The organism is Nesterenkonia massiliensis, assembly GCF_000455245.1.
In the GTDB taxonomy this organism is placed as follows: Bacteria; Actinomycetota; Actinomycetes; order Actinomycetales; family Micrococcaceae; genus Nesterenkonia; species Nesterenkonia rhizosphaerae.
Genome location: NZ_HG005170.1, coordinates 85,465 through 132,868 on the forward strand (window position 1 = coordinate 85,465; position 47,404 = coordinate 132,868).

General features: G+C 64.0%; 41 protein-coding genes and 2 pseudogenes. 24 read left to right on the forward strand and 19 right to left on the reverse strand.

All coding sequences use genetic code 11. From position 1 onward, the window contains the following. Nucleotides 1-24 precede the first annotated feature (24 nt). The 3 genes from TX78_RS09965 to TX78_RS09975 all read right to left on the reverse strand — a co-directional run bounded on the left by TX78_RS09965 (nucleotide 25) and on the right by TX78_RS09975 (nucleotide 2,669). Nucleotides 25-1,290, reverse strand: a complete 1,266-nt coding sequence (locus TX78_RS09965; protein ID WP_044495969.1) for an ABC transporter substrate-binding protein — start codon at nucleotides 1,288-1,290, stop codon at nucleotides 25-27. A gap of 96 nt (nucleotides 1,291-1,386) precedes the next feature. Beyond that, complete coding sequence (locus tag TX78_RS09970) at nucleotides 1,387-2,043, reverse strand: energy-coupling factor transporter transmembrane component T (protein WP_044495970.1); 657 nt, start codon at nucleotides 2,041-2,043, stop codon at nucleotides 1,387-1,389. After that, nucleotides 2,040-2,669 (reverse strand): biotin transporter BioY, encoded by a 630-nt coding sequence (locus tag TX78_RS09975; RefSeq protein WP_081652726.1) that lies wholly within the window; start codon nucleotides 2,667-2,669, stop codon nucleotides 2,040-2,042. The genes TX78_RS09970 and TX78_RS09975 overlap by 4 nt, the downstream gene beginning before the upstream one ends. A 170-nt stretch (nucleotides 2,670-2,839) precedes the next feature. Between TX78_RS09975 and TX78_RS09980 the strand changes: the two genes are divergently transcribed. The 3 genes from TX78_RS09980 (at nucleotide 2,840) to ilvA (ending at nucleotide 6,633) form a co-directional block, all read left to right on the forward strand. Next, nucleotides 2,840-3,733: a Bax inhibitor-1/YccA family protein gene (locus TX78_RS09980; protein ID WP_044495971.1), complete on the forward strand. Its 894-nt coding sequence runs from the start codon at nucleotides 2,840-2,842 to the stop codon at nucleotides 3,731-3,733. Nucleotides 3,734-3,829: 96 nt separating this feature from the next. Further along, complete coding sequence (locus tag TX78_RS09985) at nucleotides 3,830-5,362, forward strand: AI-2E family transporter (protein ID WP_049897792.1); 1,533 nt, start codon at nucleotides 3,830-3,832, stop codon at nucleotides 5,360-5,362. Further along, nucleotides 5,359-6,633 carry a threonine ammonia-lyase gene (gene ilvA / locus TX78_RS09990; RefSeq protein ID WP_044495972.1) on the forward strand — a complete coding sequence of 425 codons (1,275 nt, stop codon included), beginning with the start codon at nucleotides 5,359-5,361 and terminating at the stop codon, nucleotides 6,631-6,633. Before TX78_RS09985 ends, ilvA begins: the two co-directional genes overlap by 4 nt. A 108-nt stretch (nucleotides 6,634-6,741) precedes the next feature. Here the strand turns inward: ilvA and greA are convergent, their stop codons facing one another. Together greA and TX78_RS10000 are read right to left on the reverse strand one after the other, a co-directional pair. Next, on the reverse strand, nucleotides 6,742-7,224 hold the full coding sequence (greA, locus tag TX78_RS09995; protein ID WP_044495973.1) for a transcription elongation factor GreA: 483 nt from the start codon (nucleotides 7,222-7,224) through the stop codon (nucleotides 6,742-6,744). Nucleotides 7,225-7,315: 91 nt separating this feature from the next. Continuing rightward, nucleotides 7,316-7,735 (reverse strand): DUF4307 domain-containing protein, encoded by a 420-nt coding sequence (locus TX78_RS10000; RefSeq protein ID WP_081652727.1) that lies wholly within the window; start codon nucleotides 7,733-7,735, stop codon nucleotides 7,316-7,318. A gap of 20 nt (nucleotides 7,736-7,755) precedes the next feature. Between TX78_RS10000 and mca the strand changes: the two genes are divergently transcribed. Continuing rightward, nucleotides 7,756-8,805, forward strand: coding sequence for a mycothiol conjugate amidase Mca (gene mca, locus TX78_RS10005; protein ID WP_081652728.1), 1,050 nt, complete (start codon nucleotides 7,756-7,758; stop codon nucleotides 8,803-8,805). 55 nt (nucleotides 8,806-8,860) lie between these two features. After that, nucleotides 8,861-9,217: a hypothetical protein gene (locus TX78_RS12770; RefSeq protein WP_049897793.1), complete on the forward strand. Its 357-nt coding sequence runs from the start codon at nucleotides 8,861-8,863 to the stop codon at nucleotides 9,215-9,217. A gap of 21 nt (nucleotides 9,218-9,238) precedes the next feature. Here TX78_RS12770 and uppS read toward each other — a convergent pair whose 3' ends face one another. After that, complete coding sequence (gene uppS, locus TX78_RS10015; RefSeq protein WP_044495974.1) at nucleotides 9,239-10,129, reverse strand: polyprenyl diphosphate synthase; 891 nt, start codon at nucleotides 10,127-10,129, stop codon at nucleotides 9,239-9,241. 109 nt (nucleotides 10,130-10,238) lie between these two features. On the opposite strand from uppS, the gene trhA reads away from it, so the two are divergent. Next, entirely contained in the window at nucleotides 10,239-10,985 is a 747-nt protein-coding gene (gene trhA, locus TX78_RS10020) for a PAQR family membrane homeostasis protein TrhA (RefSeq protein WP_407635389.1), read from the forward strand. Nucleotides 10,986-10,996: 11 nt separating this feature from the next. On the opposite strand, the gene TX78_RS13780 is transcribed toward trhA, so the two are convergent. After that, nucleotides 10,997-13,324, reverse strand: a complete 2,328-nt coding sequence (locus TX78_RS13780; RefSeq protein WP_049897794.1) for a thioredoxin domain-containing protein — start codon at nucleotides 13,322-13,324, stop codon at nucleotides 10,997-10,999. A 54-nt stretch (nucleotides 13,325-13,378) separates the two neighbouring features. Between TX78_RS13780 and TX78_RS10030 the strand changes: the two genes are divergently transcribed. From TX78_RS10030 to TX78_RS10040, 3 genes are all read left to right on the forward strand, one after another. Beyond that, nucleotides 13,379-15,439, forward strand: coding sequence for a dipeptidyl-peptidase 5 (locus TX78_RS10030; protein WP_044495975.1), 2,061 nt, complete (start codon nucleotides 13,379-13,381; stop codon nucleotides 15,437-15,439). Between the two features lie 884 nt (nucleotides 15,440-16,323). Next, nucleotides 16,324-16,533, forward strand: a complete 210-nt coding sequence (locus TX78_RS13785) for a DUF559 domain-containing protein (protein WP_158644332.1) — start codon at nucleotides 16,324-16,326, stop codon at nucleotides 16,531-16,533. 547 nt (nucleotides 16,534-17,080) lie between these two features. Continuing rightward, the gene (locus TX78_RS10040; protein ID WP_233722242.1) at nucleotides 17,081-18,376 is read left to right on the forward strand and encodes a PhoH family protein; all 1,296 of its coding nucleotides are present in this window, start codon (nucleotides 17,081-17,083) and stop codon (nucleotides 18,374-18,376) included. Between the two features lie 9 nt (nucleotides 18,377-18,385). Here the strand turns inward: TX78_RS10040 and TX78_RS10045 are convergent, their stop codons facing one another. Further along, the gene (locus tag TX78_RS10045; RefSeq protein ID WP_049897798.1) at nucleotides 18,386-19,111 is read right to left on the reverse strand and encodes a rhomboid family intramembrane serine protease; all 726 of its coding nucleotides are present in this window, start codon (nucleotides 19,109-19,111) and stop codon (nucleotides 18,386-18,388) included. Nucleotides 19,112-19,249: 138 nt separating this feature from the next. Here TX78_RS10045 and TX78_RS10050 point away from each other — a divergent pair, with 138 nt between their 5' ends. Continuing rightward, on the forward strand, nucleotides 19,250-20,674 hold the full coding sequence (locus tag TX78_RS10050; protein WP_044495976.1) for a class II fumarate hydratase: 1,425 nt from the start codon (nucleotides 19,250-19,252) through the stop codon (nucleotides 20,672-20,674). 114 nt (nucleotides 20,675-20,788) lie between these two features. Here the strand turns inward: TX78_RS10050 and TX78_RS10055 are convergent, their stop codons facing one another. Both TX78_RS10055 and TX78_RS10060 read right to left on the reverse strand, forming a co-directional pair. Continuing rightward, entirely contained in the window at nucleotides 20,789-21,286 is a 498-nt protein-coding gene (locus tag TX78_RS10055) for an NUDIX hydrolase (RefSeq protein ID WP_044495977.1), read from the reverse strand. Nucleotides 21,287-21,328: 42 nt separating this feature from the next. After that, nucleotides 21,329-21,844 (reverse strand): prepilin peptidase, encoded by a 516-nt coding sequence (locus TX78_RS10060; RefSeq protein ID WP_049897799.1) that lies wholly within the window; start codon nucleotides 21,842-21,844, stop codon nucleotides 21,329-21,331. A 263-nt stretch (nucleotides 21,845-22,107) separates the two neighbouring features. Between TX78_RS10060 and TX78_RS10065 the strand changes: the two genes are divergently transcribed. Beyond that, the gene (locus TX78_RS10065) at nucleotides 22,108-22,563 is read left to right on the forward strand and encodes an acyl-CoA thioesterase (RefSeq protein WP_044496038.1); all 456 of its coding nucleotides are present in this window, start codon (nucleotides 22,108-22,110) and stop codon (nucleotides 22,561-22,563) included. 3 nt (nucleotides 22,564-22,566) lie between these two features. Here the strand turns inward: TX78_RS10065 and TX78_RS10070 are convergent, their stop codons facing one another. Both TX78_RS10070 and TX78_RS10075 read right to left on the reverse strand, forming a co-directional pair. Beyond that, nucleotides 22,567-23,223: a carbonic anhydrase gene (locus TX78_RS10070; RefSeq protein ID WP_044495978.1), complete on the reverse strand. Its 657-nt coding sequence runs from the start codon at nucleotides 23,221-23,223 to the stop codon at nucleotides 22,567-22,569. Beyond that, on the reverse strand, nucleotides 23,216-23,911 hold the full coding sequence (locus TX78_RS10075; RefSeq protein ID WP_044495979.1) for a DUF4245 domain-containing protein: 696 nt from the start codon (nucleotides 23,909-23,911) through the stop codon (nucleotides 23,216-23,218). Before TX78_RS10075 ends, TX78_RS10070 begins: the two co-directional genes overlap by 8 nt. A 157-nt stretch (nucleotides 23,912-24,068) precedes the next feature. Between TX78_RS10075 and glpX the strand changes: the two genes are divergently transcribed. After that, nucleotides 24,069-25,130 (forward strand): class II fructose-bisphosphatase, encoded by a 1,062-nt coding sequence (gene glpX / locus TX78_RS10080; RefSeq protein ID WP_044495980.1) that lies wholly within the window; start codon nucleotides 24,069-24,071, stop codon nucleotides 25,128-25,130. A gap of 93 nt (nucleotides 25,131-25,223) precedes the next feature. Here glpX and TX78_RS10085 read toward each other — a convergent pair whose 3' ends face one another. Beyond that, nucleotides 25,224-26,405, reverse strand: a complete 1,182-nt coding sequence (locus TX78_RS10085) for a DUF697 domain-containing protein (protein WP_049897800.1) — start codon at nucleotides 26,403-26,405, stop codon at nucleotides 25,224-25,226. 435 nt (nucleotides 26,406-26,840) lie between these two features. Between TX78_RS10085 and TX78_RS10090 the strand changes: the two genes are divergently transcribed. Further along, entirely contained in the window at nucleotides 26,841-28,478 is a 1,638-nt protein-coding gene (locus TX78_RS10090; protein ID WP_044495981.1) for an ABC-F family ATP-binding cassette domain-containing protein, read from the forward strand. On the opposite strand, the gene TX78_RS10095 is transcribed toward TX78_RS10090, so the two are convergent. After that, nucleotides 28,441-28,902 (reverse strand): GyrI-like domain-containing protein, encoded by a 462-nt coding sequence (locus tag TX78_RS10095; protein ID WP_147640467.1) that lies wholly within the window; start codon nucleotides 28,900-28,902, stop codon nucleotides 28,441-28,443. The two genes, TX78_RS10090 and TX78_RS10095, sit on opposite strands and share 38 nt — an antisense overlap. 148 nt (nucleotides 28,903-29,050) lie before the next feature. Beyond that, a complete protein-coding gene (locus tag TX78_RS10100; RefSeq protein WP_233722238.1) occupies nucleotides 29,051-30,532 on the reverse strand; it encodes a S8 family serine peptidase in 1,482 nt (493 codons plus the stop codon). Between the two features lie 186 nt (nucleotides 30,533-30,718). Between TX78_RS10100 and TX78_RS10105 the strand changes: the two genes are divergently transcribed. The 5 genes from TX78_RS10105 (at nucleotide 30,719) to TX78_RS10125 (ending at nucleotide 36,246) form a co-directional block, all read left to right on the forward strand. Further along, nucleotides 30,719-31,999: a 5-(carboxyamino)imidazole ribonucleotide synthase gene (locus TX78_RS10105; protein ID WP_081652731.1), complete on the forward strand. Its 1,281-nt coding sequence runs from the start codon at nucleotides 30,719-30,721 to the stop codon at nucleotides 31,997-31,999. Next, nucleotides 31,996-32,604, forward strand: a complete 609-nt coding sequence (gene purE, locus TX78_RS10110) for a 5-(carboxyamino)imidazole ribonucleotide mutase (RefSeq protein WP_081652732.1) — start codon at nucleotides 31,996-31,998, stop codon at nucleotides 32,602-32,604. The genes TX78_RS10105 and purE overlap by 4 nt, the downstream gene beginning before the upstream one ends. Before the next feature lie 3 nt (nucleotides 32,605-32,607). After that, the gene (locus TX78_RS10115; RefSeq protein WP_044495984.1) at nucleotides 32,608-34,287 is read left to right on the forward strand and encodes an LCP family protein; all 1,680 of its coding nucleotides are present in this window, start codon (nucleotides 32,608-32,610) and stop codon (nucleotides 34,285-34,287) included. Between the two features lie 208 nt (nucleotides 34,288-34,495). Then, nucleotides 34,496-35,683 carry a mannose-6-phosphate isomerase, class I gene (manA, locus tag TX78_RS10120; protein WP_199765276.1) on the forward strand — a complete coding sequence of 396 codons (1,188 nt, stop codon included), beginning with the start codon at nucleotides 34,496-34,498 and terminating at the stop codon, nucleotides 35,681-35,683. Continuing rightward, nucleotides 35,680-36,246 carry a GtrA family protein gene (locus tag TX78_RS10125; RefSeq protein WP_044495985.1) on the forward strand — a complete coding sequence of 189 codons (567 nt, stop codon included), beginning with the start codon at nucleotides 35,680-35,682 and terminating at the stop codon, nucleotides 36,244-36,246. Before manA ends, TX78_RS10125 begins: the two co-directional genes overlap by 4 nt. Nucleotides 36,247-36,264: 18 nt before the next feature. On the opposite strand, the gene TX78_RS12775 is transcribed toward TX78_RS10125, so the two are convergent. Continuing rightward, nucleotides 36,265-37,011, reverse strand: coding sequence for a TIGR03089 family protein (locus tag TX78_RS12775; RefSeq protein WP_049897804.1), 747 nt, complete (start codon nucleotides 37,009-37,011; stop codon nucleotides 36,265-36,267). 153 nt (nucleotides 37,012-37,164) lie between these two features. Between TX78_RS12775 and TX78_RS14535 the strand changes: the two genes are divergently transcribed. From TX78_RS14535 to ahcY, 6 genes are all read left to right on the forward strand, one after another. Further along, nucleotides 37,165-37,752, forward strand: a complete 588-nt coding sequence (locus TX78_RS14535; protein ID WP_049897806.1) for a WhiB family transcriptional regulator — start codon at nucleotides 37,165-37,167, stop codon at nucleotides 37,750-37,752. A 332-nt stretch (nucleotides 37,753-38,084) separates the two neighbouring features. Next, nucleotides 38,085-41,417: a glycosyltransferase family 2 protein gene (locus TX78_RS10140; RefSeq protein ID WP_044495986.1), complete on the forward strand. Its 3,333-nt coding sequence runs from the start codon at nucleotides 38,085-38,087 to the stop codon at nucleotides 41,415-41,417. Next, nucleotides 41,414-43,477, forward strand: a complete 2,064-nt coding sequence (locus TX78_RS10145) for a DUF5719 family protein (protein ID WP_044495987.1) — start codon at nucleotides 41,414-41,416, stop codon at nucleotides 43,475-43,477. Before TX78_RS10140 ends, TX78_RS10145 begins: the two co-directional genes overlap by 4 nt. A gap of 106 nt (nucleotides 43,478-43,583) precedes the next feature. Further along, on the forward strand, nucleotides 43,584-44,003 hold the full coding sequence (locus TX78_RS10150; protein ID WP_044495989.1) for a DUF3499 domain-containing protein: 420 nt from the start codon (nucleotides 43,584-43,586) through the stop codon (nucleotides 44,001-44,003). Nucleotides 44,004-44,122: 119 nt separating this feature from the next. After that, nucleotides 44,123-44,401: a Trm112 family protein gene (locus tag TX78_RS10155; RefSeq protein ID WP_044495990.1), complete on the forward strand. Its 279-nt coding sequence runs from the start codon at nucleotides 44,123-44,125 to the stop codon at nucleotides 44,399-44,401. Between the two features lie 8 nt (nucleotides 44,402-44,409). Further along, nucleotides 44,410-45,888 (forward strand): adenosylhomocysteinase, encoded by a 1,479-nt coding sequence (gene ahcY / locus TX78_RS10160; protein ID WP_044495991.1) that lies wholly within the window; start codon nucleotides 44,410-44,412, stop codon nucleotides 45,886-45,888. A gap of 188 nt (nucleotides 45,889-46,076) precedes the next feature. On the opposite strand, the gene TX78_RS14405 is transcribed toward ahcY, so the two are convergent. From TX78_RS14405 to TX78_RS13315, 3 genes and pseudogenes are all read right to left on the reverse strand, one after another. Beyond that, nucleotides 46,077-46,280: a hypothetical protein gene (locus TX78_RS14405; protein WP_233722239.1), complete on the reverse strand. Its 204-nt coding sequence runs from the start codon at nucleotides 46,278-46,280 to the stop codon at nucleotides 46,077-46,079. Nucleotides 46,281-46,487: 207 nt separating this feature from the next. Further along, nucleotides 46,488-46,652 (reverse strand): annotated as a pseudogene (locus tag TX78_RS14635) (integrase core domain-containing protein); the annotation flags it as partial. A gap of 517 nt (nucleotides 46,653-47,169) precedes the next feature. Next, nucleotides 47,170-47,404, reverse strand: a pseudogene (locus TX78_RS13315) (integrase core domain-containing protein); the annotation flags it as partial.

Genomic DNA, 47,404 nt, shown 5'->3' on the forward strand with positions numbered 1-47,404 from the left:
TGTGTGGGGGCTGCGGTCATCGGATCACAGGTGTGATTCGAGGACGTCGCGTATCCCCTCAGCTGCGCGCTGCGGATCCATGTCACCGTTGTAGGCCTCAAAGATCAGCCGCTGCATCTCCACGCTGATCTCCGGCCACGCCGGTGACGGCGGGCGTGAGCGTGCCTCCTCCAGAATGTCGCCGAGCAGTGACATCACCGGATCATCAGCCAGATCGTCGTAGACCGAGGCCATGGTGGGCGGAACCGAACCGACCTCCGCCAGGGTCCGCTGGACCTCTTCATCGGTGGAGAGCCACACTACAAAGTCCGTAGCCGCCTCCTTGTTGTTGGAGAAGGCGCTCACCGCATTGTTGTAGCCGCCCAGCGCGGAGATCGTGCCTTCACCGGTGAAGGTCGGCAGTGGTGCGATCTCGAAGTTCTCCGAGGCCTCGCCGCCGTCCTCCTCCAGCAGCGCGTACACGTAGGGCCAGTTCCGCTGGAAGACCGCGTTGCCCTGCTGGAACTCGTTGCGGGCGTCGTCCTCCTGGGCGGTGTTGAATCCTGGCGCGAAGCAGCCGCTCTCGTTGGCCTCCGCCATCCACTCCAGCACCTCAGTGGCCAGCTCGACGTCGAAGGCCACTTCGGTCTGGTCCTCGTTGTAGAGCTCGCCGCCGGCGGACCAGAAATACTCCAGCCAGTTGACCACCAGACCCTCATAGCGGGCACCCTGAGCGGTCAGTCCGCCAATGTCCGTCTCGTCCTGGACCTGAAGCGCCACCTCGCACAGTTCATCCCAGGTGGTCGGCGGGGTGTCCACCAGATCGGTGCGGTAGACGAGCATGGCACCGTTGGAATTGTAAGGAGCGGCCCACAGCTCGCCGCCCCATTGCGCTGATTCCAGGGGACCGGCGAGGCTGACCGCCTCGATCTCATCCCGCACGCCCTCCAGGGATTCGACCCACCCGTTTTCCGCGTACTCACCGGTCCACACGACGTCGACGGCCAAAATGTCAAAATCATCACCCTCCGCTTGCAGGACCAGGGAGTGCTGTTCGCGCTGTCCCGCGCCCTCGGGCAGGGCTTCGATGCGCACAGGGGTATCGGGGTTCTGCTCATTCCAGAGCTCCACGATGCCTTCGTGCAATCCGCCGGTCTGCGCTTCGGGGCCACCGATAGCCCAGACGAGCTCCTCACTCTCTCCGCCGTCTGGTGTGCAGCTGGTCAGCACCAGCGCCGCAGCGATGCCCACGGTTCCGGCGCGCCCAAAATCCTTCAAGGAAACAACACGGTTTCCTGGTGTCCTGTTCATGCGTTCTCCCCGTTCCAGTTCAGCAGATGTTCAGCAAACTACTACTGAGTGGCACGGATCACAAGCTTTTTTGTGGTTTTCGGGCCTGACCCGGTCTCAGCGGACTCCGCGGGCTGCCAGCGCTTCAGCGGTCTCCTCTGCGTGGCGCAGGCTCATGACCAGCAGGGGAGTGGTCATCGATACCGCTGCCGCAGGTGAGGTCGAGGCCCCGCGGGCCCTGCGCGCCTCGGTAGTTTCGCGGTAGAAGCCGAAAACCACCGGAACAGATCGCATGGTCAGCGCCATCGCCAGAGACAGTCGCTCAGCGGTCAGCCCTAACCTGCCCAGCCCAGCTCTCTCCAGCGGCAACAGCCCCCGAGACAGCAGTTCCAGGACATCAGAGACCCGGGTGGTCAGGGTGAAGAGACCCGCCAGAAGAATCACCGCCAGGATTCGCGCGGTGTTCAGCGCCGCCGTCGACGGTTCCAGGAAGATCAGCTGCGGCACGGCCACTAGGACAACCAGCCACTTCAGCCGCCACAGCTGACGCAGCAGCACCCAGAGTCCGTTCCCCGCCGCCTCGAGAACGCCCGCGGCAGCGCGCTGGCGGACCAGCAGATACCCCAGCAGCACCAGCCCCCACGCCAGAGCCGGCGCCCAGAGGCTCTCACGCCAGAGCGAGACAACAATGCCCACCGCAAGCAGAAGCAGGAGCTTCGCACCAGCAGGCATCCTGTGCAGCAGCGATGCCCCCGGGCAGTAGAGCGGAATCATGCCGCGGGAATCCGCCGACGGCGTCGTGCATAGGTAAACGGTGCCGGATAGGCACGCGCCAGGGAATGCGTCACCAGGATCGTAAAGACCGCCTTGGCGGCGTCACCGGGTAGGAAGACCGCGTTCATCGCCAGTGCCTCCGGCAGCGCGAGCCCCAGCTGGTACATCATCACCGGAAGGCCGCAGGCGTACATCACGCCCACACCGCCGACGACGACGCCCAGCACCGTCCGCCACCAGCGCATCGGCCAACTCGCCTGGACCACCAGCCCGATGACGAAGGCGGCCGGCACAAAACCCAGCACAAATCCGGCGCTGGGACCTGCATAGACTCCCAGGCCGCCGGCTCCCTGAGACATCAGCGGCAATCCAGCAGCCGTCAGCAGATTCAGCAGCAGCATGGAACCAGCCCCGCGCCACGGACCCAGTACCGCACCGGCGAGCATGACCCCCAGAGTCTGCAGCGTGATCGGGACCGGGCCTATCGGAAGGGCCGCGACCTGGCCCAGAACTGCTACCAGAGCCGCGAAGACTGCCATCTGCGAGATCGCCGTGACCGCCGGCGTCACACCCCGGTGCTGAGTGGACTGGCCCGGCCGTGCCGTCGTTTGTGTGGTGCCTACCATGAGGCACAGCTTAGAGCGAAGAAATGCCCAGCGCCGTTGGAGGAAGTCCACAAAGGGCGCGATCCTTGTCATCCGGCATAAAAGGGGTCCCCCAACCGTTAGTATTGGTATACGAACCCTACGGAGAGTCGCCTTCATGACGATCCCCGACCAAGGAGTGCGGTAACACCATGGCCAACCCGATCTTCAACACCGGTGCTTTCCCGGATCAGTTCAGCGAGCAGAAGCGCGAACGCCGCCGCTTCCACATGAACTCTGACCAGGGCACCGTCACCGAGCAGCCCCGCCAGCAGCAGACCTACGCCCAGCAGTACGGCATGCCCGGCCGCGGCCAGGCAGACCCGCTGGAGCAGGCTTACAGCATGCCCGATGCCGCAGGCTCCCAGGGCGCTCCGATGACTTATGACGATGTCATCCGCAAGACCGTGACCTCCTTCGCCCTGGTGCTTATCGGCGCAGGTGCGGCGGTGACCCTTGGTTTCATGTTCCCCAACCTGGTCATGGCCCTGATGCTCCCGGCAGTGCTGGCCGGTTTTGTGCTCGGCCTGGTCAACGCTTTCAAGAAGGAGCCCAACCCGGGGCTCATCCTGGCTTACTCTGCTGCCCAGGGCTTCTTCCTCGGCGCCTTCACAATGGTGCTGGAAAGCATGTATCCCGGCATCGCAGTGCAGGCTGTGCTGGCCACACTGGTGGTCTTCGGCACGGTGCTGGCACTGTTCAAGTCCGGCCGGGTGCGTGCCACGCCGAAACTGAACAAGATGTTCTTCACCGCGCTGATTGCCTACCTGGTGTTCAGCCTGGTCAACTTCGGCCTGATGCTGTTCACCGACATCGCCATGTTCGGACTGCGTTCGGGCTGGCTCGGTGTGGCTATCGGCGCCTTCGCCATCCTGCTGGCCACCTACTCCCTGGTCATTGACTTCACCAATGTTCAGGAAGGGGTGGAGGCCGGTGTGGCGCAGAAGTACGGCTGGTCGGCTGCCTTCGGCCTGACCGTCTCACTGGTGTGGCTCTACATCGAGATCCTGCGTGTGATCGCGATCCTCCGCTCCATGGCGGAGTAACCACTCAGATCCAAGAAATGGCCTGCCGGAGTTCCGGCGGGCCATTTCTTTTTTGCGCGGTGCCACGCTCCGGTCTCTCATGGCAGGATAGAGCCCATGAGTACCGGCCAGACTCCGCACAGCGACCCCGCAGGCAAAGCTCCGGCCGCCGCGGGTGCTACAAGGCAGACTCACCAGACCACCTACACCGCTGACCAACCTGATGCCGCAGCTGTGGGCACGCTGCCTTCAGGCGCTGGCCTAGAGTCACCGCGGATCAAGGAAGAACAGCGGATCCAGGAAGAACAGCGGATCCAGGATGACATCCCCTGGGGCGTGCGCATCGCCGCGGCCTGGTCCTGGCGGGTGCTGATCATCCTCATCGGCTTGGGAACGCTTATCTGGCTGCTCTCCCACCTCACGCTGCTGATCATCCCGCTGATGATCGCAGCCCTGCTGGCCACATTGCTGCGCCCACTGCACGATCTCTTCGTCAAGATCAAGATCCCGCGCGTGCTCTCGGCAATGTTGTCCATCCTGGTACTGGTCGGCGGAGTCTCCGCGCTGCTGTACCAGGTGGGTCACCAGATCATCACCGGCTTCGCCGAAATGGCCGAGCAAGTCCAGACCGGCATCATCCAGGTGATCGAATGGGCTGATGAGACCGCCCAGCAGTTCGGCCTGGAGATCACAGCCGATGAGTTCAATTCCTGGATGGCGGAAGCTCAGCACTGGGCCCAGGGTAACTCTGGTGCCATTATGGGCGGTGCCGCTGCTGTGGGCTCCACCGCGACTAGCATCACTGTTGGCCTAGTACTTGCCCTGTTTACCCTGGTCTTCTTTTTGGCCGACGGCCGCAAGATCTGGACCTTCATGGTCATGTTCGCTCCCCGCAAGCACCGGCCAGCCATCCACGGCGCCGGGCGCCGCGGCTGGGGTGCATTGGGCACCTATATGCGCGTGCAGGTGCTGGTGGCCGCCGTCGACGCCATCGGCATCGGTGTCGGTGCGGCGATCCTCGGCGTGCCGCTGGCGCTGCCGATTACCGTGCTAGTCTTCATCGGCTCCTTCGTTCCGATGGTCGGTGCAGTGCTGACCGGCGCTGTCGCGGTGCTGCTGGCGCTGGTGGCAGAAGGCTTCATCACCGCACTGCTGATGCTCGGCGTCGTCATCCTGGTTCAGCAGATTGAGGGCAATGTCTTGCAACCGATCCTCATGGGCAAAGCCGTGCAGTTGCACCCGCTGGCAGTGGTGCTGGCCGTGACCGCTGGCTCCACCCTGGTGGGCATCGTCGGTGCGCTCTTCGCAGTGCCGGTGCTGGCCTTCATCAAACGCGCCACCCATTACCTGGTGAAGGAGGAATGGCGCGGCGACCCGGAGGCTCAAAAGATGGAACGCATGGAGACTGAGGAAGCCTTGAAGCGCGCCGCCCAGAAGGAGCAGCTCGAAGCTGAGGAGCGTGCCAGTCTGGAGACCCTGAAGCGGCGCATCAAAGAAACCTTGCCTGGGCTGCACACGGACCGTCCCTTCGGGCGCCACGCGGAAACCGCCACCGTGAGGGTTCCGGCTCCCAAACCAGCCGCAGAGGCAGCAGTCGACGACGACGAAGCCGGTGCATCCGGATCGCACAGCGGAGAACGCAAAGAATGACACAGGCACCCACGGCCAGGCAGCTGGCCGGCACTCACCTCAGCGTACAACTGGAAGACATCGCAGAAGCTCAGGAGCTGTTGCGCGGAGTCATCGTGGATACGCCCATGGAGCATTCCCGTGCACTGGGCCGACAGGTTGGCGCCACAGTCCACTTAAAGGCAGAGAATCTCCAGCGCGCCGGCTCGTTTAAGGTCCGTGGCGCCTATGTCCGGATGAGCCGGCTCTCCGAGGAGGAGAAGACCCGCGGCGTGGTGGCCGCCTCTGCCGGTAATCACGCCCAGGGCGTGGCGTTGGCGGCTAAGAAGCTGGGCATCAAAGCCACGATCTACATGCCGCGAGGGGTCGCACTGCCCAAGCTGGCGGCCACCCGGGACCACGGTGCTGAAGTGGTGCTGCACGGCTCTAATGTGGACGAGGCGCTGGCTGAAGCCCAACGCAGCGCCACCGAAACCGGGGCGGTGTTCATCCACCCGTTCAACAACACCGATGTGGTGGCCGGACAAGGCACCATCGGCCTGGAGATCCTGCAGCAGCAGCCTGATGTGGACACCGTCATCATGGGGATCGGTGGAGGCGGCCTGCTGGCAGGCTGCGCGGTGGCGCTGAAGCAGGAAGCTGCCCGACTGGGCCGCCAGATCCGCATTATCGGAGTACAGGCCGAGAACGCCGCGGCCTACCCGCCCTCGCTGGCTGCTGACGCTGTGGTGCCCCTGGATGCGGTACGGACTATTGCAGACGGTATCGCGGTGGGCCGTCCCGGCGAGATCCCCTTTGAGATCATCAAAGAGCTCGTCGACGACGTCGTCACTGTCAGTGAGGACGCCATCGCCAGAGCCATCATCTTTCTGCTGGAGCGTTCAAAGCTCGTGGTGGAGCCAGCCGGAGCTGTGAGCGTCGCCGCCCTGATGGAGGGCAAGCTTCACGACCTCGGGGTGGACCCCAAGAGTGTGGTGGCTGTGCTCTCCGGCGGCAATATCGACCCGATGCTCATGCTGAGGGTCATCCAGCACGGCCTCTCAGCCGCTGACCGGTTCCTCACTGTGCGCATGATGCTCAAAGACCGCCCGGGTGAACTGGCGATCATCTCCAAGATCATCGCCGATACCGATGCCAATGTGATCGGCGTGGACCACTCGCGTATTGGCGGGCAGCTGTCCATGGGGGACGTCTCTATCGAGATCAATATGGAGACCAAGGGCAAGGAGCATTCCGCGCTCGTGCTGAACTCCCTGCGCTCCGTCGGCTACGAGCCTGTCATCGTGCACTGAGCGGCTACTGGCCGGGCGACGCTGACGCACCTCCTGGCCACTGCACCAGACGCGAACGGCGGCTCCTCCCATAAGGGGAGGGCCGCCGTTGTCGTAGAACTCTGCTGATCAGCCCGTGTAGGGCTCAGCGGAAATGACCTCGACTTGCATCTCGGTGCCGTTGGGAGCCTTGTAGCTGACCTTGTCTCCGGGCTTTGCGCCATTGATGGCCTCGCCCAGCGGGGACTTCTCAGAGTAGACAGAAAGGTCTGAGCTGCCGGCGATCTCACGGTTGCCGAAGAGGAACTCCATTTCGCGGTCGCCGATCTTGGCCTTGACCAGCTGACCGGGAGCAACGGAGCCGTCACCCTTGGGTGCGTCACCGACATAGGAGTTCTCCAGCAGCTGCTCCAGGTAGCGGATGCGGGCCTCAGCCTTGCCCTGCTCCTCCTTGGCCGCGTGGTAGCCGCCGTTCTCCTTCAGGTCGCCTTCTTCGCGAGCGGACGCGATGCGGTCAACGATCTCCTGGCGGCCAGGGCCCTTGAGATGCTCGAGCTCTGCCGTGAGGCGGTCGAAAGCCTCCTGGCTCAGCCACTGGGCATTCTCATCCATCTCGGGGGTGTGCGTTGACACGTTTTCTCTCCTTCATAGCAAAGACCCCACCGGGAAATCCCCGGCGGGGTGGTGATGCACTGAAAACATGCTAGTCCAGCAGCCAGCAGTCGTCTACTACTCCGGTGACACCACGGTGCTCGGTGCGCACTTCCGAGCGGAAATGCTGACTGCGGTCAGCGGTGCTGGCACCCTCATGCGGGCCGATTGTCACAATGCGGGCACCGACAATGGCGTAGGAAGAATCCATGACATGCAGCATGCACTGTGCAGTGGCGTCAAAGTCCTTGGTGACCTGATAGTCAACGCTTGCACGGGTGTCAGACTCGATGTTGTAGCCGACATCTTTGAAGGTCAGCTCTCCGGGGGAATTGCCGAGGGTGAACCACACGGCGGCCGCCAATGCCAGCGCCAGAGCACTGATCACCGACCATTTTTTTGCCGCAGGGGACATACGCTGCTGCTGTGCGCCATAACGCTGTGACATGGTGGGGGAGTCGGTGGCCGTCATCAGGAAGTATTCTACTGCCCATGCGAGAGAACACCGGCACCGAGGGTACCGCTCTGAAAGACAACGCCCCAGGCGAAGCAGCCCCGGGTGAATCAGTTCTTGACGAACCAGCAGTGGCAGATGCTGCTCGGGGCAGAGCCGTAGAGCATGAGCTTCGGCAACGGTCACCGCAGGGGCCGGATAAGGTTCCGCCCTCGGCTGGTCTGCGGCTGCTGGCGGTTCATGCTCATCCTGATGATGAATCCTCCAAGGGCGCGGCCATGATGGCTGCCTATGTCCAGGCCGGGGCCCGGGTGATGGTGGCCACTGCCACCGGCGGCGAACGCGGTGATCTGCTCAACCCGGCGGCAGCAGAAATCCAGCAGTGCCACCGGGATCTCCCCGGTGTGCGCCGTCTTGAGATGCAGACGGCGGCTGAAGCGCTGGGTATTGAACATGTCTGGCTGGGCTTCATAGACTCCGGTCTGCCTGAGGGTGATCCGCTGCCGCCACTGCCCGCAGGCAGCTTCGCCACCTTGGACCTGGAGCAGGCCGCAGCCCCACTGGTGCGGCTGATCCGGCACTTCCGTCCCCACGTGATCACCTGCTACGACGAATCCGGCGGCTACCCGCATCCGGATCACATCATGAGCCACCGCATCACCATGGAGGCCTATCACGCCGCCGGAGACCCGCAGCGCTACCCCGGCACCGGGGAGCCGTGGCAGCCACAGAAGCTGTACTATGACCGCGCCTTCAACCCTGCGCGCTTCCGCGCTGTGCATGAGGCCCTGCTGGAGGCCGGCTTCGAGTCTCCCTACACGGAACGACTGGCCTGGCTGGACGGGGACGAGCGCCCAGAGTGGATGGTGGATCACGAAGTCACCACCCAAATCCCGGTGGGGGACTACTTAGAGAAGCGCGACGCCGCCCTGCGCGCTCACCGCACACAGGTAGAGCCCGAAGGTTTCTTCTTCGCCACCCCCAACGATTTCCTGCGTCGGGTGTGGCCCTATGATGACTTTGTGCTGGCCCACAGCCGAGTGGAGACGCAGACTCCGGAATACGATCTCTTCGCCGGGCTGCGGTGAGTTAGTCCCGACGGCGCGTTTCTCTGCCGGGGCCGATGGGCCGTAGACTGGTGCTGTGGAAATCATACCCGCACTGACGAACTGGTGGCCCGGAGGCGGCGGCGGTGAGACGCCGGAGCTGCGCCCCGGTCTTGAAGAGTCTGACATCAGCCCCGGAATCGAGGGCTTCCTCTTCACGGCCCTGATCGTAGTGCTGCTGGTGATTGTGGTACGCGATATGGCCAAGCGCATGCGCCGGATGAAGTACCGTTCGCAGGTTGAAGCCGAGTACGCAGGCGAGGAAACTGAATTCCCGCATGAGGTCGCGGAGGCGGAGATCGCTCCCGCCGGGATCTCTGAAGCTCAGCAGCGGGCCCGAGACGCTGCCGCCGAAGCCCGCTTCGGGCCGCGGAAAGACCAGCCAGAGAGCTGAGGGCCTCGAGCGCCGGCGGGTTCAGCTTCCGAAGCGGCGTTGACGCTGGGCGTAATCACGCAGTGCCCGGATAAAGTCAACCCGCCGGAAATCTGGCCACAGCGCCTCACAGAAATAGAACTCTGAATAGGCTGACTGCCACATCAGGAAGCCGGAGAGTCGCTGCTCCCCGGAAGTACGGATGATCAGATCCGGATCCGGCTGTCCGCGGGTATAGAGCCAGCGTGAGATGGAGCCCGGTGAGAGCTCATCGGCCACTTCGCTCAGTGTGCGCCCCTGGGATTCTGCATCCCGCAACAGATCCTTCACCGCATCCACGATCTCCTGCCGCCCGCCGTAGCCCACGGCGACATTGACGTGAACGCAGGGCTGATCCTCCGCTGCACTGCTGCGCCCCACAGCCTTGGCGGCAATGCGGCGAATGGAGCCGGTGGCAGTGCTGACGGTCTCGCCGGCGTCGTCGTCGTGGGTGCTTGGGGCGCCGCTGCCGCTGAGGCTGCGCAGCCGTGCTGCCAGGGATTCCGGGAGCAGCTCGGGCTGGCCCACCGGATGCACTCGCACCGGCCGTCCGCCCGGCCGGGATTCCGCCAGTCGGTCTAGCGTGTCAGCGATGATCTCGGTCAGCTGCTCCAGCTCAGCAGCCGAGCGGTTCATATTGTCAGTGGAGAGCATGTAGAGGGTCACCGTAGGAATGCTCAACTCGGCGCACCACTCAATGAACTCCACAATTTTATTGGCCCCGGCCAGATGCCCATCGGCGGTGGGAGTGCCGGCTAGCTTGGCCCAACGGCGGTTACCGTCCACCACCACGCCGATATGCTGCGGGATCTGGTTCTTGGGCAGGGCGCGCGAGAGCCGTCGCTCATAGACGGTGTAGGCCAGGTCTGAGAGACCGAACGTGGGTGGTTTCATCAGGCGCTCCTCTCCAGTGATCAGCCTCCACCTTAAGCGACGTCGACGGCGGGACAGTACGCCCAACGATGTTACTGAACAGTCACTTCCGGGGCGTAGACTGGTATGTATGGGTGATCCGCGTATGACGTCAACTGAGCACAACAGCCCCGAAGCCCCCGAGCAGGCTCCCGCCCAGACTCCCACCGGTGATGTCGCTCCGGCGGACCGACTCTTTGATACCGATGTCCCGCTGAAACCGCGGATGCGCGGCTGGCTGCACGCCGGGATGGTGCCGCTGGCCCTGGCCGCCGGCATTGTGGCCGTGGCACTGGCCCCCACCGGCACACTGCGCATTGCCGCAGCCGTCTACGCCGTCACCGGCCTACTGCTCTTCGCCGTCTCGGCTACCTACCACCTGGGCCGCTGGTCCCCGCGGACCGCCCTGCTGCTCAAGCGCCTGGACCACACCAACATTATGCTGATCATCGCCGGCACCTACACCCCGCTGACCCTTGCGCTGCTGCCGGACCCCAAAGACATCATCCTGCTGACCGCAGTGTGGATCGGTGCCCTCGGGGGAGTGGCCTTCCGGCTGTTCTGGACCTCGGCCCCGCGCTGGCTATACACCCCGGTCTACATCGTGCTGGGCCTGGCCGCCGTCGTCTTCCTCGGTGACTTCTTCGCCGCAGACCTGGTGGCCGCCATCCTGATCTGCGCCGGCGGCATCGCCTACATCATCGGGGCAGTGTTCTACGCGCTGAAACGACCGAATATCAGCATCCAGTGGTTCGGCTTCCACGAGCTCTTCCACGCCTGCACCCTGGTGGGCTTCACCTGCCACTACATCGCGATCATGTTCGCCTTCCTGGGTTAGGCACACCAGCCTCAGCGCAGTGCGGCGAGCACCTCTGCCACGCTGCTCACTGGAGGAAGACACACCATACGTCCCGGCGCGTTCAGACACAGACTCAGCCGCAGGGGCAGGTCATCGCCGACGGCGGCCTCATCCACCGGCTCCACCGGCAACCCATAGAGCACACCGGCGTGGCGAATCTCGGCCAGCTGATCTGCCGTTGCTGAGATCACCCGCAGTGCCGGGGAGCCCAGGGCGGCCCGGCGGCCTGCCAGCAGTGACGCTCCCACGGCCGTGGGGATCCGGCCGGCGGCTACCGGAAGATGATGCAGAATCTGCTCAGCCCGCAGCGGCGGATCCACCTGGATGCCAGGGGCGGTCTGCAGCGCCTGAGCGGTCTGCAGAGCCTGGGCCAGTGCGCCGATCCCGCCGGGCTCGGGGCCATCCAGCGGTGTGGCCAGCATGGGCCCGTTCTGGGCGGAGCTGAGCAGATCATCGGCTTCCAGGCTTTCAGCAAGTGCCCACCCGCCGTCGGGACTGCGCTGCCGAGCGCGTTCGCCGACGAAGTCCAGCAGCGCCTGAGCCCGCGTGATCCACTGCGGGTCCGCACCGGCGCTGGCCAATGCGAAACAGGCGCTGATGAGTTGAGCGTGATCGCTCAGTGTGCCCAACCGTTTCCCGCGGATTCCTGCATAGGAGGTCCGGTAGACCCGCGCCGAGTTGCCGGTCTGCTCCACATGGACCTGCCACAGCTGTTCAGCGACAGACTCCGCGAAATCCCGCAGCTGCTGGTCATCCCAGGCGGCGGCTGCCTCGGCTAGTGAGCGGATGACCTGCCCATTCCAGGCGGCCACAACTTTGTCATCCCGGGCCGGCTGAGTCCGCGCAGCTCGTCGACGTCGCAGCTCAGGCAGAACTTGCTCCCATCCCAGACGCAGCGCATCGGAGAGCGAATACTCAATATTCGGTGCCAGGAAGCTCAACGTGCGCGGGGTATCTCTGGAGTAGGCCAGCGAATCCCCAGACTGTGCCGCGCGGGCCACCGCATGTTCATCCGCAGGGACACCGCGATTCGCCGCAGCGAGCTGATCGGCCTGCTCCGCGCTTAAGCCTGCAGCAGCGGCAGCTTCACGCAGCTCGGCGTCGCTGAAGAGGTAGGTGCCGCCTTCTACATGGCTGCCATCAGGCAGCACCGTATCCGCGTCCAGGGAGGACGCGAACAGCCCAGCCGACTCGGTTCCCTGAGCAGGGAGCAGCATGCGTTGCCGCAGCCAGTCGATGGTCATGCGGGCCACCCGTTCGGCATCCTCGCGTTGCTGAGAATCTGCCGCCGGATGGATGCTCAGCCGGGCGTAGTGGCCCAGCAACTGCGCGTTGTCGTAGAGCATCTTCTCGAAATGCGGCAGAGCCCAGGCGCCATCGGTGACATAACGGGCGAATCCGCCCTCCACCTGGTCAAAGAGCGCTGAGGCGCCCATGGCGGTCATAGTCCGCAGGGCGAGCCCGGAGGCTGGCGAATCGGCCCGCCACGCGGAGTCCTCCAGCAAGAATCCCAGCAGCGGAGAGGGCGGGAACTTCGGGCCGGGCAGCGCTGCCCTGGCTGATCCTTGCGTGCCGCCTGCCGGGGTGCCCTGCCCGAACCCGCCATACACCGGGTCCTCCTGCTCGGTGAGCGCAGCCAAAGCGGCGTCGGTGAGTTCCTGCATCAGCCCAGGCGAAAGATCAGCCCACGGGGCGTCGTCGTCCTGTTCAGGTGTTCTCACAGGTGAGCCCACGGTGTTGGTACCGTCCTTGCCTGCCGCTGGCGCATCAGCGGTGCTGGCTTCAGCGGCCAGGGTAGCCAGCTGGGACTGCTGCCGACGCTGGTTACCAAGAGCCGCAGCAATCTGTCCGGCCTGCTCCTGGACCTGATCCCGCCGCTGGACCCAGGCCTCATGTACAGCCTGCAGCACGTCGGTGAAGGACGGCATCTGGCCCATTCGGCGAGGCGGGAAATAGGTGCCGGCATGAAAGACCTGACCGTTGGGCAGGGTGAACACACTCATCGGCCAGCCTCCCTGACCGGTCATTGCCTGCACCGCAGCCATATAGGCGTCGTCGACGTCGGGATGCTCATCCCGATCCACTTTCACCGCCACGAACCGCTCATTGAGCAGCGCAGCGACCTGGTCATCGGCAAAAGATTCACCAGCCATCACATGGCACCAATGGCAGGCGGCATAACCGATGGAGACAAAGACCGGCATATCTCGGCGTTCAGCCTCGGCGAAGGCCTCCGGGCCCCAGGGCCACCAGTCCACCGGATTATCGGCATGCTGGCGGAGGTAGGCGGACTGAGCAGTTGCGAGTCGGTGAGCCATAGCGCCACGCTACCGCCGAAGCTTCAGAGAACCCGCAACGTTTAGGCTGTCCCCATGGTGACCACACTGCCCTATGGATCCTGGCCCTCGCCCATTACCGCCGAACAGCTCGCAGTGGGCGGCAACCGCCTCGGTGGTCCCACCTGGGTGGGAGACCAGCTGTGGTGGACAGAGGGGCTTGCCGCTGAAGGGGGGCGGCAGGCGATTGTGCGCACCGCCGGAGCCGTGACCGCCGAAACCGAATCACCCGAGACCGTCACGGTACTGCCAGCGCCCTTTAATGCCCGGTCCCGGGTCAACGAATACGGCGGGGCCTCCTGGACCGCACTGACAGAGAACGACGACGCCGCCCCGCTGGTGCTTTTTGTGAACTTCGCTGACCAGCGGATCTACCGGTTCCGGGAGGGCGAGGAGCCTGCCCCGATCAGCCCTGTAGGGATGGAGGTCCCCGCGGCGCATGGTCCCTCGCTGCGCTGGGCTCAGCCCACACCGGTCACCCTGGCCGACGGGAGTCGGGAGGTCTGGTGGGTCTGCGAGCAGCACCACGATGCCCGTGATTCTTCCGGTGCCCCGCTGATTGAGCGCTATATTGCCGCAGTTCCGCTGGATGGTTCAGCCGCTGAGGACGCTGCGGCGATCCGCCGAGTCACGCCTTCGGCACGTTTTGTGGCCCATCCTCGACTCTCTGCAGATGGGGCCCGGCTGGCGTGGATCAGCTGGGAGCACCCGCAGATGCCCTGGGACGGCACCGAACTGCACGTGGGGCAGCTCCAGGACGGCGTCGTCGTGAACTCCACTGTGGTGGATGGGGATACTGGCACCTCGGTGCTGAACCCAGAGTGGGCTGATGCTGACACCCTGGTGTATGTGAGCGACCGCAGCGGCTGGTGGAACCCGTGGCGTGTGAGCTTCGACGGTGCCGGTGCCAGTGAACCGGCGCAGCTGCTGCAGGATGAGCAGGAATATGCCGGTCCGCTGTGGCAGCTGGGCATGAGCTGGCTGGAGATGATCGGCCCGGACCGGGCATTGAGCATCCACGGCACTGCCACAGATTCCTTGGGTGTGGTGAACCTGGCGGAGGGCTCCGTAGTGGAACTGGGACTTGCCGCTACCGCCATCGGATCAGTGGCATACCGCGCCGATGGACTGGTGGCGGTCTACGGGGTGCAGGCAGATGAGTTCGCCGCGATCTCCGTGGGTCAGCTCAGCACCGACGACGACGGCGCGCGCCTGGGGCAGCTGCGGACCATCCGCTCATCACGCCAGGACGCACCGGACCCGGCGCTGCTGCCAGTGCCGGAACCGATTACCGTCACCACCGATTCCGGGCAGGAAGTCCATGCGGTGCTCTACCGGCCGCGGCAGGAGGGCTTCGCTGCGCCGGAGGCTGAACTGCCGCCGTTCATCGCGCAGGTCCACGGAGGTCCGACCGCTAAGGCAGCCGTGGGGCTGTCCTTGGCGATTGCCTACTACACCAGCCGAGGAATCGGCGTCGTCGATATCAACTACGGCGGCTCCACCGGCTTCGGGCGGGCCTACCGCGACAGGCTCAAAGGGCAGTGGGGTGTGGTAGATGTGGAGGACACGGTGGCGGTGATGCGGCACCTGGTGCGGGAGGGAATCGCCGACGGCGCCCGGCTCGGCATTGAGGGCGGATCCGCCGGCGGCTGGACCACCTTGGCGTGCTTGACCCGCACCGACGTCTTCAGCGCCGGGGTCTCCAGCTTCGGGGTGGCTGACGCGGTGGCGCTGGCGCAGGACACTCACGATTTTGAGTCCCGGTATCTGGATCAGTTGATCGGCCGGTACCCGGAGGATGAGCAGATCTATCGCGAGCGGGCTCCGCTGAACCACGTGGACTCGCTGGAGTGCCCGGTGCTGCTGCTGCAGGGTGATGAGGACCGGATCGTGCCGCCGAACCAGGCCGAGAAGTTCCGCGATGCGATGGCCGCCAAAGGCATCCCGCACGCCTACCTCTTATTCGTCGGTGAGCAGCACGGGTTCCGCAAGGCGGAGAATATTGTGGCCAGTTTTGAGGCATCGCTGAGCTTCTACGGGCAGATCTTCGGCTTCGAGCCTCCGGGCGTCGCCCAACTGCAGCTGACCCGCGGGTAGGCGAGCGGGGGCTTAGCTGGGTACGGGCGTTCTCGGGTGGACAATATGCTGCAGTTTTCCCCGGACTAAGCGCAGCAAATTGTCCACTTGCGTTTTCCCCAGATGCAGTGCCAGCGCAAGCGCTGCGGCGGACAACTCCTCATTCTCGAGGTATGCGAAGCAAAGAACTACCCGCCCCGCTTCTGGGCCAGCCTCTCACCGCCGCTCGCTTGGCGAGATGGGGGATACCCCGGAATAGGTTGCTGCGCGCAGACCTCGTGCCGCTCGGTTCTGGCGTATATATACCGCGCCATCTAGCTGATGCTGCCGATGAAGAAGAGCTCTATCTTCTCCGTGCTCAGGGAGTAGCTAGCGACTACCCGCAGGGATGGATCTCCCACCTCTCCGCTGCGCGAGTGTTTAACTGTCCTCTTCCTAGGCGGTTGTACACACCAGAGGTACATATGAGCCACTCTCGTGAAACGGACTTTCGGGTGCGGCGTCGTGATGTGGTGGGGCATCGCTCGGCCGTAAGTGAGGAAGAGGTAACGATCCATCAAGGAATACGGCTCACCTCTGCTGCACGCACCTGGTGCGATCTGGCAGCGTTCTGTGGCGTAGACGATCTAGTGGTCGCCGGAGATCACCTCGTCCGTATACCGAACCGCCGCTATGAGGGGCGCGCTGCACCCTATTGTTCACTGGTCCAACTACGAGCTGCCGTCGAAGGCCGCAGAGGTTTTAGAGGAAGACCTCGAGCTGTCGCTGCTCTGACGATGATTAGAGTTGGCGCAGACTCGCTCCCCGAAACCAAGCTACGGCTGAAGCTAGTAGGGAGCGGCCTTCCGGAGCCCGTCCTGCAGGTACCCCCGACTCCCGGTGCGCCCAGGGGGTACCGCGCGGATATGGGATACCCGCTGTGGAAGATTGCGATTCAGTACGACGGCGGGGTCCACTTCAATCCGCAGCGGGCTCGGGAGGATCAGCGTCGCGACAACGCATTCCTTGCCCAGGGCTGGCTAGTGTTGCGCTTCAATCGGGAGGACTTCCGGGACGGATTTCGCGAGGCGGTTCAGCAGATAGGGGCCGCGATCAGGTTGCGGGCACAGGACTAATCATGGAGTGGTCAATTTGCTGTGTCTCACGCGACCTCAAGCGCAGCAAATTGACCACTCTAGCGGGGGCAAGTGGATGACAAGGCACAGCTCACGGCAGTTCCCCATCGACGCGTCGCTGGAGCATCCAGCCAGGCGTTAGATTCCGTTTACGCAGATGTCACGTGTCGTTGGGTGTTTCTTGCGCAGCACCGGCCGTGGCGGGGCCTAGATTTGGAAGTGTCAGAACACTGACCGGAAGGCCCACACGCTATGCCTTATGGCACCAGGGGCCGGTCCGGCCCCCAGCCGTTCAGCTGGCGAGGGGCTGACCGACCACCATCCGACTATCGATGCGGGGACACACCAGGTCCTGCAGCCGAGGCGGTAGAGGACGTCGAACTCGATCTTGGGGAAGATTTCGAGCTCGAAGCCGATACCTGCCCAGCTGTGGGGCCTTTTGCGTTCTGCGCGCCCTTTACTGTCTGGAGACATTGTGGCCCACACCAATACCGCACACACCGAAGGTGCTCTCACCCCGGACCTTGATTCTGTTGTTGCCCGCCAGGTGGCGCAGAAGTCCTACGTGCTGGACACCTCCGTGCTGCTCTCAGATCCCAAAGCTGTGCTGCGCTTCGCTGAGCACGAGGTCATCATCCCGATTGTGGTCATCTCCGAACTGGAGAAGAAACGCCACGATTCAGAGCTGGGCTACTACGCGCGCTCAGCGCTGCGGCTGCTGGATGAACTGCGCACCAAATACGGTGCGCTGAACCGGCCCATCCCGCTCAACGACGACGGCGGGCACCTGCTGGTGGAACTCAACCACATCAGCCAGGAGGTCCTGCCCGCCGGTTTCCGCGGACCAGACAATGACGCCCGCATCCTGGCGGTGGCCAAATCCTTCGCCGATGAGGGCCGCGAGGTCACGGTGGTCTCCAAGGACCTGCCCATGCGAGTGAAGGCCTCCGCCATGGGGCTCGACGCCGATGAGTACCGCAACGAATGGGTCACCGACTCCGGATGGACCGGCCTCGCCGAGGTCAGCGCCACCGAAGAACAGGTCTCAGAACTCTACGACGGCGAACGCATCGAGCTGGACGAAGCTGAGGACCTGCCCACCAACACCGGGCTGGTCATCCAGTCCACACATGGCTCAGCGCTGGGCCGAGTCAAAATCGACGCCACCTCCAAACGCTACGTCCAGATCGTCCGTGGTGACCGCGAGATTTTCGGACTCCACGGACGCAGCGCTGAACAGCGGCTGGCCATCGACATGCTGATGGACCGGGAGATCGGAATCGTGTCCATGGGCGGGCGCGCCGGCACCGGCAAATCCGCGCTGGCGCTGTGCGCCGGACTAGAAGCTGTGCTGGAGCGCCGTGAGCATAAGAAGATCATCGTCTTCCGCCCGCTCTATGCCGTAGGTGGTCAGGAACTGGGCTACCTGCCCGGCAGCGAGCAGGAGAAGATGAACCCCTGGGGCCAGGCGGTCTACGACACTCTCGGCGCATTGGTCAGCGAAAACGTGCTGGAGGAAATCATGGCCCGCGGCCTACTGGAGGTGCTGCCGCTGACCCACATTCGCGGCCGCAGCCTCCACGACGCCTGGGTGATCGTGGATGAGGCGCAGTCACTGGAGAAGAACGTGCTGCTGACGGTGATGAGCCGCATGGGGCAGAACTCCAAGATCGTGCTGACTCACGACGTCGCCCAGCGCGACAATCTGCGAGTGGGACGCCATGACGGTGTGGCCGCAGTGGTGGAGATCCTCAAGGACAATCCGCTCTTCGGCCACGTGAGACTCACCCGTTCCGAACGCAGCCGGATCGCCGCGCTGGTCACCGAACTGCTGGAGGAGTAACCGAAGAATCTAGCGGTAGCTCAGCGGAGGCAAGTCCCCGCCGTCGTTCCGCCGTGAGGAGGCGCGTGCTAGACGTTCGGCACGCGCCTCCTTTGTGAAGAAGAACGCGACGACGACGCCGGCAATCGCCCCGGAGAGGTGCCCGGTCCAGGAGACCCCGCCGGAGTTGAACGGCATCATCCCGCCGATCATCGAGAGCCCATAGAAGAAGAGCACAAACAGCGCGAAGAGAATCGCCAGCACCCGCCGGGCCAGGAATCCGTAGGTCACCAGGAACCCGGCAAAGCCGTACACCACCGCTGAGGCGCCGATATGCAGGCCAACACAGCCCAGCCCCTCGGGTGCATGGCAGACCCAGGGGGTGCCGATGATCCACAGGATGGCCCCGGAGAGCAGCCAGATGGCCACCATGATGCGGGTGAATCGCCTGGTCAGCAGCGCGATCATGCCGCCCAGAACCAGCCATGACATGGTGTTGCCCAGAATATGGCCGAAGCCGCCATGCAGCAGCGGCATGAACAGGATGCCGATCAGCCCGTCGAGTTCCCGTGCCTGCAAGGCCAGCGAGCGGTTGAGCCAATTGCCCACAAAAATGCTGATGAAATACAGCACCCACATTGCCGCCAACGGCAGCACCACCGGGCCCATGGTGCGGAAGAACGTGGACTTCAAGTCCTGACCGATGCCAGACCAGGTGTCACGAGGTTCGCCGCCGGGCTGGAAGTGGGTGCTCATACAGCCATCGTATGAGAATCACGACGACGCCGCCGTCGGGCCGCCCCTGAACCTCACCCTGATTCGACCCTGAGTAGCCTTAGACGCCGGACCGTCACAGATATGTCATCGGCGCCGCGGCTCCCTAGAATGAGGGGCATGACAGAGACTTCTGCATCCCAGACTGAATACCGTATTGAGCGCGACACTATGGGTGAGGTGAAGGTGCCCGCCCAGGCGCTCTACCGCGCACAGACTCAGCGTGCTGTGGAGAACTTCCCGATCTCCGGACGCACCCTGGAGCGCGCCCACATTGAGGCGCTGGCCCGTGTGAAGAAGGCTGCTGCCAAGGCCAACGCCGAACTGGGCGTGCTCGACGCCGAGCTGGCTGAGGCGATTGTGGCCGCTGCCGAGCAGGTGGAGACCGGTGAGCTGGATGAGCACTTCCCGGTGGATGTGTTCCAGACCGGCTCCGGCACGTCCTCGAATATGAACACCAACGAGGTGCTGGCCACCCTGGCTAACCGCTACCTGAAGGACAAGGGCTCGGACAAGGAAGTCCACCCCAACGACCACGTCAATGCTTCGCAGTCCTCCAATGACGTGTTCCCCACCTCCGTTCACGTGGCCGCTACCTCCGCGCTGATCAATGACCTCAAGCCCGCCCTGGCCTACCTGGCTGAGGCACTGGAGGAGAAGGCCGGAGAGTTCGCCCATGTGGTGAAGTCCGGCCGCACCCACCTGATGGACGCCACCCCGGTGACCCTGGGCCAGGAGTTCTCCGGCTACGCCGCACAGGTCCGCTACGGCATTGAGCGCATCGAATCCTCACTGCCGCGCGTGGCAGAGGTTCCGCTGGGCGGCACCGCCGTGGGCACCGGCATCAACACCCCGCTGGGCTTTGCTGAGAAGGCGATCGCCAGCCTGGCCGAGGACACCGGCCTGCCGCTGACCGAGGCTCGCGACCACTTCGAAGCCCAGGCCAACCGCGACGGCCTGGTGGAGGCCTCCGGCCAGCTGCGCAACATCGCCTACTCGCTGATGAAGATCAACAACGACCTGCGCTGGATGGGCTCGGGTCCGAACACCGGCCTGGGCGAGATCGCTATCCCGGACCTGCAGCCCGGATCCTCGATCATGCCCGGCAAGGTCAACCCGGTCATCTGCGAGTCCGCCATTCAGGTCTGCGCTCAGGTGATCGGCAATGACACCACTGTGGCGCTGTCCTCCACCAATGGTGCCTTTGAGCTGAACGTGGGCATCCCGGTGATGGCCGCGAACCTGCTGGAGTCCATCCGTCTGCTGAAGAACACCAGCTACGTGATGGCCGACAAGATGATCAAGGGTCTGACCGCCAATGAAGAGCGTGCAGCCTTCCTGGCCGGCGCCTCCCCGTCCGTGGTGACCCCGCTGAACAAGCACATCGGCTACGAAGCCGCAGCCGAGATCGCCAAGCACGCGGTGAAGAACAAGGTCACCGTGCGTGAGGCCGTGGTGGAGCTGGGCTACCTGGAGCGCGGCGAACTCACCGAAGAGCAACTGGACAGCGCGCTTGACGTGATGAAGATGACCCAGCCCGGGTGATCCAACGGCTCACTCACCAGTGACGAAAAAGCGCCCCCGCATCCTGCAGAATCAAGGATGCGGGGGCGCTTTTTTCGTCGCGAGCCGGACTGAGGCTTCAGCGGCACCGGTCCTTTAGCGGAACCGGGTCGGCGCGCCGGCCTCCAGCGCCCACCGGATGCGCTCGCGGTGGGGCTCAACAAACGGCTCAGGCAGCGCATCCACCGGGAACCACGCGACGTCAGTGGATTCATCGTCGCCGATCACCGGTTCACCGGAGAGGTACTCCATCTCGAAGGCAATATCGGTAAACCAGCACTCATCCCCGTTGGGGTAGCGCACCTGCCCGTGATCGGAGACCCCCGCCACCCTGACCGGACGGGATTCGATACCCGTCTCCTCCAGCACCTCGCGCGCAGCACTGGACCCCGGCTCTTCCCCGGGCTCCAGAATCCCGGACGTCACACTCCACCGACCGTTGTCCGACCGGCGCACCAACAGCACCTCAGGGGAGGGCAGTGGGGCGCCGTCGTGGTCAGTGCGGCGCAGCACCACGGCAGTCACCCCGGGCAGGAACAGCGGCTTATGCCCAATATCCTTACGCAGCTCTTTGATGAATTCAGGAGTCGGCATGGTCCCCAGCCTATGCGTCCTGCGCTGAGTGAGTGCGGATCCTCAACTGAAGATCAGCGCCAGCGCGGTGCCGAGGATCAGAAACGGTCCAAATGGGACGCGCGTGTTGCGTTGGACTCGTCCGGTGACCAGCAATGCCACCGAGGTCAGCCCGCCCAACAGAAATGAGAGCACGACGGCGGCAGCAAGGGTCTCCCACCCCAGGAACCCGGCATAGAGCCCCAGCACCACCACGAGCTTCACATCCCCCATGCCCAACGAGGGCGGATGGATCAGTTTGATCAGCAGGAACCCCAGGCCCCAGAGCAGCCCGGATGCCAAGGCACGACCCAGTCCGGGGCCGTCACCGAGGAGGAAGGTGATGAGCACTAACAGGATGGCAGTGATCCCGGCCCAGGGGTAGACAATCCGATTGGGGAGCCGGTGTTCTTCTAAGTCGATGAGGCTCAGGGCCACTGCGCAGACCGCAAAAACAGCGCCACCGCCCAGCAGCAGCACCCCGGCCACCATCTGGCCGGGGGAGCCCGAGGTCAGTAATTCACCGATGAGGGGGATCACGACCCAAGCCTAGAAACAAAACCGCGCAGGGCGAAAGGACGTGCAAGAAACTGTGGAAACTGGAGCCTCCTCTCTGATGACGGCTCAGCCGCGGTGTACTGGCCAGACCGCCGCGGACTGCTTCTGCTTAAACTCCCAGCCGGCACTCCTGGCAATCTCCAGGCAGATCTTCCTAGGGTGGAGATATGGGCAGTGAACACAGCAGCAACCAGTCCACCGGTGGCCCCGATAGCCCGTCTTCAGCGCCGTCCTCCGGAACCGAAATGACACCGGCTAGTCCAGTCCCGGCCGAGGGCGTCACATTCAACACCCGCAAATGGGTCAAGCCTGAGGATCTCAACGCCAATGGCACGCTCTTTGGCGGAAGTCTGCTGCGGTGGATCGACGAAGAAGCCACTATCTACGCGATCATCCAACTGGGTAATCACCGGGTGGTCACTAAGTTCATCTCTGAGATCAACTTCGAAGCCTCAGCGATGCAGGGCGATCTGATCGAGATGGGTCTGCGCGCTACACATTTCGGGCGCACCTCCATCACCATGCGCGCGGTGGTGCGGAACATGATCACCCGGCGCACTATCCTCACCGTGGAGCGGCTGGTGTTCGTCAGTCTGGATGAACACGGCCAGCCGGCACCGCACGGCTATGCCGAGATCACCTACGACCGGGACCGGATGCCCACCGAGCACCCGGCCACCGGGACCATCACCGCAGTCTGAGGTCTAGAGATCGCCCAGGGTGGTGACCAGATCCGCCCGGCCCTCGGCCAACCGGTAGGTCACTCCGACCACCGCGGTGCGGCCCTCCTGCACTGCGTCATGCAGGGCGCGGGAGTGGTTGTTCAGCCGCGTCACGGTCTGCTTCACATGCTCTTCCACGGTCTCATTGACCGTCTCGGAGCCGGCCCGGCGGGCGCTGAGGACTGAAGGCAGGATGCGTTCGACCAGGTCGCGGACGTATCCGCTGGGCATGTCACCGCTCTGCGCAGACTGCAGAGCAGCCGATACCGCACCGCAGGAGTCATGACCGAGCACCACAATCAGCGGTACTTTCAACGTGTCGACGCTGAACTCCAGGGAACCCAGTACGGCGTCGTCGATCACCTGGCCAGCGGTACGGACCACGAAGACATCCCCGAGGCCGACGTCGAAGATGATCTCCGCGGCGAGCCGAGAATCAGAGCAGCCGAAGATTGCGGCCACCGGATGCTGGGAGTCAGTCAGCGAGGACCGGCGTTCGGCGTTCTGGTTCGGGTGGCGCACGTCACCGGAGACGAATCGAGCGTTGCCCTCTTTCAGCAGCTGCCACACCTCGGCCGGGGTGGGCTGAGCTGATGCCAGCTGATCAGCGGTCTGGGATGTGGGAGTCTGCTCACTCATTCTCGGGTACCTCCTGGCCGATGGCCTCAATAATGGCCTCCACTGCCTGGGAGAACTCCTCCTCACCGGCGTCACCGCCGATGACCACAGTGGTGCCGTCGATCGTATTATGCTCGGCGTCCAGCACCAGATAGCGCCGGTCGCCCTCTTCACGGACCTCGAACTCCAGGCCCTGAACAGTCTCGGTCCCGGTGGCCGGGGCCTGCCGGGTCTCTTCGTTGACCCAGGCCGGATTCGCCTGGTCGGTCTGCGCGAAGCCTACAAAGTTCACTGCGGCAGTGGTGTAGCCGACTTCCCACACCTGGACTCCGTGTTCCGCGCGTGTCTCCCAGCGTGCGTAGTTGGCGCTCCAGTCCTCGGGCACCTGCGGGCTGATCGGCTCGTATTCGGTGACGCTGGCAGCCCAGGATGCGGCCTCGGGAACATTCTCATCACGGCTATAGGTGACATCGGGCTCGGGGTTCATGAACCACAGCGCCAGCAGCACCAGAGAAAGTACACCCATGGTGATGATCATGCCGATCATGGGGGCGGTCAGCCGTTTGACCTGGGATTGGGTCAGCTGTGGCTTCGGGGACTCGCCTGCGGCAGCCGAGGGTGCGTCGTCGTCCTCCAAATGGCGCCAGAGGCCGGCCTCATCCTCATGCTTAGTGGGCTCTGTGTAGTCATCCTGGTCTCGGTCAGTCACGCTTTCTATTCTCTCATCGTCGGCCGGCTGCCTCGGCTGCTGTGACGAGGCGGCTCGGTCACATGGACCGAGGGTTCTCACGCGCCACGGTCCCGGCCCGATATGCTGAATGATGAACCGGACAAAGGCGTGCCGGAGTCTAGAGACAAGGTGACCCATGAACGACACGGCAGACACCCTCAACCACGACGATCAGTCCTTCGCGCAGCTCTCGTCGCGACTGGCGGTGGGGGACTCCGAGCCGGACCGCAACCTGGCCCTGGAGCTGGTGCGGGTGACCGAGGCTGCTGCCATTGCCGGTGGCGCCTGGGTGGGCCGCGGCGATAAGAACGGGGCCGACGGCGCGGCAGTGGACGCCATGCGCTCCCTGCTGGACACGGTGAACCTCAACGGCGTCGTCGTCATCGGTGAAGGCGAGAAGGACGAAGCGCCGATGCTCTTCAACGGTGAGCGTGTGGGCAACGGGCGCCACGGTAACGACGCCGCCCCCGAGGCTGATGTTGCGGTGGACCCTATTGACGGGACCCGGCTGACCGCCCTGGGCTATGACAATGCCCTGTCAGTGCTGGCTGTGGCCGAGCGCGGTTCGATGTTCGATCCCTCCGCGGTGTTCTACATGGACAAGCTGGTCACCGGTCCCGAAGCGGCTGACATGGTGGATCTGCGGCTGCCGGTGAAGCAGAATCTGCACCTGATCGCCAAAGCTACGGGTAAGAGCATCGACCAGCTCAATGTCTGCGTGCTGGACCGTCCGCGCCACTCCAAGCTGGTGGAAGAGATCCGCGAGGCAGGCGCCCGCACTCGGTTCATCATGGACGGCGATGTGGCCGGAGCTATTGCGGCCGCTCGCGAGGGAACCGGCGTGGATGTGCTGATGGGCACCGGCGGCACCCCTGAAGGCATCGTCACTGCGTGTGCGATCCGTGCCATCGGCGGCGTGATTCAGGGCCGGCTGGCTCCGAAGGATGATGAGGAGCGCCAGAAGGCCATCGACGCCGGCCACGACGTGGACAAGATCCTCACCACCGAAGAGCTGGTGACCAGCGATAACTGCTACTTCGCGGCTACCGGCATCACCGACGGCGACCTGCTGCGCGGAGTGCGGTATCAGGGTGACCGGGTCACCACCCAGTCGATTGTGATGCGCTCAAAGTCCGGCACGGTCCGGATTGTTGAGGCTGAGCACCGCCGCCGCAAATGGGAGTCCTACACCCGCTGATCTCGTCGGGGGCAACCAGCTGACCGGGCCAGAACCTGCATTTTGGGCCCGGATTGCTCCGATAACGCAGGTTTCGGCCCGATCAAACGTGGGCTAAGGCTGCGACGTAGCCCCCGGGCTTTTGCTGCGCAACCATTCCTTCGCCACCGAGACCACAGTGGGGCCGAATTGATCAAGCACGTCGGTGATCTCGTCGGGCCTGACCTTGCCGGTGTGCACGGTCTCGCACAGGCGCACCCAGCCCTCCCCGATGGCTGCGGTGATAGCCGTGGCCACGGTGGCGTTGACCACGCTGCCGATCCCCGGTGCTAGCTTGACGAAGCTGCGTGCCAGCGCCTGCCCACTGAGCTGCGCAGCCAGCTGGGCCAGCGCTGAGGAAGACATCATGGACGCCAGCTCCAACCCATAGATATGGGAGATCTTCCCCATCATGGCGAGCTGGATCGGCGCCAGCGTGACGGCATCGGCAACGGGAAGCGGTGTCGCTGCCGCTGCACCCGCGGCGGCACTGGCTGCGGCGATCTGCCTCCGGGCAATTTCTCGCTTCCACGGAAGATTAATCTGCTGGGCCACGCGAAAGGAATCCCGGGAGGAGTTCGGAGCCAATTCCAGAGTCTTCTCCACGAGATCACCGAGGCCGTGCCCCGCACCTTTCCCCTTGCTGTTTTGTGTGGACGTCAGTGCCACGTGCTGCAGCGGCAGGTCTATGGGTTCACCGTTGGGATCCACGGGAGCCTCCAACCACTGCTTGAAGATCTCGGTGCTCTCCGGGGCCCGGTATTTCCCGGTGACGGGATTCTTCTGCCAGGGAACTTTGGTCATCACCAGGATGACCGGAAGTTCAGCGGCATCGAGCTCCTGGATCATCTGGATATCTGGTCCGGTAAGCCTGTCGGCATTCTGCAGTACGCAGTACCAGACCACATCGATCTGCTGGTCTTTCGGCCGCCCCTTGATGGCCTCAAGGTGTCGCCTCAGCGTGGCTTTGGGTGACTCACTGGTCCCGATCTCGAAGCCTTCGAAGTCCCAGATCCCCAGGGAGTCATCGTGGTAGTAGTCGATGCCCTTTGTCACCGGCATTCCCTTGCCGACCTTCGCAAAGTCTCGACGGAATACGGCGTTGACTAGGGAGGACTTGCCTACACCGGTATTTCCGACAACGGCCAAATTGAACCTGCCGTAGCGGGCCGTCGCCGCAGCTGTGCCCTCATGGAAGTGGCGGTCATCCGGCAGATCCGAGTCCTTGGGGTTGCGGCTGCGCGTTGGTTTTGGCATAGAGTTCCCCGAAATCTCCAGTCTGGTCGTGCCGTAAATGCGTGCCCAGGATTACGTTCAGCATACGCAATTACGGCAGCAACCAGATGACCGGGCCAGAACCTGCGTTTGGGGCCCGGATTGCTCCGATAACGCAGGTTTCGGCCCGGTCAAACGTGGGCTAGGTGCCGCCGGCACTTTTTGCTACCCTGGATTGTGATGAAACACATGGGCATGCCTTCACGCCGCCTGCGCTCTGCTCTCTGACGGCGCGCAGCACTTTGCTGACCCCTTCGGGTCACTGACTTCAGATCACTGACGTCGGGTCATTGACACTGCACGCCGAAAGCACCGGCAGAAATCTGGCCGGGCGAGCGTCAGCCCATTTATCACCTGCTGATTCCCGCGCATTTTCTGCGCGGGCCCGGCTCCGCTGAACGAACAAACGGAGCAGCAGTGTCCACCCTCAAACTCAGACCATTTCACCTTGCCGCCGATGATCTCACCGTGGTGCGCGGCGGCCGCACCATACTCAACCAACTGACCTTCAGGCTCAGCGCCGGCTCCCGATTGGCCGTTGTCGGGGAGAACGGCCGAGGCAAGACCACTCTTCTGCACACCCTGCTAGGACGTGTGACGCCCGATGCCGGCAGTATCAGCCGGTCAGGAACGGTAGCCATTGCCGAACAAGCGCTGGATTTTGATCCCGCCGATACCGTGGGGGTGCTTATCGCCCAGGCCGTCGAGCCCTCGCGGCGGGCAGTTGCGGAACTTGATGCGGCTGCCACGGCTCTGGCCAAGGATCCGCAGCACCATGCTGACCGGTATGCCCAGGCACTGGAGGCAGCTGAACAACTTAATGCCTGGGATGCTGACCGGCGCGTGGATATCGCCCTCGAGGCCCTGGGTGCCTGCGCGGATCGCACCCGCCCGCTTGCTGCCCTGTCAGTTGGGCAGCGTTACCGGGTGCGACTCGCATGCTTGCTCGGTGCTCAGCAGGACCTGCTTTTGCTGGACGAGCCCACAAATCACCTCGATGCCTCGGGCTTGGATTTTCTGACGCAGAAGATACGCGAACATCCTGGGGGAGTAGCAATCGTCAGCCATGACAGGCAGCTGCTGAAAGATACCGCGACGCACTTTCTCGACCTGGACCCAACCCACGACGGCGCCGCTCGGCTCTACGGGGGCGGGTATGAGGGCTGGCAGCAAGGACGGCTTAAAGAGCGTGAATCCTGGGAGCAGGAGTATGAGCGTCAGATGACTGAGCGCCGTCGGCTGCAGGACTCGCTCTCAGCCGCGCAGAACCGGCTCTCCACCGGTTGGCGCCCGGAGAAAGGCACGGGCAAACACCAGCGCCAGTCCAGGGCTCCTTCAGTGGTGCAGCAGGTCAAGCGCCAGGCTCAGGCGCTGGAGCAGCACCAGCTGAGTGTGCCGCCACCGCCGCTTCGGCTGAATTTTCCGCGTCTGGATTCCAAGTCGAGCGCTGTGTACCTTTCCGCCGAACAGATTGCGGTGGCTGATCGGCTCGTCCCGGTGAGCCTGCGGCTTCGCGGCGGCGATAAAGTGCTGGTCACCGGGCCCAACGGTGCCGGCAAGTCAACGCTACTCACCGTCCTCTCCGATGCGCTTATCCCGGATCAAGGGAGCGTGCACCGCAGAACCGGGGCCCGGATTTCCCTGGTGGGTCAGGAGAACCCAGCGTGGACGGCGTCGCAGTCTGCTCGGGAGGTCTTCGAAGCACATGTCGCTGCGCTGGTGAGCTCCAGGTCTATCAGTCCCGGCGATGCCGTGTCCCTGTCTGGTCTGGGACTGCTTCCATCCGAAGCCTTGCGAGTACCGGTAGCAGATCTATCGCAGGGGCAGCAGAGAAGGCTCGAGTTGGCGATGCGCTTAGCCGAGCGGCCTCATGTGCTGCTGCTGGATGAGCCTTCGAATCACCTGGCGATGCAACTGGTGGACGAGCTGACAGAAGCGTTGCTGGTGACGAAGGCAGCCGTCGTCGTTGCCACGCATGATCGCCAGATGATTGCGGACTTGAGCGGTTTCCGCAGAATCAACCTGCCCGGCGCACCGGCTGCTGAAGTTCGGTGACCCAGTCCGACTGATCTGCCGACTCTGCTCGAACGTAGAGTTCTCGGCAGGGGCCGGAGGGTTCGTACCCGCGGGCAAGGATCTCCTCATGCAGGGCCTGCCAACTGTGGTGGATCTGCATCATGGGTCCCATATGCACCGTGACGAACGCCTCCGGTTCCTGCCGCAGGGTGATGAGCTCAAACCCTTGCTGCTCCGGGCCCGAGTAGGCGTAGCCCACGGTGACCTCGGTGCCTTCCTCGGTCATGTTGTAGGCGGCAACCGGAGTTTCAAGCGCCCCTGGTGTGCTGCCGATGATGGAGGCGATCGCATCGAAGGAGGGGCCCACCACCTCTGCGATCTGGGGCTGTTCAGCCACGACGGACCTACGAGCTGCCAGCTGGAGGGCGGGCAGCGATTTCTTCACGATTTCACGGGATGACATGTGGTGCTCCTTTTCAATGAGGTGGAGTCTGCGCTCAACATCGGCCAAGCGAGCTTCAGCGATCCGATGCTCCTGCTCCACCTCGGCCCTGCGCCGATGCTATATAAGTTTCCAAGTAATGGCTCGGTGTCTTGCTTCTGCGAGACTCTCACTGGACCTCGGCATCAGGCGGGGCGACACTGTGGCGCTGAGCGCCGTCGATCGAGGCGACGCCACTGACTGCGCTTAGCCTGTGCGTACCCGAAACCTCGTCGCTTTGAACTGACGCCCCTTCGGTATACCCGGTGACCTGGCCCAGGCTGCGCAGCACCTTCTCCACCACCAGGCCGGCCTCCTGCAACTGAGCGACGACGTCGTCGATATGGCTCAGATGCTCATCATCGACGGTGATGACCCAGTGCTGGGGTTCAGCCGTGCCAGCCTCTGCCGTGCCAGCCTCTGCCGTCCCAGTTCCTGGCACGCCGGCCCCTGCCATGCCGCCCCCTGTGGTTGGCGACTCCGACACCAGGTTCGCCGGTACCGCCGCCAGTCCCGCACCCACATCCTCTGCGGCAGCTCCCTGAATCGGGACCGCCGCAGAAATCAGAGCATCCCGCAACTCTTGACCACGCAGTCCGCTGGCACCCGCGATCACTGCAGCAATCCCCGAGACATGTGGAGCCGCCATCGAGGTGCCGCTGATGCTCTGATAATGCTGCGGGGTCGGCCAGGCCGAATAGATCTCCACCCCGGGGGCGGCAATATCGATCTCACCGCCCTCATGCGGCAGCGATCGCGCAGAAAAGTTCGCGATCCGCAGCTGCTCGTCCACCGCGGCCACCGCCATCACATACGGGCTGTTCGCCGGCGCGCCCACAAAACCGTGGTCTCCGGCACTGCGGTGAGCATTATTGCCTGCTGCCGCAATCATCACAGCACCCTGCTCCAAAGCCCGCCGACCAGCAGTTACATAGGGAGGATGCACCTGGGGCACATCCGCTCCTAAAGACATAGAGATCACCTGGCAGTCGTTCTGCAGCGCCCAGTCGATACCCGCCAGGATAGAAGTATCTGAGCCCGCGCCGTCGTCCCCGAGAACCTTGGCGGAGTAGATCTCTGCCTCCGAGGCCACACCATAGCCGGGGCTCTGCGCAGCCCCCGCGGCCGGGTGCCACGGTCCGCAGGCAGTGCCAATGCAATGCGTCCCATGGCCGTGAACATCCTGCGGACCCTGACCGGGGATGAAAGACTCCACGACGACGCTCCTGTCGGCAAAGTCAGGATGGGAGGCGTCAAAGCCGGTATCAAGTACCGCCACCCGCACACCGGCGCCCGCCACACCGGTCTGCACGGCCCGGCGGATCTGTACTGCCTCCAGACCCCAGGTGAACTCACCGGCACCAGGTGAGGCCCCGCCGTCGCGATCTGCACCTGCGTTAATCGCGTAATAGGTCAGCTCCGGGAAGTACTGCATGGGCCGCTGCTGCGCAGCGCAGCGTCCCCGAAAAGCTTCCAGGCGCTCGGGCTCATCCTCCACCACGCCAATGCCCAGCCGCGGGAAGTAGATATCGGTGGAAAAGCCCTGGGTATGAAGCAGCCCGGGCGCTTCCCGGTGCCGGACCTCTTCATCGGCGGTATCAAACGAGATCACGAATCGTCCCATAGTCGGCGGCTCCAGTTCTGCGCATCGCCCGCGCTGAGTTCTCCGGTAACTGAGTTCTCCTGTATCGGTGACGGCTACGCTACTGGCCGGCACCTCACCGCGGAACCCCCGGACCTGCCCTGCGCGGTGTTGCGTGATGCTTGCACCAGTCAACAGCGCGCATAATGGGGGACTGTGACTGGTACTGACTCAACCCCACGCGTCGGAGTTCTAGGCGACGGGCAGCTTGCCCGCATGATGGCCCCGGCGGCTGTGGAGCTCGGCATCGAGCTGCATCTGCTGGCCGGCAGCGCCGAAGCCTCAGCGGCTCAGGTGATCCCTCACACCGTCATCGGGGACTACCGCAGCGTGGAGGACGTGCTGGCCTTCGCCAAGGGGCGGGATGGCCGGGCCATGGATGCCATCACCTTTGACCACGAACACGTGCCCGCAGAGGTGCTCGATGCCCTCGCCGAGGCTGGCATCGCCATGAACCCCGGACCGCAGGCGCTCATCTTCGCCCAGGACAAACTGGCCATGCGCCGGGCCGTGGAGGACCTCGGGTTGCCTAACCCTCGCTGGAATGAGGTCCACACCGCCGAGGAGCTGATCAGCTTCGGCAACGCCATCGGCTGGCCGGTAGTGCTGAAGACCCCGCGCGGGGGTTATGACGGCAAAGGCGTGATGATTATCGACGACGCCGCGGCCGCCCAGTCCACCGAGGTCACCGAGTGGTTCTCCCGTGCCGAGCAGCAGCAGACCGGCCTGTTGGCCGAGCAGAAAGTTCCCTATAGCCGTGAGCTCTCCGCCCAGGTGGCTCGCTCACCGCGAGGCGAGATTGTGGCCTATCCAGTGGTCGAATCCACTCAGACCAACGGGGTCTGTGACGAAGTCATCGCCCCAGCCCCGCGCACCAGTGCTGAGCATGTTGCCGAGGCAGAACGCATCGCCCGCACCATCGCTGAAGACTTAGGCGTCACCGGCATGCTGGCTGTGGAGCTCTTCGAAATCACTGAGACCTCAGATGCCGACGTCGCCCCCGGAATCTACGTCAACGAACTCGCCATGCGCCCGCACAACTCCGGGCACTGGACCATGGATGGTGCGGTCACCAGCCAGTTCGAGCAGCATCTGCGTGCTGTGCTGAACCTGCCGCTGGGCAGCACCGCGGTGACCGGTGGGGCCGGGGGATATGTGGTGATGAAGAACCTGCTGGGCGGGCGCAACCAGGACCTGCACGCCGCCGTCCCCTCTGCAATGCGCCGATCCCCGCATTCAAAGATCCATCTCTACGGCAAGGACCCCAAACCCGGACGCAAGATCGGGCACGTCAATATTCTCAGCCAGACCACCCGTCCCTCCGAGGCCTACGAGGCCTCCCGCAAACGGCTTGAGCGTGCCCGGCACACTGCCGCAGAGACAGCGCGCCTCATCGTAGACGGCCCCGACGATCACACCCAGGAGAATCAGGCATGAGCACCGCAGAGACACCCCTGGTTGGTCTGGTCATGGGGTCCAATTCGGACTGGCCCACTATGAAAGCCGCTGCTGAGGCGCTGGACGAATTCGGCATCCCCTTTGAAGCGGATGTGGTCTCCGCCCACCGGATGGCTGAAGAGATGATCGCCTATGGCAAGAAGGCCCACACCCGCGGTATCCGTGTGATCATCGCCGGTGCCGGCGGGGCCGCCCACCTTCCGGGCATGCTGGCCTCGGTGACGCCCTTGCCGGTGATCGGTGTGCCGGTGCCGCTGAAATACCTCGACGGCATGGACTCGCTGCTGTCCATTGTGCAGATGCCCGCCGGGGTCCCGGTGGCCACAGTGTCAGTGGGCGGCGCGCGCAACGCCGGGCTACTGGCAGTGCGCACTCTGGCCGCCGGCAGCGACGAGATGGCCGCCGAACTGCGGAACAAGCTGCTGGAGTTCCAGCAGAAGCTGGCGGCCGAAGCCCACGCCAAGGGAGAAGCACTGCGTACTGAAGCCGCGCAGCTATCCACCTTCCGCCCGCGCAGCGACTCACCTGCAGCCGACGACGCCGCACCCAGCACTGAATCCCCCCACGCCGCAGGCGCTGCTTAAACCGTGACCACCCCCACCATCACCTACCACGAGTTCAGCGACTCAGCCGATGCCCTGCGCGATCCGCGCACTGCCAGCCCTCAGGACCGCACCCGCCGGGCACTGATTCTTACGGCACTAACACTGTTCATTCCCGGCGGCGCACAGATCGCGGCAGGCTCACGGGCCCTGGGGCGGGCGGCGCTGGCGGTCACCGTCGGGTGCTGGTTCCTGCTGCTCTTAGGCGCAGCGTTCTTCTTCACCATGCGCGGAGTGCTGCTCAGTGCGCTGACGCAGCCCTTCATCATGTGGGTGGCCGCAGCACTGCTGGCAGGCCTGGCCATCGGATGGCTGCTGCTGTGGCTGGACACTTTCCGGCTCATCCGCTTCGCCACGCTGGCTCCGGGATTCAAACCGATCATCGCAGTGACCCTCATCGTGCTCATCACCCTCACCAGCGGTGGACTGGGCTACGCGGCGCACCTGGTGAATCAGGGACGAGAAGCCCTGTCAGGGATCTTCTCCTCCGGTCCTTCCATTCCGGCAGAGGAAGGGCGCTATAACTTCCTGTTATTGGGAGCTGACTCCGGGGAGGGCCGCGAAGGTGTGCGCCCGGACTCGATTCACATGATCTCGGTCAATCAGCAAACCTCCGAGAGCATCATCTTCTCCATTCCGAGGGACTTCCAGAACGCCCGCTTCAGCGAAGACTCTCCCATGCGACAGGTTTACCCGGAGGGTTATAACCGCGGCAATGAGTGCATTATCAACTTCCTCTACACCGAGGTGACCAACCAGTACTCCCACCTCTACCCAGAGGCCCAGGATCCTGGGGCTGAAGCCATGATGGAAGCCATCTCCGGCACCCTTGACCTGAGTATCCACGGTTACGTGATGGTAGATATGGGCGGATTCTCCGAGCTGATCGACGCCATGGGCGGAGTCACCGTGGAGACCAGCGGCTGGGTCCCCTATGACGGCCGGCACCCGGAGACTGACCGCTGGGGTGACTGGTGGTTTGAGCCCGGTATCCATACCTTCAACGGAGACCAAGCCCTCTCCTATGCGCGGTCTCGGAAGTACTCCTCCGACTACAACCGCATCCAGCGCCAGCAGTGCATCCAGCAGGCCATGGTCGCCCAGTTCACCCCGCAGACCCTGCTGACCCGGTTCACCGAACTGATGCAGGCCAGTGAGAATCTCTTCGAGACCAATATCCCGCAGTCCCAGCTGGGCAGCCTGCTGAACCTGGCGGTGGATGCCCAGAAGCACACTCCCCAGCGCCTAGTCATCGGCGCCCCGGATTTCGGTCCCCCCTCGGAACTGTTCTCCACCTACCCGGACTTTGACCGCATTCACGCTCGCGTGGATGAGCTGATCGCTAATGAAGGTCAGGAAGAAGAGACCGAAGAGACTGCAACCCCGGAGAACCAGGCGCAAGAGAACTCAGATCAGGATCAGACTGAACCTGCGGAGGATTCCAGTGCTGGGTCTGCCCCCGGCCCCACACCGGAGCACAGTGATCCTGCGGTTTCTGGTGACATGCCACCGGCTGAGAATGAGACCGCACCGGCTGAGCTGACTCAACCAGATGGTTCGCCGCTCACCATGGAATACCTCATAGAGGCTGAGCAAGCAGGCAATCTCGCAGTGCTGGAAGAAGCAGCCCGCGATAACAACGAGTGCACCCCGGTGCGGGGTTGATCTGGACAGGCTGATCTGGACAGGCTGATCTGGACCGCTGAACGTACGCCCAGTGCAGCTGGTACCAGTGGCTGAGACCGCAGGGCACCTCAGTTGCGGCGTCGTCGGCTTGTTGTGAAGCTGGGAGTTTGGCCACAATCTCCTGCAGATGCCATGAAATACCTCTGACCGGGCACAGCCCGCTGGTATGGTTCATCCGGTGTTCAGGATGATCAACCCCGTTCGCGAGTACGCATGGGGGTCAACTCACGCGTTCAGCGAGCTCTTTGGCTGGCCCCCTTCGGCGACCCCGCAGGCCGAAATCTGGATGGGAACCCACGCGGGTGCGCCCTCAGAGGTGCAGCTGGAGAATCGCGATGCCACCATGCCGCTGCGCGAGGTCCTTAGGTCCGAGCTGCCTTTCCTGCTGAAGATTCTTGCCGCTGATAAGCCGCTGTCCATTCAGGCTCACCCCACCCAGGCTGCTGCTCGAGCTGGTTTCGAGGCTGAGAACTCTGCTGGCATTGAGCTCACAGCCGCACAGCGGAATTACAAGGACCCCCACCACAAACCCGAACTGATTGTGGCGATCACCGAATTCTCCGCGCTCTGCGGCTTCCGGCCCTATGCTGAGGCTGCCGCTGATCTGCGCGCACTCTCTGATGCGCTGCAGAAGGACTACCCGGGGTTGGAGGTGCTCCTCCAGCACGTGGAGTCGCAGAACTACGACGCCGCCCTGGAATGGGTGCTGCGCAGCGGAGCGCCCGAGGCTGGCGCCGTGGCAGCTGCTCTGGGTGAGGCGGCTGCTGACGGCGTGCTCACCGACGTTGGACTCAACGCAGCGCTGTTGGATACCCTGCAGCGCACCACTGCTGCATTCCCCGCCGATCCGGGGGTGCTGGTGGCCACCCTGCTCCACCGGATGGATCTGCGCCCCGGTGAGGGACTCTTCCTGCCAGCAGGGAACCTGCACGCCTATTTGAGCGGGGTGGGCGTGGAAGTCATGGCTGCTTCAGACAATGTCCTGCGCGGAGGCCTGACATCCAAACATATTGATGTCCCCGAACTCCTTGCTGTTGTTCAGCCAGACGTGCTGCCGCTGCCGTACTGTGAACCAGTCAGCACCCAGAGCGGTGTGCTCAACTACTTGCCGCCGGTAGAAGAATTTCAGCTAACACGGATAGATTTCCCTGCAGCGGGTTCAGCCCACACGCTGAGCCCACAGGCTGCAGCCGTTGCCATCTGCACGGCAGGCACGGCCCACGCCCGGGCCGCGGAAGACACGAGGACTCTCACACTTGCTGCCGGCGAGTCAGTTTTTATTGAATCAGGCGAGCAGATCACATTCAGCACTGACCAGGAGGCTCAGATTTTCATCGCTATCGCTCAGGGTTCGCCGGCGCGGGACAACGCATGATGTCCCAACTGTGGTCTAAAGGGATCGGTCTCTTCCGCACCTTGTGGCGTGAACTGGCTAAGTTCGGCGTCGTCGGGGGAATGGCCTTCATCATCGACTCCGGCATCTTCATCTGGCTGATCTCCGGCCCGATGGCGGACTCCCATGTGAAATCCAAAGCCATTGCGGTCGCAGTGGCGACGCTGTTCTCCTGGATCGGCAACCGATACTGGACATTCCGGCACCAGCGCACCAAGACGCGCAGCCGCGAGCTGGTGATGTTTGTTGTCATGAACCTGATCGGACTCGGTATTCAGTCCGGCTGTGTGGCCTTCTCCTACTACGTGCTGGGCTTGACCTCAACGCAGGCATCATTCATCTCCGGAAGCGTCATCGGCATGATCCTGGCCATGTGCTTCCGATTTGTCGCCTACAAGTTCTGGGTATTCACCGGTGACGAAGTCTCCGCCTCCGCTGAGCGCAGCGGGTCCCAGCAATCTCCGCATATGATCGCGGATTCTGATCTGGTCAGCCCTGAAGCAGGCGCAGACCCAGAACCGGGCACCCCTCACCGCAGCGGTTAGGAGCCATCCGTCTGCATCTCAGGCCAGTCCCTCGTTGCTGAGCATCTGCTTCCAGGTCTCACCTTCGGGGGCACCCTGGAATAGCACCACTGTGCCCTGCTGAGCCCAAGTCTGCAGCAGAGTCTCTGCGGTGTCCTTAGCCCACGCGGTGACCACCATCGGGCTGCTGGGCTCTTGCGGTGTGGGCTCTTGCGGTGTGTTTGGCAACGGCACCACCGGCAGCGGTGCATTGAGTCGGTCGGGGTGCTGGCGGACCTCGGCAGAGATATCCAGGACCCACGCCGGGACCTCCAGACCGGTGGCATCGGTGAAGGACGCATCCAGCATTCCATGGGAGATCACCGCCAGATCTGCCTCTCCCAGCGCTTCGGAGTCAAGCCATGCCGAGGGGTGATCAGTCACCACAAGGCTGGCGCGCAGGACCTCGGCGGCGTCGTCGGCTGAGGGCATCAACTGCACCTCGGCCCCCAGCGCAGAAGCCGCTAGCACCAGGGCGGCAGCCTTCCAATGGGTCGCCATATCGAGGACTACCAGCGGCCGGGACTCGCCCACCGGCTCATCTTCGATGTCATATTCATCACGTAGCAGCCCGATGAGCTTGATAGCCCAGTTGGCCAGAACCCGACCGGAAAGTTCCACTCTGTCCCCGGTCTCGGCGTCATAGTGGACCACCGCGGGCTGCGGCCGGGAGGCCAGGGACTCAAGCAGTTGGGCGAAATCTTCAGGCGGCTGCTGGGACGGGGAGTTCAGGGTCAGCGGGCTCATCAGGGATGACATCCTTCGATAGGTTCACAGGGCCTTCGACGACTCGCCGGGAGCACTTGACGAATGTTTACTTACGCCAGTGTAATTAGGTGCAGAGACACCGACCACCAACTGCTTAGAGCGTACAGAAAGCGACTCAGGGGAGGCCCACATATGGGGAAGGCACAGCGGCTGAGCGACATCAGCCCGGACCAGGACGCCAGACCGGTCCGCAGAAGCGGGCTGGATGTGCCGTCGGACTGGTTTGTCGACCCCGCCGACCCCCAGGCTGCTGAGAAGCTGGAGCACGGACTCTCCCTGGAGGAGCAGGCCACCGCATTCCTTGCTGCCCAGGAGGACGCCGAAACGGGTGGCTCGGTGGAATCGGATACCTCCGCAGGTACAGTGACCGCGCTCAGTGAGGCACCTTCCCGCCGCACTGAGCACGGCGCTGAGACTTCTCAGGGTGCAGGTGCATCCCAGGACGCAGGCGCCGTCTGGCTGGGCATCCCCACCCTGATGCCCGCCGAGCAGGTCGAAGGCGAGTTGGCCTGGCAGGTCGATGCTTTGTGCGCACAAACCGACCCCGAAGCGTTCTTCCCTGAAAAGGGCGGGTCCACCCGGGATGCCAAGAAGGTCTGCGCAGCCTGCACCGTGAAGCAGGAATGCCTGGACTACGCGCTGTCCAATGACGAGCGCTTCGGCATCTGGGGCGGCCTCTCTGAACGAGAACGCCGGAAACTGAAGAAGCGGGCAGTCTGATCAGCCCGACTGCTCAACTCCACATCGCCGCCGTCGTACTGCACGACGGCGGCGGTTTAGCGTCTGCCCAGTGGTCTCCCACCGGACGGGCGCTGAATCTCAGTGCCGCCCTTGACTCTCAGACCAGGCAGCCCGATTCGGTCATCGAACTCAGCTCCGCAGGCTACGCAGGTCCTGAGGACCTCTCCCGTTCACTGCGTTCAAAGCTACTGAGCAATAAGCGTCACGCCAAGCAGACCACGACTGCAGGACCGGGCGGCACCAAAACCACGCAGCTGTGGCGCACCCTCGAACGGCATCTTCCCGATGGCTTCAGCGCCCGGTATCAGTGGTTGTGGATTCTGCCCGCTGACGCCGTTCCCGCTCCTGATGCGCTGGAACGGCTGGAGGACCGGCTCTTCACGGTGAAGGACGAGGCGACACACTTCCAGGTGGAGATCGTGGGCGCCAAACAGCTCCACGCTGATGCGGCAGAGCCACGCCTGGTCAATGCCGGACTCTGGAGCGCAGGCTCAGGGGAGGTCGTCACACTGACCGAACCCCGGGAGCTGGATCAGGGCCAATACGACGGACGGGATCAGGTTCCGGCCGTCTCGGCCCACGGCATGCTCATCCATGCCGGACTCTTCGGCGACCTCGGTGGCTTCGACCCGGCACTTCCCGGGGACTACGCCGCAGCTGACCTATGTGCCCGGGCCCGCGAGGTCGGTGCGCTCACCGTGCTTGAACCCACCGCCCGCATCTGGCGGCCTACTCCGCCCCCGCGCGAGGTGGTGCACCGTTACGGCGGCACACTGTGGCTGCCTGCCCCGCAGCGCCGTGGACAGATTCGTGCCCGGCTGGCGCAGGCCAACCCGATCGCAGTGCCATTCCTCTGGGTGGGGCTCTGGTTGGCGGCTGCGCTGCGGCTGATAGCCCTGATGGTCTGTAAAGCTCCCGACGCCGCGCTGGGGCAGTTCTTCGCCTCCGCCTCGGCCTTGCTGAACTGGGCTGCCGTCGCCCATGTGCGCCGTTTCCGGGCGCAGGGACGCAAAGCCGCATTGGCCAGACCCGAGCGGCTGCGCCAACTGAGTACGGACACCCACAAGAACTCCCCGGACAAGTCCTCCGACAAAACGGCAGACAAAACCGCGGCACGGGCTATTCTCACCGCCGGGCGCAGCGCTGTGGCTCAAGACCGTCTCGATGGCGAGAAGCTGCGCTCTCAGCGCCGTCGCGACATCACCGCCGAGACAGTGGGACTGCATGCCCTGCGTACCGGGCGCCGGTCCAGCACCCAGCCGGGAAGCATCGAGCAGGATGATGCGCTGATCGATATCGGCTCCGGTGACGGCGAATTTGATGAGATGCCGGCCCGGCGCTCTGAGGACCGGCTCGGACTCTTCATTGTGCTCACCGCGCTGATCGGCGTATCCCTGGTGGCCTTCCGTGATCTCCTCACAGCCCCGGCCCTGGGCGGGGGAGCAGCCATGCCTGTCTCCGGCTCTATCGGCGAGGTCTGGCAGCATACGGTGAGCTTCCTTGCGGCCGACTCGCTGGGGGAGCGCGCCGCCGCTGACCCGTTTTCACTGTTGCTGCTGGTCTTCTCGGTGCTGAGCGCCGGGCACGCCTCTGCAGTGCTGTTGTGGATCGTGATTCTGGCGGCCCCGCTGAGCGCGGCGACGGCATGGTGGGCTGCCGGGCTCTGGAGCAGCAAAGCCTTCCACCGTGTTCTGGCGGCACTGATCTGGGCACTGGTGCCCGCCCTGCATACTGCTGTGGGCCAGGGCCGGCTGGGCGCTGTGATCGCCCATATTCTGCTGCCGCTGGTGGTCATGGCCGGGGTGCGAGCGCTGCGTGCCCGTAAAGCCCATGCGCTGCACACGGCAGACGATTCGGTACCGGGCACGCGGGTGGCTTCGCTGCGGCTGGCCACCGGCTGGGAAACTGCCGCTGGTGCTGGAATCCTGCTGGCCCTTACTGCGGCTGCCGCGCCGGTGCTGCTGGTTCCGGCAGTGCTGATCTGTGCAGTGGGTGGCCTGCTAGGTGGCCGCACCGCCCGGGTGCTGTGGCTGATTCCGGTGCCCGCGCTGGCTCTGTTTGCGCCCATGCTGATATCTGCTGTGGACCGCGGCGCCAATGTGGCCGCTGTGTTGCTGGCCGAACCTGGCCGGGTTCTCAGTTCAGCCCAGGCCGGTATGCCGGCCCCGTTGTGGCAGCAGCTGCTGGGCTACTCGCAGGCTTTCGACGCAGCTGCCGGACTCCCCGGTGCCTCAGGTATTGATGCCTGGCTGCCGGCTCTGTTCAACGGCAGCTTCTGGACTCTGCGGATCGCGCTGCTGACTGGCGCGCCGCTGCTGGTCATTGCCTTGCTCGCCATTGTGGCCGCAGGGCGACGACGTCTGGTGCTTACTGCCGGACTGATCGCCCTGGGCGCTGCTGGTTTCTCGGTGCTGAGCGGGCTGCTTGCTGCAGGCACCGCCGACGGTGAACTGCTGCCGGCCTACTCCGGGCCGCTGGTCTCGGTGATAGTGCTGTGTCTGATTGTGGCGGCACTGAGCGCCTTGGAGGTCTCCAGTTCCGGGGAATCGGTCTTCGGCGGACTGTTCGCCCCGGTGGCTGCCACCTTGCTGGTACTGGCCGTCTTCGCCTCGGGAGTGCTGTGGGCTGCACCGCGGATTCTGCCTGCCTCCGAACGAGGAGAGCAGACGGTCACTGCCATTAATGAGCAGCCAGTGCTGATTGGTCGCGGTGCGGAACGAACGATCCCCTCCACAGCGGCAGATCAGGGCCGCGGCCCTGCCGCACTGCGCACTCTGGTGCTCAGCAACGGCCCCCACGGAGTTTCCGCCGAAGTGGTCGCCGGAGCAGGACGCACCCTCGATAAGCAGCGCACAGCCGTGGCCGCAGACGGCCTGCCGCTATGGGCCACTGAGCAGGAAGACCCCCACGAACCCGGTGAGCTCAACGCCGCCCACCAGTCCCTGGGGGAGTTGGTGGCCGCCATCGTGTCACCGGGCTCAGAGCACATTCCCGGGCTGATGCAGCAGTTGGGCATCGGCTTTGTGCTGATCCCCGCCGGCGAGGGTCCGCTGGCAGATGCCGCCGATACCGCTGGCGGCCTAGTGCGCGTGGGTCAGACCGATACCGGTGCCCTGTGGCGCGCCGATGTACCCGAGGACAGCGCCCTGCCTGCTGCACCGGGAATCGCCGGAGTGGCCACCGCCTGGGCGCGCCTGGTCGATGCCGAAGGCGAGTTCCTGGCCCTGCTGCCCAGCCACCAGCAACGCATCGAGGTGGATCTGGCCAGTATCCGCACCCCCGAGGGCGAGCCGCTGGAGTTCGACAGCGACCAGGAGTACTTCCTGGAAGTCGCCGCTGAACGTGCCGGGGGTTGGCATGCCAGCCTGAACGGAGAATCCCTACGGCCAGCTACCGAGCGCAGCACCGGGGAGGAGGAGCTGCCTTGGATGCGGCGCTTCCACCTGCCGGCTGACACCGGTGAGCTCAGCGCCTACCATCGCTCCACCTTCCAATACCCGGTGCTCATCGGGGTGGGCCTTGTCCTAGTGCTGTTCCTGTTGATCGCCATGCCGCTTCCGCGCAGTTGGCGCATTCAGCCGGTCATTAGCGGGGCTGCGGACCAGCGGGCCCGCAACCCGCTTCGGGAGGAGACCCAGCTGTGAGTGCGAAGAAGGTCAGCAAGTACATCCGCCAGCAGCGCCGCGAGCGACGTCGTGCCGAGAAGCTGCGTGAACGCGAAGCTAAGCAGGCGGCCAAGACGCCAAAACCGCAGCGCAGCCCGCGGAATCCACAACGCGCCGGTAGTAAGAAACACGCAACCGCGGCACCGGCACTGACAGGGTCAGAGCAAACCCAAGCAACCGGCCCGGCCCCGCGTCATGGAGCAGGGGAACAGCCCAGCGCAGGTGCCCAGCCCAGCGCTGCTGCCCACCACAGCGCGGACCACAGGCACAGCGCGGACCACCAGGACACCGCCAGCCATGAGACTCCAGAGCCCACGCCGGTCCTGGAAGGGCTAGCAGCCGAAGACTCCCAGCGCGCCCCCGGCAGCGGCACCCGGGCGGCCGCCGTCGTGGTTGGTCTTGGACTTATCGCTGCCCTGGCCGGTTCCGCCGGATTCGATCTGACCCGCAGCAGCGAGCGCGCCCCCGCTGGGCTTGCCGCGCACAGCATCAGCGCCCCCGCGGTCACTGAACGGATCTTCTGTCCGGCCATGCCCGGACAGCCGGACTCGATCACCGATCAGGGCATGCTGACTTACGCTGAGCGTGACCCCTCAGCCACCTCGCGCATCGATACCGTCATGCTGCCCACCGGTGCAGAGACGGATCCGGTTGCTCAGTGGGCTGAGCTGAGTCAGGAAGGTCGCGGATCAGCAGAGGACGCCGAACCGGGCTTCACCCAGCAGAACCACACCGAAGGTTCGGTCCTGGAGATCCAGCCCCCCGAAGAGACGCCCGAAAACACCCCCGAGGACCCTCGTGCCCGCCGGGTCACCCTGGCCACCGGCTTCACCTACTACGCAGAATCCGGTCCGCTGGCTGGCCTGGCCGCCGCCCCCTGCACGAATCCGCAGCGCAATCAGTGGTTCTTAGGTCCGGAGGTCGGCAGCGGGGCGATGTCCCTGCTGAGCCTGGCCAACCCGCATGACCGGCCGGCAACGGTGGAGATCACCACCTATGACCGTGAGGGAGATCGCGGATCAACAGGCGCCACCACCGTTTTAGTCCCAGAGCAGTCGGTGCGCAGTGTGAATCTGGCCGGGCTGACAACGGACTCGGCCACAGCAGTGCAGGTCCACGCCTCAGGGGCGCCAGTGGCCGCAGCCCTGCAGTCTGCCCGCACCTCGGGTCAAGAGGGCCTCGGCGTGGAGCTGCTTCCGGCGCAGACCAGCGCACTGTCCCATGTGATGCCCGGTGTGCTCACCGGAGCCGACGACGACGCCGCACAGCTTCACCTCTACATCCCCGGTGATCAGCAGGCCACCGTTGAACTGCAGGTCTTTGATGAGAACAGTCAGGTCCCCACTGAGGCCCCTGGAGTGTTCTCAGCAGAAGCCGGTCGGGTCGCGGTACTGGACCTAGGCGGCTTGGAGTCCGGCAGCTATGACGTGGTGGTGCGCACCGATGTGCCGAGCCTGGCCGCGGTGCGCAGTCCCGGCGATGGTGAGCCGATCATCACTGACACTGGCGTCGGCTTCGATCCCATCACTGGAGAAGCCCTGCCTGAGCAGAGTGAAGAGGACCCTGCTCCGGATTTCAGCTGGTCTGCCTCAGCGGCGGCCCTCAGCCCAGGTTTTGGCGCGCTCCTGCCCCGAGCTGCTTCTCCTGAAGAGGATGAGGCTGCACCGGAGGGCGAAACTGCGGAGGGCGGGGATGCTGTGGAGCTGGAATCTCAGCTGCGCCTCTTCGCCCCGGCTGAGGAGGACACTCCCGCCGTTGTGGGAGTCAACCTGCGGCTAGTCAACACGTACGGGACCTCCACTGAGCCTTTCACCGTGGAACTGACCCCCGGGGCGGGACTGACCCTGGACGCTGAGGAGCTGGCCGAACGGGCCGAAGAAGCAGAGATCGGGGAAGTGGCCGCCGTCGTCGTGGATCACGCCGAGGCCCCGGCCTACGGAACGCTGATCACCCGAAGCGAAGATGGCCGCTTCACCGCAACTGCACTGCGTCCGCTGACCCGCGGCGCCCAGCACGTCCCGCTGCATATCGGGCAATAACGCCTGACCCCGGGTCGGTGCCCGATGTTGAGCTGGGCACAGCCGGACGCAACATGCCCAGCCGGCTCCCAGAAAACTGTGGCTGCGCTGGGTAGGCTCAGGCACCGTGGATTCCAAGCGCCGTTGCACCAGGAACAGCTGTGAACGCCCAGCAGTGGCGACCCTGACGTATTCCTATCAGGATTCGACTGTGGTGGTGGGGCCGATGAGCCTCTACGCCGAGCCGCACACCTATGACCTCTGCAGCGAGCACGCCGACCGGGTCAACCCACCGCGCGGATGGGAAGTGCTGCGGCTGGACTACTCCGCAGCCCCCGCAGAGGACGGCGATGACCTGCTGGCTCTGGCCGACGCCGTACGCAGCCCCCGTGCCCACACGGACGCAGCGGTCCCTGCAGGATCAGCTGAAGAAAGCACCGTGCCGGGTGCACCGGCGCTGCCCGCTCGGGAATCCCGCACCCCACTGGCACCGCCTCATGGTGACCCAGGAATCGCGCGCGGACACCTGCGCCTCATCCGCGAATAGTCGCCGCAGCCCCGGATGCGCCCGGGGAGCTGACCGCACTGTTCGGCGCTCAGCGTAGATGCGTCGGCAGATGACGACGACGGCGACCCGCCCCCAGCTGAAGCGCTAGGCTGGATCCCATGCCCAGTACGCCCTCCAGCGCGCCGTCGGGTGCGCCCCAGAACAGTGCATCTAACACCAGTGCAGCTGATAACAGCGCAGCTGCCAGTCGTGCAGCTCAGAAACGCGCCCCTGAGTGCAACGCGCCGCTGACCGATGACATCCTGCAGATTCTGCGCTGTCCGGTCACCGGCAGCCCGCTGCGACAGGAAGGCGATGAGCTGATCGCCACCGAGGATCCCCAACGCCGCTACCGGATCGAAGACGGCGTACCCCACCTGCTTCCCCACAACGCATAAGGACCACCATGAGCTTTGACTACAAGATCGCAGATATCTCCCTGCACGAGGCCGGCCGCCACCAGATCCGGTTGGCCGAGCATGAGATGCCCGGACTGATGGCCCTGCGCGAGGAATACGCTGAGGAGCAGCCGCTGAAGGGTGCTCGCATCGCCGGCTCCCTGCATATGACGGTGCAGACCGCAGTGCTCATCGAGACCCTGGTGGCCCTGGGTGCTGAAGTCCGCTGGGCTTCCTGCAATATCTTCTCCACTCAGGATGAGGCCGCGGCCGCCGTCGTCGTCGGCCCCCACGGCACCCCGGAGAACCCGCAGGGCGTGCCGGTCTTCGCCTGGAAGAACGAGACCCTGGAAGAGTACTGGTGGACCGCCGCCCAGATCTTCGCCTGGCCCGGAGTTGATGAGGACCCGGCCAAGGGCGCGAATATGATCCTCGACGACGGCGGTGATGCCACCCTGCTGGTGCATAAGGGCGTGGAGTTCGAGGCTGCAGGTGCAGTGCCATCGGCCGCTGCGGAGGACCCGGAGGAGTACCGGGTCATCCTGGAGACCCTGCGGAAGTCGCTGATCGAGAACCCCAAGCGCTGGACCGGGATCGCTTCTGAGTTGCGCGGTGTCACCGAGGAGACCACCACCGGCGTCAACCGGCTCTACCAGCTGGCCCGCGACGGCGGTTTGCTGTTCCCCGCCATCAACGTCAACGACTCGGTCACCAAGTCCAAGTTCGACAACAAATACGGCATCCGCCATTCACTGCCCGATGGCATCATGCGCGCCACCGATGTGCTTATCGGCGGCAAGGTCGCGGTGATCTGCGGCTACGGCGATGTGGGCAAGGGTGCGGCCGAGGCGCTGCGCGGTCAGGGCGCGCGAGTGATCGTCACCGAGATTGATCCCATCAACGCGCTTCAGGCAGCTATGGACGGCTACCAGGTGGCCACCCTGGATGATGTCGTGAACCAGGGCGATATCTTCATCACCACCACCGGCGGCAAGGACATCATCAGCGCTGAGCATATGCAGCAGATGAAGAACAAGGCCATCGTGGGCAATGTGGGCCACTTCGACAATGAGATCGATATGGCCGGTCTGGCCGCTATCGAGGGCATCCAGAAGATCGAGATCAAGCCCCAGGTGCACGAGTGGGTCTTCCCGAACACTGACGGTAAGTCCATCATCGTGCTCTCCGAGGGACGCCTGCTGAACCTGGGCAATGCCACCGGCCACCCGAGCTTCGTGATGAGCTCCAGCTTCGCCAACCAGGTCATCGCTCAGATTGAGCTGTTTGCCAAGTCGCATAAGTCCTACGACGGCGACGACGCCTACGCCACTGAGGTTTACGTTCTGCCGAAGGTGCTGGATGAGAAGGTCGCCCGCCTGCACCTGGAGGCGCTCGGTGCGAAACTCACCGAGCTGACCAAGGAACAGGCCGACTACCTCGGCGTGGATGTGGCCGGGCCGTATAAGCCCGCCCACTACCGCTACTGAGTCAGTCCCGTGGGCGGGGAAACCCCGCCTCGCGTGGGCCGTTGAACCAAGATCGCACCCCACTTCGCGCCATCGCACCCCAGTTACACAGGGGAGAATTGTGTGATGTCTCAGGAGATCGGTGACAGAACTGTCTCAAGACATCAGTGACACTTGATGTCTCAGCACATCGGTGACACTTCTGCTGATCAGCAGTGAGTCCCGGTGGAGGCAGGTCGGCGTCCTGATCGCTGACCGTTACCGACATAGGTGGTCCCAGGGCTGGGGAGGGGATGCTCGATAAGGATGACCCCATCGGCATCGACAAAGAGGATCTTGGCGTGGTCCCAAACTGCGTGTATGCGTTGGCCTGCCAGGGGCGTGCTGATCTGGTACCAGACCTTCTTAATCACGACTTGGCCTCTCTTTTTGACCTTTCGCGAGCATTCACCTTCCCATGTGGTTCCTGCGGCAAGTGGGGCGCCTTCAGGGACCATAGGGTTTGGGACCGGGACAGGTCGGGGCGGATCAGCGGCCTCAGTGGCCGCCCATGCAGCAGCCGGTGTTATCCGCCCGGGAAGTCCCTGGTGAGGGCGTTGGGTGTTGTAGATCAGGTCAAAGACATCGACCTGGGCCTGAAGCTCAGCAACGGACTCGGCCATCGGCTGGGAATCCAGGTAGCGGAACAGCGTCTGGTGGAACCGTTCGTTCTTGCCCTGGGTGGTCGGCCTACCCGGCCTGCCAGTGATCGCTTCGACCCCGAGGCTGGTGAGGTAGGTGACCAGCTGCCCTTCACTTCCCCTGCGGGAAGCTGCTTAAGGGGGAACAAATGGTAGGTCCAGCAAAAGCCTTGGTCAGAAAGGGGTCGTGCTCTAGATCGGCCGGTTCCTGAGAGGGTTCTGCAGCGGCGTCCGCCGCTGTCTGGAGCTTCTTCGATCGTAATATGACGGCGCTGTCAGGAGAGATCATGGACCAGAAGCTCACTGGTCGATGAGGCCGCTGAAACGGCCGGCTTCTCCGCCCAGGCCCTTCGTCGATGGATCACCAGGGCCCGTTTTGGGCGCCGGCTGAAAGCAGTGAAGGTTAGGGCAGTCTATGTGATCCGGCGAGCAGGATTAGTCGTCTTCTTGGAGTTACGGAGCGTAGCCTACATCCCGAGCCTCAACTTGCACCGTTCGTGCGAGCAAAGAGACTCGTTGCTGATCCTATTGTGGGCTCGCAACGCCCCCTTCGTTATTCGTGAAGCGTCCCAGTGGGTTGCCCCCGGGAGTAGGTCCACGCGTTATGCGGGCCGCGGTTTCTTCAATGGGTACAGATTTCAGCATACTCAGCCGGGCTGCGGTACCCGAGCGCTGAGTAGCGCCGGATGGTGTTGTATTCCTTCTTCCAATCGCCGATGATCACCCGAGCATGGGTCAAAGACCAGAAGATGGTGATGTTCAGGCACTCATCCCGGATCCTGCTGTTGAAGGACTCCACCTACCCATTGCGCCACGGCGCACCGGGTGGGATGTAGTGGATCCCCGTGACCTCCCCG

Coding starts and splice junctions, on each gene's coding strand:
- TX78_RS09970 (WP_044495970.1), bottom strand. CDS start 2,043: ATGATTCCGCTCTACTGCCCGGGGGCATCGCTGCTGCACAGGATGCCT.
- TX78_RS10000 (WP_081652727.1), bottom strand. CDS start 7,735: ATGACGGCCACCGACTCCCCCACCATGTCACAGCGTTATGGCGCACAG.
- ilvA (WP_044495972.1), top strand. CDS start 5,359: ATGACACAGGCACCCACGGCCAGGCAGCTGGCCGGCACTCACCTCAGC.
- TX78_RS10050 (WP_044495976.1), top strand. CDS start 19,250: ATGACAGAGACTTCTGCATCCCAGACTGAATACCGTATTGAGCGCGAC.
- TX78_RS10055 (WP_044495977.1), bottom strand. CDS start 21,286: ATGCCGACTCCTGAATTCATCAAAGAGCTGCGTAAGGATATTGGGCAT.
- uppS (WP_044495974.1), bottom strand. CDS start 10,129: ATGAAACCACCCACGTTCGGTCTCTCAGACCTGGCCTACACCGTCTAT.
- TX78_RS12775 (WP_049897804.1), bottom strand. CDS start 37,011: ATGAGCCCGCTGACCCTGAACTCCCCGTCCCAGCAGCCGCCTGAAGAT.
- TX78_RS13780 (WP_049897794.1), bottom strand. CDS start 13,324: ATGGCTCACCGACTCGCAACTGCTCAGTCCGCCTACCTCCGCCAGCAT.
- purE (WP_081652732.1), top strand. CDS start 31,996: ATGAGCACCGCAGAGACACCCCTGGTTGGTCTGGTCATGGGGTCCAAT.
- TX78_RS10085 (WP_049897800.1), bottom strand. CDS start 26,405: ATGCCAAAACCAACGCGCAGCCGCAACCCCAAGGACTCGGATCTGCCG.
- TX78_RS13785 (WP_158644332.1), top strand. CDS start 16,324: ATGGGATACCCGCTGTGGAAGATTGCGATTCAGTACGACGGCGGGGTC.
- TX78_RS10030 (WP_044495975.1), top strand. CDS start 13,379: ATGGTGACCACACTGCCCTATGGATCCTGGCCCTCGCCCATTACCGCC.
- TX78_RS10095 (WP_147640467.1), bottom strand. CDS start 28,902: ATGTCATCCCGTGAAATCGTGAAGAAATCGCTGCCCGCCCTCCAGCTG.
- TX78_RS09980 (WP_044495971.1), top strand. CDS start 2,840: ATGGCCAACCCGATCTTCAACACCGGTGCTTTCCCGGATCAGTTCAGC.
- TX78_RS14535 (WP_049897806.1), top strand. CDS start 37,165: ATGGGGAAGGCACAGCGGCTGAGCGACATCAGCCCGGACCAGGACGCC.
- TX78_RS10125 (WP_044495985.1), top strand. CDS start 35,680: ATGATGTCCCAACTGTGGTCTAAAGGGATCGGTCTCTTCCGCACCTTG.
- TX78_RS09965 (WP_044495969.1), bottom strand. CDS start 1,290: ATGAACAGGACACCAGGAAACCGTGTTGTTTCCTTGAAGGATTTTGGG.
- greA (WP_044495973.1), bottom strand. CDS start 7,224: ATGGATGAGAATGCCCAGTGGCTGAGCCAGGAGGCTTTCGACCGCCTC.
- TX78_RS10070 (WP_044495978.1), bottom strand. CDS start 23,223: ATGAGTGAGCAGACTCCCACATCCCAGACCGCTGATCAGCTGGCATCA.
- TX78_RS09985 (WP_049897792.1), top strand. CDS start 3,830: ATGAGTACCGGCCAGACTCCGCACAGCGACCCCGCAGGCAAAGCTCCG.
- TX78_RS10155 (WP_044495990.1), top strand. CDS start 44,123: ATGCCCAGTACGCCCTCCAGCGCGCCGTCGGGTGCGCCCCAGAACAGT.
- TX78_RS09975 (WP_081652726.1), bottom strand. CDS start 2,669: ATGGTAGGCACCACACAAACGACGGCACGGCCGGGCCAGTCCACTCAG.
- manA (WP_199765276.1), top strand. CDS start 34,496: ATGATCAACCCCGTTCGCGAGTACGCATGGGGGTCAACTCACGCGTTC.
- TX78_RS10045 (WP_049897798.1), bottom strand. CDS start 19,111: ATGAGCACCCACTTCCAGCCCGGCGGCGAACCTCGTGACACCTGGTCT.
- TX78_RS10065 (WP_044496038.1), top strand. CDS start 22,108: ATGACACCGGCTAGTCCAGTCCCGGCCGAGGGCGTCACATTCAACACC.
- ahcY (WP_044495991.1), top strand. CDS start 44,410: ATGAGCTTTGACTACAAGATCGCAGATATCTCCCTGCACGAGGCCGGC.
- glpX (WP_044495980.1), top strand. CDS start 24,069: ATGAACGACACGGCAGACACCCTCAACCACGACGATCAGTCCTTCGCG.
- mca (WP_081652728.1), top strand. CDS start 7,756: ATGCGAGAGAACACCGGCACCGAGGGTACCGCTCTGAAAGACAACGCC.
- trhA (WP_407635389.1), top strand. CDS start 10,239: ATGGGTGATCCGCGTATGACGTCAACTGAGCACAACAGCCCCGAAGCC.